50 protein-coding genes, 1 tRNA gene and 1 pseudogene (2 of these 52 only partly in view) are annotated in these 56,636 nt (G+C 64.0%); 29 read left to right on the forward strand and 23 right to left on the reverse strand.

What is annotated here, in order from left to right; all coding sequences use genetic code 11:
- The 9 genes and pseudogenes from RX329_RS05000 to RX329_RS05040 all read left to right on the forward strand — a co-directional run.
- A protein-coding gene (locus RX329_RS05000) for a permease (protein ID WP_085350707.1) crosses the window boundary here: on the forward strand, nt 1-132 show its end. 480 nt of this gene lie to the left of the window's left edge; 132 of the gene's 612 nt are visible here — the last part of the coding sequence; the start codon falls outside the window, past its left edge; the stop codon is at nt 130-132.
- Nucleotides 129-628: pseudogene (locus RX329_RS05005) on the forward strand (hypothetical protein). Before RX329_RS05000 ends, RX329_RS05005 begins: the two are co-directional and overlap by 4 nt.
- A gap of 43 nt (nt 629-671) precedes the next feature.
- Nucleotides 672-908, forward strand: a complete 237-nt coding sequence (locus tag RX329_RS05010) for a hypothetical protein (protein WP_039798633.1) — start codon at nt 672-674, stop codon at nt 906-908.
- A gap of 2 nt (nt 909-910) precedes the next feature.
- Nucleotides 911-1,666 (forward strand): metal ABC transporter ATP-binding protein, encoded by a 756-nt coding sequence (locus RX329_RS05015; RefSeq protein ID WP_007597191.1) that lies wholly within the window; start codon nt 911-913, stop codon nt 1,664-1,666.
- 6 nt (nt 1,667-1,672) lie between these two features.
- Nucleotides 1,673-2,542: a metal ABC transporter permease gene (locus RX329_RS05020; protein WP_007597190.1), complete on the forward strand. Its 870-nt coding sequence runs from the start codon at nt 1,673-1,675 to the stop codon at nt 2,540-2,542.
- 5 nt (nt 2,543-2,547) lie between these two features.
- Nucleotides 2,548-3,411 carry a metal ABC transporter substrate-binding protein gene (locus RX329_RS05025; RefSeq protein ID WP_085385465.1) on the forward strand — a complete coding sequence of 288 codons (864 nt, stop codon included), beginning with the start codon at nt 2,548-2,550 and terminating at the stop codon, nt 3,409-3,411.
- Between the two features lie 54 nt (nt 3,412-3,465).
- Entirely contained in the window at nt 3,466-4,506 is a 1,041-nt protein-coding gene (locus RX329_RS05030) for a CobW family GTP-binding protein (RefSeq protein ID WP_085350704.1), read from the forward strand.
- Nucleotides 4,506-5,525 carry a WD40 repeat domain-containing protein gene (locus RX329_RS05035; RefSeq protein ID WP_085385463.1) on the forward strand — a complete coding sequence of 340 codons (1,020 nt, stop codon included), beginning with the start codon at nt 4,506-4,508 and terminating at the stop codon, nt 5,523-5,525. The genes RX329_RS05030 and RX329_RS05035 overlap by 1 nt, the downstream gene beginning before the upstream one ends.
- A gap of 122 nt (nt 5,526-5,647) precedes the next feature.
- A complete protein-coding gene (locus RX329_RS05040) occupies nt 5,648-5,983 on the forward strand; it encodes a hypothetical protein (protein WP_026232509.1) in 336 nt (111 codons plus the stop codon).
- A gap of 212 nt (nt 5,984-6,195) precedes the next feature.
- Here RX329_RS05040 and RX329_RS05045 read toward each other — a convergent pair whose 3' ends face one another.
- The 5 genes from RX329_RS05045 to RX329_RS05065 all read right to left on the reverse strand — a co-directional run bounded on the left by RX329_RS05045 (nt 6,196) and on the right by RX329_RS05065 (nt 11,009).
- Nucleotides 6,196-7,638, reverse strand: a complete 1,443-nt coding sequence (locus RX329_RS05045) for a homospermidine synthase (protein ID WP_007615186.1) — start codon at nt 7,636-7,638, stop codon at nt 6,196-6,198.
- A gap of 48 nt (nt 7,639-7,686) precedes the next feature.
- Nucleotides 7,687-8,076 carry a RidA family protein gene (locus RX329_RS05050; protein WP_085350702.1) on the reverse strand — a complete coding sequence of 130 codons (390 nt, stop codon included), beginning with the start codon at nt 8,074-8,076 and terminating at the stop codon, nt 7,687-7,689.
- A gap of 143 nt (nt 8,077-8,219) precedes the next feature.
- Nucleotides 8,220-8,807 carry a GNAT family N-acetyltransferase gene (locus tag RX329_RS05055; protein ID WP_026232510.1) on the reverse strand — a complete coding sequence of 196 codons (588 nt, stop codon included), beginning with the start codon at nt 8,805-8,807 and terminating at the stop codon, nt 8,220-8,222.
- Between the two features lie 132 nt (nt 8,808-8,939).
- Nucleotides 8,940-10,082 carry a type III PLP-dependent enzyme gene (locus RX329_RS05060; RefSeq protein ID WP_018453321.1) on the reverse strand — a complete coding sequence of 381 codons (1,143 nt, stop codon included), beginning with the start codon at nt 10,080-10,082 and terminating at the stop codon, nt 8,940-8,942.
- A gap of 672 nt (nt 10,083-10,754) precedes the next feature.
- Complete coding sequence (locus tag RX329_RS05065) at nt 10,755-11,009, reverse strand: hypothetical protein (protein ID WP_018453322.1); 255 nt, start codon at nt 11,007-11,009, stop codon at nt 10,755-10,757.
- Nucleotides 11,010-11,144: 135 nt separating this feature from the next.
- Between RX329_RS05065 and RX329_RS05070 the strand changes: the two genes are divergently transcribed.
- Genes RX329_RS05070 through RX329_RS05080 form a run of 3 tightly spaced genes read left to right on the forward strand, consistent with a single transcriptional unit; the run spans nt 11,145 to nt 14,964 of the window.
- Nucleotides 11,145-13,226 carry a M3 family metallopeptidase gene (locus tag RX329_RS05070; protein WP_085361218.1) on the forward strand — a complete coding sequence of 694 codons (2,082 nt, stop codon included), beginning with the start codon at nt 11,145-11,147 and terminating at the stop codon, nt 13,224-13,226.
- The gene (locus tag RX329_RS05075; RefSeq protein WP_085350701.1) at nt 13,226-13,864 is read left to right on the forward strand and encodes a DUF1007 family protein; all 639 of its coding nucleotides are present in this window, start codon (nt 13,226-13,228) and stop codon (nt 13,862-13,864) included. The genes RX329_RS05070 and RX329_RS05075 overlap by 1 nt, the downstream gene beginning before the upstream one ends.
- Complete coding sequence (locus RX329_RS05080) at nt 13,855-14,964, forward strand: nickel/cobalt transporter (RefSeq protein ID WP_085361219.1); 1,110 nt, start codon at nt 13,855-13,857, stop codon at nt 14,962-14,964. Before RX329_RS05075 ends, RX329_RS05080 begins: the two co-directional genes overlap by 10 nt.
- 153 nt (nt 14,965-15,117) lie before the next feature.
- Here the strand turns inward: RX329_RS05080 and RX329_RS05085 are convergent, their stop codons facing one another.
- Complete coding sequence (locus RX329_RS05085; protein WP_085361220.1) at nt 15,118-15,516, reverse strand: MAPEG family protein; 399 nt, start codon at nt 15,514-15,516, stop codon at nt 15,118-15,120.
- Between the two features lie 81 nt (nt 15,517-15,597).
- On the opposite strand from RX329_RS05085, the gene hemH reads away from it, so the two are divergent.
- The 4 genes from hemH to RX329_RS05105 all read left to right on the forward strand — a co-directional run bounded on the left by hemH (nt 15,598) and on the right by RX329_RS05105 (nt 19,428).
- Nucleotides 15,598-16,635, forward strand: a complete 1,038-nt coding sequence (hemH, locus tag RX329_RS05090) for a ferrochelatase (protein WP_085361221.1) — start codon at nt 15,598-15,600, stop codon at nt 16,633-16,635.
- 25 nt (nt 16,636-16,660) lie between these two features.
- Complete coding sequence (locus RX329_RS05095) at nt 16,661-17,635, forward strand: ABC transporter substrate-binding protein (protein ID WP_018453328.1); 975 nt, start codon at nt 16,661-16,663, stop codon at nt 17,633-17,635.
- Nucleotides 17,636-17,909: 274 nt separating this feature from the next.
- A complete protein-coding gene (locus tag RX329_RS05100; RefSeq protein ID WP_085350696.1) occupies nt 17,910-18,911 on the forward strand; it encodes an SPFH domain-containing protein in 1,002 nt (333 codons plus the stop codon).
- A gap of 70 nt (nt 18,912-18,981) precedes the next feature.
- Nucleotides 18,982-19,428 (forward strand): NfeD family protein, encoded by a 447-nt coding sequence (locus RX329_RS05105; protein WP_007597152.1) that lies wholly within the window; start codon nt 18,982-18,984, stop codon nt 19,426-19,428.
- Nucleotides 19,429-19,545: 117 nt separating this feature from the next.
- Here RX329_RS05105 and RX329_RS05110 read toward each other — a convergent pair whose 3' ends face one another.
- On the reverse strand, nt 19,546-19,884 hold the full coding sequence (locus RX329_RS05110) for a winged helix-turn-helix transcriptional regulator (protein WP_085350695.1): 339 nt from the start codon (nt 19,882-19,884) through the stop codon (nt 19,546-19,548).
- A 72-nt stretch (nt 19,885-19,956) separates the two neighbouring features.
- Here RX329_RS05110 and RX329_RS05115 point away from each other — a divergent pair, with 72 nt between their 5' ends.
- The gene (locus RX329_RS05115; RefSeq protein WP_018453330.1) at nt 19,957-20,514 is read left to right on the forward strand and encodes a carboxymuconolactone decarboxylase family protein; all 558 of its coding nucleotides are present in this window, start codon (nt 19,957-19,959) and stop codon (nt 20,512-20,514) included.
- A gap of 95 nt (nt 20,515-20,609) precedes the next feature.
- Here the strand turns inward: RX329_RS05115 and RX329_RS05120 are convergent, their stop codons facing one another.
- Nucleotides 20,610-21,617, reverse strand: a complete 1,008-nt coding sequence (locus tag RX329_RS05120; RefSeq protein WP_085385456.1) for an SIS domain-containing protein — start codon at nt 21,615-21,617, stop codon at nt 20,610-20,612.
- 190 nt (nt 21,618-21,807) lie between these two features.
- On the opposite strand from RX329_RS05120, the gene RX329_RS05125 reads away from it, so the two are divergent.
- Nucleotides 21,808-23,577: an outer membrane beta-barrel protein gene (locus tag RX329_RS05125; RefSeq protein ID WP_085361222.1), complete on the forward strand. Its 1,770-nt coding sequence runs from the start codon at nt 21,808-21,810 to the stop codon at nt 23,575-23,577.
- A gap of 159 nt (nt 23,578-23,736) precedes the next feature.
- On the opposite strand, the gene RX329_RS05130 is transcribed toward RX329_RS05125, so the two are convergent.
- The 3 genes from RX329_RS05130 to gltB all read right to left on the reverse strand — a co-directional run bounded on the left by RX329_RS05130 (nt 23,737) and on the right by gltB (nt 31,391).
- Nucleotides 23,737-24,915, reverse strand: a complete 1,179-nt coding sequence (locus RX329_RS05130) for an IS481 family transposase (protein WP_317244478.1) — start codon at nt 24,913-24,915, stop codon at nt 23,737-23,739.
- Nucleotides 24,916-25,060: 145 nt separating this feature from the next.
- Nucleotides 25,061-26,512 carry a glutamate synthase subunit beta gene (locus tag RX329_RS05135; RefSeq protein WP_085350692.1) on the reverse strand — a complete coding sequence of 484 codons (1,452 nt, stop codon included), beginning with the start codon at nt 26,510-26,512 and terminating at the stop codon, nt 25,061-25,063.
- Between the two features lie 145 nt (nt 26,513-26,657).
- Nucleotides 26,658-31,391 (reverse strand): glutamate synthase large subunit, encoded by a 4,734-nt coding sequence (gltB, locus tag RX329_RS05140; protein WP_026232514.1) that lies wholly within the window; start codon nt 31,389-31,391, stop codon nt 26,658-26,660.
- A 492-nt stretch (nt 31,392-31,883) separates the two neighbouring features.
- Between gltB and RX329_RS05145 the strand changes: the two genes are divergently transcribed.
- A complete protein-coding gene (locus RX329_RS05145; RefSeq protein WP_018453336.1) occupies nt 31,884-32,633 on the forward strand; it encodes a hypothetical protein in 750 nt (249 codons plus the stop codon).
- Between the two features lie 241 nt (nt 32,634-32,874).
- Here the strand turns inward: RX329_RS05145 and RX329_RS05150 are convergent, their stop codons facing one another.
- Complete coding sequence (locus RX329_RS05150) at nt 32,875-33,645, reverse strand: alpha/beta fold hydrolase (protein WP_085350691.1); 771 nt, start codon at nt 33,643-33,645, stop codon at nt 32,875-32,877.
- A gap of 316 nt (nt 33,646-33,961) precedes the next feature.
- Nucleotides 33,962-34,423 (reverse strand): Hsp20 family protein, encoded by a 462-nt coding sequence (locus RX329_RS05155; RefSeq protein ID WP_007597127.1) that lies wholly within the window; start codon nt 34,421-34,423, stop codon nt 33,962-33,964.
- Nucleotides 34,424-34,642: 219 nt separating this feature from the next.
- On the opposite strand from RX329_RS05155, the gene RX329_RS05160 reads away from it, so the two are divergent.
- Nucleotides 34,643-35,590, forward strand: coding sequence for an alpha/beta fold hydrolase (locus tag RX329_RS05160; protein ID WP_018453339.1), 948 nt, complete (start codon nt 34,643-34,645; stop codon nt 35,588-35,590).
- Between the two features lie 79 nt (nt 35,591-35,669).
- Here RX329_RS05160 and RX329_RS05165 read toward each other — a convergent pair whose 3' ends face one another.
- Nucleotides 35,670-38,435, reverse strand: coding sequence for a di-heme-cytochrome C peroxidase (locus RX329_RS05165; RefSeq protein ID WP_317245532.1), 2,766 nt, complete (start codon nt 38,433-38,435; stop codon nt 35,670-35,672).
- Nucleotides 38,436-38,609: 174 nt separating this feature from the next.
- A complete protein-coding gene (locus RX329_RS05170; RefSeq protein WP_162496403.1) occupies nt 38,610-40,406 on the reverse strand; it encodes an adenylate/guanylate cyclase domain-containing protein in 1,797 nt (598 codons plus the stop codon).
- A 245-nt stretch (nt 40,407-40,651) separates the two neighbouring features.
- Here RX329_RS05170 and RX329_RS05175 point away from each other — a divergent pair, with 245 nt between their 5' ends.
- The gene (locus RX329_RS05175; RefSeq protein WP_085361290.1) at nt 40,652-41,284 is read left to right on the forward strand and encodes a LysE family translocator; all 633 of its coding nucleotides are present in this window, start codon (nt 40,652-40,654) and stop codon (nt 41,282-41,284) included.
- 6 nt (nt 41,285-41,290) lie between these two features.
- On the opposite strand, the gene RX329_RS05180 is transcribed toward RX329_RS05175, so the two are convergent.
- Nucleotides 41,291-42,043 (reverse strand): sulfite exporter TauE/SafE family protein, encoded by a 753-nt coding sequence (locus RX329_RS05180; protein ID WP_018453343.1) that lies wholly within the window; start codon nt 42,041-42,043, stop codon nt 41,291-41,293.
- A gap of 89 nt (nt 42,044-42,132) precedes the next feature.
- Between RX329_RS05180 and RX329_RS05185 the strand changes: the two genes are divergently transcribed.
- Nucleotides 42,133-43,023, forward strand: coding sequence for a LysR substrate-binding domain-containing protein (locus tag RX329_RS05185; protein ID WP_317245533.1), 891 nt, complete (start codon nt 42,133-42,135; stop codon nt 43,021-43,023).
- A 42-nt stretch (nt 43,024-43,065) separates the two neighbouring features.
- On the opposite strand, the gene RX329_RS05190 is transcribed toward RX329_RS05185, so the two are convergent.
- From RX329_RS05190 to RX329_RS05200, 3 genes are all read right to left on the reverse strand, one after another.
- Entirely contained in the window at nt 43,066-44,031 is a 966-nt protein-coding gene (locus tag RX329_RS05190) for a Bug family tripartite tricarboxylate transporter substrate binding protein (protein ID WP_085361223.1), read from the reverse strand.
- A gap of 17 nt (nt 44,032-44,048) precedes the next feature.
- Nucleotides 44,049-44,831: a histidinol-phosphatase gene (gene hisN / locus RX329_RS05195; RefSeq protein ID WP_018453346.1), complete on the reverse strand. Its 783-nt coding sequence runs from the start codon at nt 44,829-44,831 to the stop codon at nt 44,049-44,051.
- Between the two features lie 536 nt (nt 44,832-45,367).
- The gene (locus RX329_RS05200; RefSeq protein ID WP_018453348.1) at nt 45,368-46,258 is read right to left on the reverse strand and encodes an N-formylglutamate amidohydrolase; all 891 of its coding nucleotides are present in this window, start codon (nt 46,256-46,258) and stop codon (nt 45,368-45,370) included.
- Nucleotides 46,259-46,621: 363 nt separating this feature from the next.
- On the opposite strand from RX329_RS05200, the gene cpdR reads away from it, so the two are divergent.
- Nucleotides 46,622-46,981 (forward strand): cell cycle two-component system response regulator CpdR, encoded by a 360-nt coding sequence (cpdR, locus tag RX329_RS05205; RefSeq protein ID WP_007597092.1) that lies wholly within the window; start codon nt 46,622-46,624, stop codon nt 46,979-46,981.
- A gap of 73 nt (nt 46,982-47,054) precedes the next feature.
- Nucleotides 47,055-47,129 (forward strand) — tRNA-Val (locus RX329_RS05210).
- A gap of 188 nt (nt 47,130-47,317) precedes the next feature.
- On the opposite strand, the gene RX329_RS05215 is transcribed toward RX329_RS05210, so the two are convergent.
- Nucleotides 47,318-47,842, reverse strand: a complete 525-nt coding sequence (locus RX329_RS05215) for a nuclear transport factor 2 family protein (protein ID WP_085361224.1) — start codon at nt 47,840-47,842, stop codon at nt 47,318-47,320.
- Nucleotides 47,843-48,058: 216 nt separating this feature from the next.
- On the opposite strand from RX329_RS05215, the gene RX329_RS05220 reads away from it, so the two are divergent.
- From RX329_RS05220 to RX329_RS05235, 4 genes are all read left to right on the forward strand, one after another.
- Nucleotides 48,059-48,544 (forward strand): L-2-amino-thiazoline-4-carboxylic acid hydrolase, encoded by a 486-nt coding sequence (locus tag RX329_RS05220; protein WP_018453351.1) that lies wholly within the window; start codon nt 48,059-48,061, stop codon nt 48,542-48,544.
- Nucleotides 48,541-48,801 carry a hypothetical protein gene (locus RX329_RS05225; protein WP_018453352.1) on the forward strand — a complete coding sequence of 87 codons (261 nt, stop codon included), beginning with the start codon at nt 48,541-48,543 and terminating at the stop codon, nt 48,799-48,801. The genes RX329_RS05220 and RX329_RS05225 overlap by 4 nt, the downstream gene beginning before the upstream one ends.
- A 94-nt stretch (nt 48,802-48,895) precedes the next feature.
- Nucleotides 48,896-49,129 carry a hypothetical protein gene (locus RX329_RS05230; RefSeq protein WP_162496402.1) on the forward strand — a complete coding sequence of 78 codons (234 nt, stop codon included), beginning with the start codon at nt 48,896-48,898 and terminating at the stop codon, nt 49,127-49,129.
- Between the two features lie 67 nt (nt 49,130-49,196).
- Nucleotides 49,197-49,619, forward strand: a complete 423-nt coding sequence (locus tag RX329_RS05235) for a RidA family protein (RefSeq protein ID WP_085361225.1) — start codon at nt 49,197-49,199, stop codon at nt 49,617-49,619.
- A 68-nt stretch (nt 49,620-49,687) separates the two neighbouring features.
- On the opposite strand, the gene RX329_RS05240 is transcribed toward RX329_RS05235, so the two are convergent.
- A complete protein-coding gene (locus tag RX329_RS05240; protein ID WP_085350815.1) occupies nt 49,688-50,779 on the reverse strand; it encodes an enolase C-terminal domain-like protein in 1,092 nt (363 codons plus the stop codon).
- A gap of 178 nt (nt 50,780-50,957) precedes the next feature.
- Between RX329_RS05240 and RX329_RS05245 the strand changes: the two genes are divergently transcribed.
- Nucleotides 50,958-52,520: an adenylate/guanylate cyclase domain-containing protein gene (locus RX329_RS05245; protein ID WP_085350683.1), complete on the forward strand. Its 1,563-nt coding sequence runs from the start codon at nt 50,958-50,960 to the stop codon at nt 52,518-52,520.
- Nucleotides 52,521-52,751: 231 nt separating this feature from the next.
- Here RX329_RS05245 and RX329_RS05250 read toward each other — a convergent pair whose 3' ends face one another.
- On the reverse strand, nt 52,752-53,975 hold the full coding sequence (locus RX329_RS05250; RefSeq protein ID WP_317245534.1) for an ABC transporter substrate-binding protein: 1,224 nt from the start codon (nt 53,973-53,975) through the stop codon (nt 52,752-52,754).
- Between the two features lie 777 nt (nt 53,976-54,752).
- A protein-coding gene (locus RX329_RS05255) for a glycosyltransferase (RefSeq protein WP_085361226.1) crosses the window boundary here: on the reverse strand, nt 54,753-56,636 show its 3' portion. It continues 60 nt past the right edge of the window; the window shows 1,884 of its 1,944 coding nt (coding positions 61-1,944); its start codon lies beyond the right edge, outside the window — the gene reads right to left on this strand; it ends in the stop codon at nt 54,753-54,755.

A 56,636-nucleotide genomic window follows, 5' to 3' on the forward strand; every position in this document is an offset into this window, starting at 1 on the left:
ATTATGGGCACCGACTTCACGCTGTGGCGCATCCTCATCTCGCTGCCGTTGCCGGTGCTCGCAGGCGCGCTCGGCCGCTTCGTCTATGTCCGGCTTTGTCCGAAGCCGGCCATGAAGGACGACGAGACATGAGCGCCGCGCTCCTGATCGACATCCTGTTGTGGGTTCGGTGTTCGGCGTTGGCCTGATCGCCTTTCGCCGTGGCCCACCGGTGTTCAAGGCCTCGCTGCGCGAAGGCTCGATGGACTTCATCAACATCGTGCCGCGGATCGCGCTGGGGGTGATCGGCTCCGGCTACATCGCCGCTATCATCCCACAGGAGGTGATCAGCGGCTGGCTCGGCCCGGACAGCGGCTGGCTGGGGGTCGCGACTGCCGTGGTCGCCGGGGCCGCGACGCCCGGTGGCCCGGTAATCGGGTTCTCGATCGGGACGGTGGCCCTGAAATCGGGTGGTGGGGTGCCGCAGGTGGTCGCCTATGTCGTCGCTTGGGCGCTATTTGCCTTCCAACGGGTGATTTTGTGGGAAGTTCCGTTCATGCCGGCCCGTTTCGTCTGGTTCCGCTGCGCGGTTTCGGTGCCGTTCCCGTTCGTCGCCGCCGCCATCGCCATGCTGATCGGCAAACCCTGAGCCCGGCATGGACAGCTGTAATGTTATAATATAACATCCAGGAATGGTTCCCGCCGCGTCCCAAGCCCATCATAGCGATCATGCTCATAGCCATTCCCATGACGACGGGCATTCGCATGGACACGATCACACCCACGCACATGTCCACGGTGCGGCCTCTCCGCATCCGGCTCAGGCGGCGCACTGGTCGATCCTGCGCATGACGATGGCCGCCCGTCTCGCGGCCGCGCTCGCGGTCTGCGCCGTGCTTTGGGGCGTGGTCTTCCTGGCGATGAGGTGACCATGGCGGCGCTGCATTTCCACAACGTTACGCTCGGCTATGACCGCCATCCGGCCGTGCACCACCTCAATGGGGAGGTCGCGCCGGGCGCGCTGCTGGCCGTGATCGGCCCGAACGGCGCCGGCAAGTCGACGCTGCTGCGCGGCATCGTCGGCATCCTCAGGCCGCTCGACGGCAGCATCCATCTCGGCGGGCTCGACAGCCGCGATATCGCCTATCTGCCGCAGAGTGCGGAGATCGACCGCAGCTTCCCGATCTCGGTGCTGGATTTCGTCGCCACCGGGCTGTGGCGTGGGACCGGCCTGTTCGGCGGCATCGGCAAGGCGGCGCGCGAAAAGATCCTCCGCGCGATCGCTTCCGTTGGCCTCAACGGTTTCGAAAACCGCCCGATCGGAACGCTCTCGGGCGGCCAGATGCAGCGCGTGCTGTTCGCGCGCGTGCTGCTCCAGGACGCCCGGCTGATCGTGCTGGACGAGCCTTTCAACGCCATCGACAGCAAAACCACGGCCGATCTGCTGGCGCTGGTGAAGCACTGGCATGGCGAGGGCCGCACAGTGCTCGCCGCACTGCACGACATGGAGATGGTGCGCACCCATTTCAGCGAGACGCTGGTGCTGGCGCGCGGCCCCGTGGCGTGGGGCCCGACGGCGGAGGTGCTGACGCCGGAAAACCTGATGGTGGCGATGCGGATGTGCGAAGCCTTCGACGACAGCGCCGCCGCCTGCTCGGCCGATGATGCCCGCTCACGGGCGGCTTGATATCCGATGCTCTATGACGCGTTGATCGGCCCGTTCACCGAATTCGAGTTCATGCGACGTGCGCTCGCGGCCGTTATCGCGCTGTCGCTCGCGGGTGCGCCGATCGGCGTGTTCCTGATGTTGCGGCGGATGAGCCTGGTCGGCGACGCCATGGCACATGCAATCCTACCCGGCGCCGCTGTCGGTTTCCTGCTCTCCGGTCTCAATCTGTTCGCGATGACGGCCGGAGGCCTGATCGCAGGTTTTGCCGTCGCAATCCTCGCAGGCCTCGTCGCGCGCTCGACCGGGTTGAAGGAGGATGCCTCGCTCGCGACCTTCTATCTGGCCTCGCTGGCGCTCGGCGTCACCATCGTCTCGATCAAGGGCACCAATATCGACCTGCTGCACGTGCTGTTCGGCAATATTCTCGCGATGGACGACCAGACGCTGCTGGTCGTCGCATTCAACGCCACGGTCACGCTGCTGGTGCTCGCCGTGATCTACCGTCCGCTGGTGATCGAAAGCGTCGATCCGCTGTTTTTGCGCACCGTCAGCCGGGCCGGCGGGCCTGCGCATCTCGCTTTCCTCGCGCTGGTCGTGATCAACCTCGTCAACGGCTTTCAGGCGCTCGGCACGCTGCTCGCGGTCGGCCTGATGATCCTGCCGGCCGGCATCGCGCGGTTCTGGTCGCGCGATCTCACCGTCATGATCTGCATCGCGGTCGTCGCTGCCGCCGTGTCCGGCTATGCAGGTCTCGTGCTGTCGTTCCAGACCCGTGTGCCGTCGGGTCCTGCGATCATTCTGGTGGCAAGCGCGCTCTACACCGTCTCCGTCCTGTTCGGCCGGGTCGGCGGCGTCGTTAGGCAGCTGTTTCCCGGCCGGCATTTGGAAGCGTGATAGCGATGCGGCGCATCCTGCTTTGTGTGCTTATGCTGATCGCCTCGCCGCTGCACGCCGCTGAGCAACTGAAAGTCGTCGCGAGCTTCTCGATCCTGGCCGACTTCGTCCGTAATGTCGGCGGCGACCGGATCAATCTGACGACGTTGGTCGGGGCCGACAGCGACGTCCATGTCTACGCGCCCGCGCCAAGCGATGCGAAGCGGATCGCGGACGCAAAGCTGGTCATCGTCAACGGGCTTGGTCTCGAGGGCTGGCTGCCACGGCTCGTGCAGTCCTCGGGCAGCAAGGCGCAGGTGGTTATCGTGAGCGCCGGCATCGCGCCGCTCAAGCTCGGCTCGGCCGCAGATCCGCATGGCTGGCAGTCGGTCCCCAACGCCAAAATCTACGTCACCGACATCGCCAATGCGCTGGCCGCGGTCGACCCGGACGATGCGGAGTTCTTCCGCGCCCAGGCCAAGGCCTATTTGGAAAAGCTCGAAACGCTCGACCGCGAGGTCCGCGAAGCCGTGGCCAAGATCCCGCAGGAGCGTCGCAAGGTGATTTCGACCCATGACGCTTTCGGCTATTTCGCCGCCGAATACGGCGTCCAGTTCATCGCGCCCTTGGGCGTCTCCACGGAAACCGAGCCCAGCGCGCGGGACATCGCCACCATCATCGGCCAGATCAAGGCCCAAAAAATCCCCGCCGTGTTCCTGGAAAATATCAGCGACGACCGGCTGATCCGGCGGATCGCGGCGGAGACCGGCTCAAAAGTCGGTGGGACCCTGATTTCGGACGGTTTGACCGGCGAAAAGGGGCCTGCACCCACTTACATTGATATGGTCAGGCACAATATAAAGGCCCTGACCAGTGCGCTTGACCACTAGGGCAGGGGCCACCCCGCCTCGCGTCGCGCGAAAAGCCCGAAGTCCGGAGTTGTTATGTCTGAAGCGACCGCCCCAAAAATTCCCGTGACCGTCCTGACCGGCTATCTCGGTGCGGGCAAGACCACGCTGTTGAACCGCATCCTGTCGGAAAACCACGGCAAGAAATACGCCGTCATCGTCAACGAATTCGGCGAGATCGGCATCGACAACGACCTCATCATCGGTGCCGATGAGGAAGTGTTCGAAATGAACAACGGCTGCATCTGCTGCACCGTGCGCGGCGATCTCGTGCGCATCATGGAAGGCCTGATGAAGCGCAAGGGCAAGTTCGACGCCATCATCGTCGAGACCACCGGTCTTGCCGATCCGGCCCCCGTCGCCCAGACCTTCTTCGTCGACGAGGACGTGCAGAAGAACGCGCGCCTCGATGCGGTGGTCACGGTTGCGGACGCCAAATGGCTATCCGACCGCCTCAAGGATGCACCTGAGGCCAAGAACCAGATCGCCTTTGCCGACGTCATCGTGCTGAACAAGATCGATCTCGTTTCCAAGGGAGAACTTGCCGAGGTCGAGGCCCGCATCCGCGCCATCAATCCCTATGCGAAACTGCATCGCACCGAGCGCTGCTCGGTGGCTTTGGCCGACGTGCTCGATCGCGGCGCCTTCGATCTCGACCGCATCCTCGACATCGAGCCGGACTTCCTGAATGCCGAGGATCATGACCATGATCATCACCATCACGGTCACGACCATCACGATCATGATCACGGCCACGGCCTGAAGCACTATCACGACGAGGACATGCAGTCGCTGTCACTCAAGACCGACAAGCCGCTCGATCCGAACGTGTTCATGCCCTGGCTTCAGAACCTGGTGCAGGTGGAGGGCGGCAAGATCCTGCGCTCCAAGGGCATCCTTGCTTTCCACGACGATGATGACCGCTACGTCTTTCAGGGTGTCCACATGATGCTGGAGGGCAACCACCAGCGCAAATGGAAGGACGGCGAGCCGCGCGAGAGCCGCCTCGTCTTCATCGGTCGCGAATTGCCGCAAGACCTCATTCGCCAGGGTTTTGAGAGCTGCATCGTCTCGTGATGAAAGAGTTTACGCCACCCGCCGATTCCGCCTCGATCGTCTCCGTCACCGAGCGCGTCAAATCGCTCGCGCTCGGCATGGTCGTGACCTCCGTGCATTTCCTTGGCAACCGCGCCGCCTTCGTCGGCGGCGAGGAGAATGTCGCGCTCGTGGATAGCCAGGGTGAGATCAGCAAGATCGCCGTGCACAGCGGCGGCATTCTCTCGGCCGCCTCCGACGGCAAGCGCCTCGTGATGGGCGGCGACGATGGAAAAGTCGTGTCGCTCGAGGCCAAAGGCGAAGTGACGCTGCTTGCGACCGACCCGAAACGGCGCTGGATCGATGCGGTGGCGCTGCATCCGGACGGTGCCTACGCCTGGTCGGCTGGCAAGACTGCTTTCTTCAAGAGCGGCAAGAGCGAGGAGAAGTCGCTCGAGGTGCCCTCGACCGTCGGCGGCCTCGCGTTTGCGCCGAAGGGCCAGCGTCTCGCGATCGCCCATTACAACGGCGCGACGCTGTGGTTTCCCAACATGGCGGGGTCGGCCGAATTCCTGCCTTGGGCCGGCTCGCATCTCGGCGTCACCTTCAGCCCGGACAACAAATTCCTGGTCACCACGATGCACGAATCGGCGCTGCACGGCTGGCGGCTTGCCGACAACAGGCACATGCGCATGACCGGCTATCCCAGCCGCGTCCGCTCGATGTCGTGGAGCGCGGGCGGCAAGGCGCTGGCGACCTCGGGCGCCGACACGGTGATCCTGTGGCCGTTCGCTAGCAAGGATGGCCCGATGGGCAAGGAGCCAGCGATGCTCGCGCCGCTGCAGGCGCGCGTGTCGGTCGTCGCCTGCCACCCCAGGAACGACATCTTCGCCGCCGGCTACAGCGACGGCACCGTGCTGATGGTCCGTCTGGAGGACGGCGCCGAGATCCTCGTCCGCCGCAACGCCACGCCCGCAGTCGCCGCGCTCGCCTGGAACGCGAAGGGGACGCTGTTGGCGTTCGCCGACGAAAATGGTGATGGCGGCCTGCTCGAGCTTTAATCTGTCATCGTTCCGACCGTGGATGGGGCCATGTGGCGCGCAGCCGTCGAGTTCCGGCCGCCACGGGCGGGAACCGCAGAGCGGCAATTTCGTTGATCCCGCAGACAAAGGCGGTGATCGACATGCCCGGCCAATATGACAAGCGCAGACTGAAGCTCGACTTGATGGTCGCCTGCTCGCTGTTCGCGGCAGGCGTCGTGGTGTCAGGCATGTCGCTGGCGCAAATCCGCGCCGAGACCCGGATGCAGACAGCCCAAGCGACGCAACCCCTTCAGGGCACGCCGTCCGACGATCAGAATAAGCCCGCGGAAGCCAAGCCCGGCGGCGACCGGCCGACCACGCCCGCCCCAGAGCCCGCGCGGCCCGAACCGCAGACGCAGGGCGCTGCCGGCGCGGCGAAACCAGCATTGCCGCCAGCCCCAGCCGAGAAGATCGCGCCGCCGATCGAGAGGAAGTAGGTTCTGCATCTACGCGGGTGCTGTCATCGTCCGCGAAGGCGGCCGATCCAGTATTCCAGAGGCTGTGCGTGGATACGGAGATGCTGCGGCGTACTGGATGCCCCGCCTGCCGCTTACGCTAAAGTTCGGCGCGCCTGGACCTCAACCTCGGCTAAGCCTTGGCGTAGCCGGGTCGCGGGGCATGACAGCAGTGGCCGTGGCGCGACGCCGCCTCACCGCACCAGAACATTCCGGAACTGCCAGGGATCGCTAGTGTCGATGTCCTCCGGGAACAGTCCCGGACGGTCCGTCAGCGGCGTCCAGTCGGTATAAAAACCCTTCACCGGGCCGAGATACGGCAGCTGAATTTCCAGCAGACGATCGAAATCCATCTCGTCGGCTTCGACGATGCCCTCGTTCGGGTTTTCCAGCGCCCACACCATGCCGCCGAGCACGGCGGAGGTCACTTGCAGGCCGGTGGCGTTCTGATAGGGCGCGAGCTTGCGGGTCTCTTCGATGGAGAGCTGCGAGCCGTACCAGTAGGCATTGTTGTCATGGCCGAACAGCAGCACGCCGAGTTCGTCGATGCCGTCGACGATTTCGTTCTCGTCGAGGATGTGGTGCTTTTCCTGCATCTTCGCGGCGCGGCCGAACATTTCATGCAGCGACAGCACGGCATCGTCAGCCGGATGATAGGCATAGTGGCAGGTCGGCCGATAGACCGCCGTGCCCGATGCGTCGCGCACGGTGAAATAGTCAGCGATCGAGATCGACTCGTTGTGGGTGACAAGGAAGCCATACTGCGCGCCGCGGGTCGGGCACCAGGTGCGCACGCGCGTGTTGGCGCCGGGCTGCATCAGATAGATGGCAGCGCCGCAGCCGGCTTCGTGAGTCCGCGCATTCTCGGGCATCCATTTTTCGTGGGTGCCCCAGCCGAGCTCGGAGGGCTGCACGCCTTCCGACAGGAAACCTTCCACCGACCAGGTGTTGACGAAGACATCGGGCTCTTTCGGCTTCTTGGAGCGCTGGGTGTCGCGTTCGGCGATATGGATGCCCTTGATGCCGGCTTGTCGCATCAAGTCCGCCCATTCGGCTTTTGTCTTCGGCTTGGGGGCATTGAGCTTCAGATCGGCGGCGACGTTGAGCAGCGCCTGCTTGACGAAAAACGAGACCATGCCGGGATTGGCACCACAGCAGGAGACGGCCGTCGTCGACCCCGCAGGGCGCGCCTTCTTGGCGGCCAGCGTCGCTTCGCGAAGGGCGTAGTTGGAGCGCGCTTCCGGGCCTTTCGAGGAGTCGAAATAGAAGCCGAGCCAGGGCTCGTTGACGGTGTCGATATAGAGAGCGCCGAGCTCGTTGCAGAGCTCCATGATGTCGGTGGAGCCGGTGTCGACCGAGAGATTGACGCAAAAGCCCTGGCCGCCGCCCTCAGTGAGCAGCGGGGTCAGCAACTCCCGATAATTGTCCTTGGTCACGCCCTTCTGGATGAAGCGCACATTGTGCTTCTCGCAATGAGCCTTGCGACCCTCGTCCTTTGGGTCGATCACGGTAACGCGCGACTTGTCGTAATCGAGATGCCGCTCGATCAGCGGCAACGTGCCTTTGCCGATGGAGCCGAAGCCGACCATGACGATGGGACCAGTGATCTTCGCGTAGATCTGCGAGGCGGGGCTCATGGGATGGTTTCTCCGGAACGTGCTGGCGAACAAATGGTGAGGGATGGCTCAGGCGCTGCGGCGCTTGGCGGTGGCTTCGATTTCGACCTTCATCTCGGGCTTGTAGAGCGCCGAGACGACGAGAAGCGTGGCGGCCGGGCGGATCTCGCCGAGGACTTCGCCGCAGACCGCGAAATGCGCGTCCGCATCCTTGATGTTGGTGAGGTAGTAGGTCACGCGGACGATGTCGGCCATCTCGAAGCCACCCTCCTTCAGGGCAGCTTCGATGGTCTTGAAGCAGTTGCGTGACTGGCTCGTGACATCGGCCGGCATCGTCATGGTGGTGTAGTCGTAACCGGTGGTTCCCGCGACGAAGGCGAACTCGCCGTCGATCACGGCGCGGCTGTAGCCGGCGGTCTTCTCGAACGGGGAGCCGGTGGAAATCAGGCGGCGGGACATGGTCGTAGGCCTCGACTGAAGAGGAATTTCGTGGGGTTTACGCAATTTGCCGGCCTGCGCAACCCCAAAGGAATGGAGCTTAACGCAGGCACAGCCGGGCGTTGCCGCTTAACGCGGCTAGGTCGTCGCCATCATGGCGATCCTTAAGCCGCGCGCGCCTGGAGGGCGCGAACTACCCTTCGTTTGGGCAGGGCCGCACCAGTCGGGACGATCATCCCGGCGGCGCCGTCCAGCGCGCCTGTTGTGAATTCGATCGCCAGCAGGCGGTCGCGCTCGAACGGACCGGGCAGCGACAGCTCGCCGGTGTTGGCGGCCGAGAAGCCGAAGCGGGCGTAATAGGGGGCATCGCCGAGCAGGATCACGGCGGCATGCCCGCGCGCCCGGGCGGCAGCCAGCGCTTGTTGCATCAGCGCGGCGCCGATCCCGAGCTCGCGGCAGGCAGGGTCCACTGCCAGCGGTCCGAGGACCAGAGCGGGCCTGCCTCCGGCGCTGACGTGCCACAGCCGCACGGTTCCCACGAGCTTCCCCTCGCGCATCGCGGCCAGCGCAAGGCCGGCAGCGGGTGCGCGTCCGTCACGCAGGCGCTGACAGGTACGGCCATGGCGGTTCTCGCCAAAGGACGCATCGAGCAGCGCTTCACGCATCGCAACGTCGACAGCACGCTCCGCACGGATCGCGAACGGAGCGGCTTTCGAAGTGGGGTCAATTTGTGTCTTCCGAAGAGCAGTCATGGCGCGTCAGTCCCCGCTTGAAACTGACGTGCGCAAAGCACGCCAGTTCAAGGCGTCGTCAGAGATCGAAATGTCAGGGAGGGAGCCGGCAAGCCGGCTCCCGGGTTCGTCAGGCCTCAGACGCGAGGCGGATCAGATGTGGTAGGTTTTCAGCGGCGGGATGCCGTTGAAAGCCACCGCCGAGTAGGTCGACGTATAGGCCCCGGTGCCTTCGATCAGCAGCTTGTCGCCGATCTCGAGCGTCACCGGAAGCGGATACGGGTTCTTCTCGTACAGCACGTCGGCGCTGTCACAGGTCGGGCCCGCGAGCACGCACGGCGTCATGTCCGCGCCGTCATGCGGGGTGCGGATGGCGTAACGGATCGACTCGTCCATGGTCTCGGCGAGACCGCCGAACTTGCCGATGTCCAGATAAACCCAGCGCACCTCGTCCTCGTCGCTCTTCTTCGAGATGAGCACGACTTCGGACTCGATGATGCCGGCGTTGCCCACCATGCCGCGGCCCGGCTCGATGATGGTCTCCGGAATCTGGTTGCCGAAGTGCTTGCGCAGCGCGCGGAAGATCGAGCGCCCGTAGGTCACCACCGGCGGTACGTCCTTCAGGTACTTGGTCGGGAAACCGCCGCCCATGTTGACCATGGTCAGGTTGATGCCGCGCTCGGCGCAGTCGCGGAACACCTGCGAGGCCATTGCCAGCGCACGGTCCCACGCCTTCACCTTGCGCTGCTGCGAGCCGACATGGAAGGAGATGCCGCACGGCTCCAGGCCCAGACGCTTGGCAACGTCGAGCACGTCGACGGCCATCTCCGGGTCGCAGCCGAACTTGCGCGACAGCGGCCATTCGGCGCCGGCGCAGTCATAGAGGATGCGGCAGAACACCTTTGCGCCGGGCGCGGCACGGGCGACCTTCTCGACTTCGGCGGCGCAATCGACCGCGAACAGCCGAATGCCGAGCGCGAAGGCGCGCGCGATGTCGCGCTCCTTCTTGATCGTGTTGCCGAAGGAGATGCGGTCGGGCGTCGCACCGGCGGCCAGCGCCATCTCGATCTCGGCGACCGTCGCGGTGTCGAAGCAGGAGCCCATGGAGGCGAGCAAAGCCAGCACTTCCGGCGCCGGGTTCGCCTTGACGGCATAGAACACGCGGCTGTCGGGCAGCGCCTTGGCAAAGGTCTGGTAATTGTCGCGCACGACTTCGAGGTCGACGACGAGGCACGGCTCGGTGTCGAGGCCCTCGCTGCGGCGGTTGCGCAGGAATTCCTGGATACGGTCGGTCATAGCACTCTCCCAAACGGCCCAGCGACGGGGATCCGTTCAAAAAATGACGTCGGATAAGAGCGCTCCGGCCAGATCGCGCGATGGAGGCGCGACGAGCCAAAGACTCACATCAGACTGTGCTGCCGTGGATTGGTTGGGAATGTTCCCGCCCGCACACCTGGCAATGAAGGACAAGCCTTTTCAGTAGCCCGCGCCGGCGTTGGACTGCCGGTAGAGACCAAAAAAGCCCGATCCGTCGTTGCTTTAAGTCGCGTCCCCCGTTGAGAGCGGGGTGCGCCGGTTCGCCTCCGGCTGCCAGTCACGGTTGCAAAGAGCAAAGTCACCTTCGACAAGGCATCTCTTTGAGAGAGATGCTGGACGCTCCGGGTTTGCTTTCGTCTTCCGGCGATGAGCCTTCCGACTTCCACACTTCCGAAGAGCCCCTCGGCTTCTTCACCCCTTGGCGGCTGTCCGGCCTCTTGTCCGGATACCTACCGACTGACACACGACCACAGGCACGTGCGAAATTGGGCAATCCGCACATAAGTGTTTTGACTCTGCTTCGCAAGAGATTTTTTAGGCTGCGAACAGAATTGCCTAACATCTGCTTGCGCAGTGTTGCGCGCGCGACGCGAAAGATGAACGCGCGTTAAGTTTTCTGCGCGGCGCGCGTCACTCGCGAGCGTCCGCGCTTCAGCCGCGCTTCGTGAACGGCTCGACGCGTTGAGCGGCGCGGATGAAGGCCGTCATCACGAGCACGCCGAGCGCAAACAGCGTGGCCTGAAGGATGTGCGTGCCTTGCTCGCCCAGCCCGAACAGGATCGCGAGCGCCCAGCCGCCGGCAAACGCCGCGCCGAACACCTCGGCGCCGATCAGGATGGCGGCGCTGACGACGGTGATGACGCTCGGCCAGACGATCCGACGGGAAGACGAGGAGGTCGCGTTCATGAGCTCAGGGGTCCTAGGCTTGGAGGGCCGCAATCTCACCGAAAAGGCAGCCGGGAGCAAGGGCAAACGGCCCAAAAAAGCCCTATCGCGTGCTATAGCTGGCCGCAACAATCGAGCCACAAATCGGGACTTGTAATGTCAGAACCCCGCCAAACTACGGACTCCGAGACCAACCCGCTGCTGAAGGCGTGGGTGACGCCGTTTGCGACCCCGCCCTTCGACGAAATCAAGCCGGAGCACTTCCTCCCGGCCTTCGAGCAGGCCTTCGCCGACCACTCCGCCGAGATCGCAGCGATCACCAACGACCCGACCGCGCCCGACTTCGCCAACACCATCACGGCGCTGGAGCGCTCGGGCAAGCTGCTCAGCAAGGTCGCGTCGGTCTTCTACGACCTCGTCTCGGCGCATTCCAACCCGGCCATTCTGGAGATCGACAAGGAGGTTTCCTTGCGGATGGCGCGGCACTGGAATCCGATCATGATGAACGCCGTGCTGTTTGGCCGCATTGCCCAGCTACACGAGAACCGCGCCAATCTCGGTCTGACACCGGAACAGCTCCGCCTGCTCGAGCGCACCTACACCCGCTTCCACCGCTCCGGCGCCGGCCTCTCCGAAGAGGCCAAGACGCGGATGGCGGAGATCAACGAGAGACTCGCCCAGCTCGGCACCAGCTTCAGTCATCATCTGCTCGGCGACGAGCAGGAATGGTTCATGGAGCTCGGCGAAGCCGACCGCCAGGGCCTGCCGGAGAGTTTTGTCGCCAGCGCCAAGGCTGCGGCGGAAGAACGCGGCATGGCCGGCAAGGCCATCGTCACCCTGTCGCGCTCCTCGGTCGAACAGTTCCTGAAGAGCTCGGCCCGGCGTGACCTGCGCGAGAAGGTCTACAAGGCCTTCACCGCGCGGGGCGACAACGGCAATGCCAACGACAACAACGCGACCATCGTCGAGGTCCTGAAGCTGCGCGAGGAGAGCGCCAATCTCCTGGGTTATCCGACCTTCGCGGCCTACCGGCTCGAGGATTCCATGGCCAAGACGCCGGAAGCGGTGCGCGGCCTTCTGGAGCGGGTCTGGAAGCCGGCCCGGGCGCGGGCGCTCGCCGACCGCGACGACATGCAGGCGCTGATCACGGAGGAGGGCGGCAATTTCAAGCTCGCCCCCTGGGACTGGCGCTTCTATGCCGAAAAGCTGCGCCTTCAGCGCGCCAATTTCGACGACGCCGCGATCAAGCCGTATCTCGCGCTCGATCACATGATCGCCGCCGCCTTCGACTGTGCCACGCGCCTGTTCGGCGTCACTTTCGAGGAGCGCAAGAACGTGCCGGTCTGGCATCCGGACGTCCGGGTCTGGGAGATGAAGGGGCGGGACGGCAAGCACAAGGCGCTGTTCTATGGCGACTACTTCGCCCGGCCGTCGAAGCGCTCCGGCGCCTGGATGACCTCGCTGCGCGACCAGCAGAAGCTCGACGGCGAGGTCGCGCCGCTGATCCTCAACATCTGCAACTTCTCCAAGGGCGCGGACGGGGAACCCTCGCTGCTGTCGCCCGACGATGCCCGCACCCTGTTCCACGAGTTCGGCCATGGCCTGCACGGCATGCTCTCCAACGTGACCTATCCGTCGCTGTCGGGCACCTCCGTGTTCACCGACTTCGTCGAATTGCCCTCCCAGCTGTACGAGCATTGGCAGGAGCGGCCCGAGGTGCTGCAAAAGTTTGCCCGCCACTACCAGACCGGCGAGCCGCTGCCGGACGATCTGCTGCAACGGTTCCTGGCCGCGCGAAAATTCAACCAGGGTTTCGCCACGGTCGAGTTCGTCTCCTCGGCGCTGATCGATCTCGAATTCCACACCCAGCCGGCCTCCGCCGCGCAGGACGTCCGCGCCTTCGAGAGACGCGAGCTGGAGAAGATCGGCATGCCCGAGGAGATCTCGCTGCGTCACCGTCCGACGCAATTCGGTCACATCTTCACCGGCGATCATTATGCCGCCGGCTATTACAGCTACATGTGGTCGGAGGTGATGGACGCCGACGCCTTCGGCGCATTCGAGGAAGCCGGCGACATCTTCGATCCCGCCGTCGCAAAACGCCTGCACGACGACATCTACTCGAGCGGCGGATCGGTCGATCCGGAAGCCGCCTATGAGGCCTTCCGCGGCCGCCCGCCGGAGCCCGATGCGCTGCTGCGTCGCCGAGGTCTGCTTGACGCCCCGAAGGCGGGCTGATGGGCGTGCGCGCCCTGCTCGGGCTGCTGCTCGCCGCTGGCCTCACCTTTGTGGCCGGGGCGGCGCAGGCGCACCCGCATGTCTGGATCACCGCGACCAGCGAGTTGCTCTATGCCGCGGACGGCACCATCACCGGCGTGCGCCACGCCTGGACGTTTGACGACATGTTCTCGGCCTATGCCGTGCAGGGGCTCGAGAGCAAGACCAAGGGCGTCTATACCCGCGAGGAGCTCGGACCGCTGGCGCAGACCAATGTCGAGTCGCTGAAGGAATATGCCTACTTCACCTTCGCGCGAGCCGACGGCAAGAAGGAGCGATTCCAGGAGCCGGTCGACTACTTCCTCGACTACAAGGATACGGTCCTGACCCTGCACTTCACGCTGCCGCTGAAGAATCCGGTCAAGCCCAAGCAATTGATGCTCGAAGTGTTCGACCGCTCATTCTTCATCGACTTCCAGATGGCCAAGGACAACCCGATCAAGCTGGTCGGCGCGCCCGCCGGCTGCCAGATGAAACTTGAGCGGCCGAGCGACGGCACCGCGAGTGCGCAGAAGCTCAACGAGCAGACCTTCATGAACGGCGAGAACTCCAATTTCGGCATGATGTTCGCCAACAAGATCACGGTGGATTGCCCTTGATCGGTCGTCTTCGTTCGCCGCTTGCCCGCGGGCTTCTCGCCTGCGCCGCCGTTATTGTCGTGCTGGGCGTGGCCGATGCCGCGCTGCATGATCTCCTTGCCCAGAACCCGTTCGGCGCGCCGCGGCCAGCCCCGGCGGCCGAGCCTGAGGCCAGTGGCCTCATCGGCTGGCTCTTGGCAAAACAATCGGAATTTTATCGCCAGATGTCGGCGACCATTCGCGCCGCCAAGTCCGACGGCTCGGCGGTGTGGACGCTGCTCTTCATCTCCTTTGCCTACGGCATCTTCCACGCCGCTGGGCCCGGCCACGGCAAGGCGGTGATCGCCTCCTATCTCGTCGCCAATCGCGAGACTGCCCGGCGCGGCATCGTGCTGTCGTTTGCATCGGCGTTGATGCAGTCGCTGGTGGCGATCCTGATTGTCGGCATCTCGGCCTGGGTGCTGAATGCGACCGCCAGGACCATGTGCAAGGCGGAAGGCGCGATCGAGATCGCAAGCTACGCCCTGATCGCGCTTTTCGGCCTGCGCCTGGTCTGGGTCAAGGGCCGCACCTTCATCCGTGCGCTGCAGGCGGTTCAGCCGGTGCCGGCGATCGCGGGCGTGCCGCATGACCATCATGATCACGGTCACCACCATCATGATGCGCATGATCATCATCGTCACGATCATGCGCACGCCCATCATCACCACGCGCATCACCACGTTCATGACGAGCATTGCGGCCATTCCCACGGCGCCATGCCGAGCGAGCTCGCCGGCCCCGGAGGCTGGGGACGCGGCTTTACCGCGATCCTGACCGTCGGCATCCGTCCCTGTTCGGGCGCGATCCTGGTGCTGGTGTTCGCGTTGGCCCAAGGCCTGTTCTGGGCCGGCATCGCCGCAACTCTGCTGATGGGGCTCGGCACCGCGATCACCGTCGCGGTCATTGCCGTGGTCGCCGTCTCCGCCCAGGACATCGCCGCCCGCCTGAGCGCCGGACGCGACGGCAACGGCGCGCTGTTCATGCGCGGCATCGAAATCGCCGCCGCCGGCCTCGTGCTGCTGTTCGGTGCAGGCCTGTTGTTGGGTTACATCGCGGCCGAACGGACGACGTGTTTCTGAGTTTTTCCCTCTCCCCTTGTGGGCGAGGGTGGCTCGCCGCGTAGCGGCGAGACGGGTGAGGGGTTGTCTCCGCGAGCGATCCTCTTGCAGCTGCGTTCGCCGATAGAACTCCTCATCCGGCGCTTCGCGCCACCTTCTCCCACAAAGGGAGAGTCACACCGGCAAGAACTGCTTCAACGCCGGCATGAAGAAGATCCCGAGATTGATCGCAAAGCCGATGCTCCAGAGGATGGAGCGCAGCGTCGGGCGGTTCCCGAGATAGGTCAGCACATAGGCGATCCGTACGATCAGGAACAGCACCGCGAGCTCGTCGATCATCCGCTGCGGCGAGTCCCGGAATTCGGCCAGCAGCACCGCGAAGGCGAAGAACGGAAAGGTCTCGATACCATTCTGGTGGGCGCCGAGCGCGCGCTGCGCGATGGCCTCTTCGTAGAAGGCGGGATCGCGCGGGCGTGAATTGTCGAACCCGCGAAACCTGATCCATTTGACCGAGACGATCGTCACCAAATAGAGCAGCAACGCTCCGAAGACGCACCATTCCGCGAGTGTCATCTTTCCTCCCCCGCCTCGGTGCGACCCTAGCGAAACCGGCCTGATCTTGACAAGCTCGGGGCAACGCGCGACCCAACGAGCATGACAACCCTAGCCCCTCTCAAGACCACGAAGCCGCTGCCTCAGTCCGGCCAGCCGCGCGTCGGCGTACTCCTGGTCAATCTCGGCACGCCCGATACCGCCGACACGCGCGGCGTGCGGGTCTATCTGAAGGAGTTCCTCTCGGACGCCCGCGTCATCGAGGATCAGGGCTTGATCTGGAAGCTGGTGCTGAACGGCATCATCCTGCGCACCCGCCCCCGCGCCAAGGCGCGCGATTATCTCAAGATCTGGAACACCGAGAAGAACGAGTCGCCGCTCAAGACCATCACGCGCTCGCAGAGCGACAAGCTCGGAGCCATGCTGTCGGACCGCGACCAGGTCACGGTGGAATGGGCTATGCGCTACGGCAATCCCTCGATCAAGTCGGGCGTCGATGCGCTGATTGCGAAGGGCTGCGATCGCATTCTTGCCGTCCCCCTCTATCCGCAATATTCCGCCGCGACGTCGGCCACCGTCTGCGATGAGGTGTTTCGCGTGCTTGCGCGGCTGCGCGCGCAGCCGACGCTGCGGGTGACGCCGTCTTACTACGAGGACGAAGCCTATATCGAGGCGCTCGCCACCTCGATCGAGACGCATCTGGCGAGCCTGTCGTTCAAGCCAGAGCTGATCGTCGCCTCCTTCCACGGCATGCCGAAGGCCTATGTCGACAAGGGCGACCCCTATCAGGACCAATGCGTGGCGACCACCGAGGCGCTGCGGCGCCGGCTCGGCATGGACGAGACAAAGCTGCTGCTGACCTTCCAGTCGCGCTTCGGATTCGACGAGTGGCTGCAGCCCTACACTGACAAGACCATGGAGCGTCTGGCGAAAGAGGGCGTGCGCCGTATCGCGGTGATCACGCCGGGTTTTTCCGCCGACTGCCTGGAGACGCTGGAGGAGATCGCGCAGGAGAATGCCGAGATCTTCAAGCACAATGGCGGGGAGCAGTTTTCCGCGATCCCCTGCCTCAACGACAGCGACCCCGGCATGGATGTGATCCGAACGCTGGTGCTGCGCGAGCTCCAGGGCTGGATATAGTGAGCCTGGATCCGAGGAGCGCCCCATGAACCGCCGCGAGGTTCTGGCGCTTCTTGGGGTGACCACGATGCTGCCGGCCTCGGTGCTGGCGCAAGCGAATGCGACGCGCCGGCTCGGCGTGCTCTCGGTCACTGCGGCGGACGATGCGATCGGGCAGACGCGTAGCGCGGTCCTGGTCGAGGCGCTTGCCGGCCATGGCTGGAAGGAGGACGGCAGCCTTGAGATCGATTGGCGCAACGGCGGCGGCGACCGCGCGCGGATCGCGCAACTCGCCGACGAACTCGTGGCGCTCAAGCCCGACATCCTGCTTGCGGTCGGCACGCCCTCAGTGGAGGAGCTGCGCCAGCGCACGACGACGATCCCGATCGTTTTCGCCGTCGTCACCGATCCTGTCAGCCAGGGCTTTGTCCAGAATCTCGCCCATCCCGGCGGCAATATCACCGGCTTCACCGATTACGACGGCCCGCTGGCCGGCAAATGGCTGGAGATGCTTACGCAGGTCGTGCCAAAGCCGTCACGCGTTTCCGTCGTCTACAATCCCGCCACCGCGCCGTTCGCGCCGCTGATGCTGCGGACGATCGAAGACGCCGGCCGCGCGCTCGATGTGACGGTGGTGCCCGCGCCGGTCCATGACACGGCCTCGATCGCCGCCCTGGCCTTGCGGAAAGACGGCGGCCTGCTGGTGCTGCCGGATTTCTTCACCATGTCCAACCGTGCGCTTCTCCTGGCAGCCATCAATGAAGCGCGCGTGCCGGCGGTGTTCTGGAGCCGGACCTTCGTCGACGAGGGTGGCTTGATGTCCTACAGCACCGACAGCGCCGAGCAGCTCCGCCGCGCCGCCACCTATATCGATCGCATCCTGAAGGGTGCGCGAGCGGCCGACTTGCCGGTCCAGAATCCGACCACGTTCGAGCTGGCGATCAACTTGAAGACGGCCAAGGCGATCGGCGTCACGCTTCCGCCAAGCCTGCTCGCAACCGCGAACGAGGTCATCGAGTAGGATTTGGCTGCGACCGCCGGATTCGTTAACGTCGTCGCTAGGTGTGCGCCAGCACGCTTTCAAGAGCGCCTCGCAAATACATAATCGCGACCATTCCCTCTCCCGGTGTCTTGTGTAGAATCCTACCGATGCCGAAATCAGGCACGACCGCTGAGCCTTGAATCCTTCTGAACTCTTTACTGAACGCTTTACTGAACCCTTGGGGTCGTGATCCCGACCAATGACAGCGCGGAAAAGGCCTTTTCCCGCCAATCTTTTCCGCCTTGGAGGAAATATGAGCGGTTTCGACATTTTCGCGATTGTTCTGGTCTTGCTCGTCATCGTCACGCTGGTGGCCGGCGTGAAGACGGTGCCGCAGGGCTATGACTGGACCATCGAGCGGTTCGGCAAATACACCCAGACGCTGAGCCCCGGGCTCAATCTGATCGTGCCCTATTTCGATCGCGTCGGACGCAAGATCAACATGATGGAGCAGGTGATCGACATTCCCGAGCAGGAGGTGATCACCAAGGACAACGCCACCGTGACGGTCGACGGCGTCGCCTTCTTTCAGGTGTTCGATGCCGCCAAGGCGAGCTACGAGGTCTCTAACCTGACCCAAGCCGTCACCGTGCTGACCATGACCAACATCCGTTCGGTGATGGGTTCGATGGATCTCGACCAGGTGTTGTCGCACCGCGACGAAATCAACGAGCGCCTGCTGCGTGTAGTCGATGCCGCCGTCTCGCCCTGGGGCCTCAAGGTCAATCGTATCGAGATCAAGGACATTGTGCCGCCGGCGGACCTCGTCGAAGCCATGGGCCGACAGATGAAGGCCGAGCGCGTCAAACGCGCCGACATCCTTCAGGCCGAAGGTGCACGCCAGTCCGAGATCCTGCGCGCAGAGGGTGCCAAGCAGGGCCAGATCCTCCAGGCGGAAGGTCGCCGCGAGGCCGCCTTCCGCGACGCCGAAGCACGCGAGCGGTCGGCGGAAGCTGAGGCCAAGGCGACGCAGATGGTCAGTGAAGCCATTGCCAAGGGCGACGTCGCGGCGCTGAACTACTTTATCGCCGACAAATATATCAAGGCGTTCGGGCAGTTTTCGGACTCGCCGAACCAGAAGATCATCATGCTGCCGATCGAGGCCACCAGCATGCTCGGCTCGCTCGCCGGCATCGGCGAGATCGCCAAGGCAACGTTCGGCGAGAGTGCGGCATCCGCCGCTGCCGCCGCTCGTCGCGGTTCGGTGCCGACGACTGGGAGCACGCCCCCGGCGGTGCCGCCGCGGCAGGGGTAAAGCGCATGCCCCGGAAAAGTGGACACCGGTTTTCCGACAAGGGCATGCGCCATTTCAAAGAGGTCGTGTCATGACCGACATGTTCGTATCGCTCGGCACCTGGAACTGGCTGATCTTCGGCTTCATCCTGATGGCGCTGGAGGTGCTGGCGCCGGGAGTCTTCCTGTTCTGGCTCGGGCTCGCCGCGCTGCTGGTCGGGCTGATCTCGTTCGGAGTGGCGATATCCTGGCAGATCCAGCTCGTGATGTTCGCGATCTTCGCCGCCGCCGCGGTGCCGGTTTGGCGTCGGCTCGCCCGGCCGAAGCCGGATGCAATTGCCGCCAGCCCCTTCCTCAACAAGCGCGCGGATGCGCTGCTCGGCCGCGAGTTCACGCTGGAGAAGCCGATCGTCGACGGCAACGGCACCATGCGCATCGGCGACACCGTCTGGCGCGTCGCAGGTCCCGATACGCCGGCGGGCACGCGTGTGAAGGTGGTGCAAGTGGACGGTGCGAATCTGACGGTGGCGGCGGCTTAGTCCACCGTCATTGCGAGCGCAGCGAAGCGAAGCAATCCAGACTGCTGCCGGTGGAAAGATTCTGGATTGCTTCGCTTCGCTCGCAATGACGAGCTAGTCGGGACGGCATCGCCAGACTTACGCGCCGCTCTTGCTGCGCCACCGCTCCGCAAACCTATGCAGCGGCATGAACGTCTCGCACAAGTCCCGCCCGAGCGCCGTCAGCCCGTAACCGCCGGCTTCGCCGAGCTCCACGAACCCGGCCTCGCGCAAATCGTCCAGCCGCGCCTGCAGCACCGTCGGCGAGGCCTCGTCGCAGGCCGTTCGCAATGCGCGCGAGGTGAGGGGGGCGTCGCGTAGCTCCCACAAGATTCGCAGGCTCCAGCGTCGTCCGAGGAGGTCGAGCAGCACCATGATCGGCCGCCCGCTGCGCGAGCCACGGACGCCGCGCGATCTCGAAGTGGTCTGTTTCGCCATCGTCGCCCTCTTGCGTGGTGCTACAAATAGTGTAGCTTTATGCTACGTTAAATGTAGCAAGAGAGGCGGCCAATGTCCCCGGTCACAGCGCGCATTGCCCCGCTCACCCCGCCTTATCCCCCGGAGATCCAGGCCCAGTTCGACCGCATCATGCGCGGCGCGCCGCCACTGCTGCTGTTCCGGGTCATGGCGGGCCACACCCGCGCCTGGGACAAGTTTCGCGCCGGCGGCTTGCTCGATCCCGGACCGCTGTCGCTGCGCCAGCGCGAGATCGTGATCGACCGCACCTGCGCGCTGAACAAATGCGAATATGAATGGGGCGTGCATGTCGCGGTCTTTGCCGGGCCGGCGAAACTCACCGAGGAGGAAGTGCGCGCCACCGTGCAGGGTGATGCGGCGTCGTCGTGCTGGTCCCCGGCCGAGCAGACGCTGATCGCCGCCGTCGACGCGCTGCATCACAGCGCGACGTTTGACGACGCTGAGTTCGCTGCGCTGTCGGCGCATTACGACGAGGCGCAGATCCTGGAGATCATGCTGCTGTGCGGCTTCTACCGCACGGTCTCGTATCTGGCGAACGGACTGCGGTTGCCGCTGGAGGAGACGGCGGCAAGATTTCCTGCGCCGCTCTAGCCGCCGTCGTTGCGAGCGTAGCGAAGCAATCCAGAGTCTTTCCGCGCTGGCACTCTGGATGTTTCGCTGCGCTCGCAATGACGGTGAGTGGCTCCCTACGCCACGCCTGCCCGCAGCAGATCGTGCAGGTGCACGATGCCCACCACCTTGTCCGCCTCGGTCACGACCAGCGTCGTGATCTTGCGGGTGTTGAGCACCTCGATCATCTCCGTGGCCAGCATCGAGGGCGGTACGGTTTTCGGCTGCCTGGTCATGATGTCGTCGACCGACGCCGTCAGCAGGTCGGGCCGCATGTGGCGGCGCAGATCGCCGTCGGTGATGATGCCGAGAGCCTCGTTCGCCTCGTTGACGATGCAGACGCACCCCAAACCCTTGGCGGACATCTCCATCACCGCGTCCGACATCTTGGTGCCGAGCGGCTTGACCGGGATTTCCGCACCGGTGCGCATGTAGTCGCGGACGAATTTCAGCATCGCCCCTAACTTGCCGCCGGGGTGGAAATGCGCGAACTCCAGCGCGGTGAAGCCGCGGCCTTCGAGCAGCGCGATCGCAAGCGCATCGCCTATCGCGGCCTGCATCAGGGTCGAGGTGGTCGGCGCCAGATTGTGCGGGCAGGCCTCGCGCGCCTTCGGCAGCTCGATCACGACGTCGGCCGCTTGTCCCAGCGAGGATGCCGCGTTCGACGTCACCGCGATCATCGGGATTGCGAACCTTGCGGAATAGTTCACGAGAGTCTTCATCTCCGGCTGCTCGCCGGACCAGGACAGCGCCATGATGACGTCGTCGGTGGTAATCATGCCGAGGTCGCCATGGGCGGCTTCGGCGGTGTGCACGAAGAAGGCGGGCGTGCCGGTCGAGGCCAACGTTGCCGCGATCTTGCGGCCCATATGGCCCGACTTGCCGAGCCCGGTGACGATGACGCGGCCCTTCGCGTTGCGGATCAGATCGACCGCCTGGGCGAAGCTCGCGCCAAGCGGGCCGCGCAGGGCGGCGGCGAGCGCGTTGATACCGCCGCTCTCCGTTTCCAGCGTGCGGAGTGCGGATTCGACGCTGTCGGGAATGGGGCCGGATGATTGGGTCATCAGCGGTTTCGAACTCGGCATGTTCTGGTCCAGGAGGAGGGGCCTTCGCCCGTTGGCGCCTGCTTAACACGCCGCGGCCTTCGAGGCGACGAGCCCGACCCGACCCTCAACCGGTCGTTAACCATAATTGTTTTAACTCCATTAACGATAGTTCCCGCCGATCGGTGGGGACAATCGCGAAAGTGTTTGATTTCGTTGGAGTTCTTCCATCGTGGGGTCGTCTCCAGGCACGAGCCGGAGCAAACGCGCGCATTTCCTGCGCGCGGCTTTGCCGTGCTTTGCGCTGACGGTCCTCGGAAGCGCCCCCGTGGCCGCCCAGAGCCTCACCCCCGACCTGTTCAGTCCCAACCGCGGTGGCTTCGCCTCGCCCGACACGCTGCCGACGCGCCGCACCGCGGGCGTTCCGCAGGCACCGTCGGATGCGCTGCCGGCGCTGCCCGATCCCAACTCCGACTTTCGCAAGCGCCAGCAGGCGCCGGCGCGCCCATGGCAGAACCCGACGAACCAAAACGCGACCAGCCAGGTCCCGACCTATGGCCTGCCTGCCGCCAACGGTGCGAGCAGCTCCGGCTACGACTCGCTGAACCGCAAGCGGCAGCAGCCGAAGTTCTATCCGGGTCAGCCCAAGCCGAAGCGCCCTGCTGGTCCCGGCTCGCGGGCGCCGACCACTACGCCGCCGCCATCCACGCTCGGTTCGCCGAAGATCGCGCCGCCCCCGTCCGCCTCCGCCAACAAGGCGCCCGTGCCGGCGGCGATGGCGGGCACCGTGCCCGGCCAGCCGCTGCGCCGCCGCCTCAAGGCCGATGACGATGCGTTCGGCGCGGTCGGCGACTATGCCGGCAGTTTCCTGATCAAGGGCGGGCTCGAGCTCTCCACCGGTTACGACACCAATCCGGCGCGTCTGAACAAGCCGGTTGGCTCGCCGGCCTATGTGGTTGCACCCGATCTCCTCGTGGCGTCCGATTGGGAGCGCCACGCGCTGGTCGCGGATCTGCGCGGCTCGTTCTCGGGCTACACCAACAACATGCCGGCGACGATCGACGGCTTTGCCTCGCCTTCGCCGGTCGAGGTCGACCGCCCCGACTTCAACGGCCATGTCGACGGCCGCCTCGACGTCAATCGCGATCTCAAGCTGACCACGCAGCTGCGCCTGCGGCTCGCCACCGACAATCCCGGCAGCCCGAACGTGCAGGCCGGCCTGCAAAAATATCCTGTTTATGCCGCCTATGGCACGACCGTCGGCTTCGACCAGAGCTTCAACCGCTTCCAGGTCGCGGCCGGCGCCACTGTCGATCGCACCGCCTACACCAACTCCAAGCTCACCGACGGCGCCACCTTCAGCAACGACGATCGCGACTTCAACCAGTATGGCGGCGTCGGACGCTTCTCCTACGATCTCAAGCCGGGTCTGAAGCCGTTCGTCGAGATCCAGGGCGACACCCGCGTGCACGACCGGGCCGCCGACCGCAACGGCTACTTCCGCGATTCGGACGGCGGCTACGCCAAGGTCGGCACGTCCTTCGAGTTCTCGCGTATCCTCACCGGCGAGGTCTCGGTCGGCTATTCCGCGCGCAATTACGTCGATCCGCGCCTCAGCCAGCTCGCGGGCTTCCTCACCTCGGGCTCGCTGATCTGGAACGCAAGCGGCCTCACCACCGTGAAATTCGCCACCGACACGCAGATCGCCGAGACCACCGTCCCCGGCTCCTCCGGCGTGCTGGTGCACACCTACGCCGCCGAAGTCGATCACGATTTCCGCCGCTGGCTTACGGCAGTGGGCAAATTCACCTACGGCACCTACGACTACCAGGGCCAGAATCGCAACGACAAGACCTACTCGTTCGAAAGCAATCTGATCTACAAGCTCAACCGCAACATCTGGATCAAGGGCACGCTCCGACACGACATCCTGGATTCGAACCAGCCGGGGTCAAGCTCGCAGGCGACGGTCGTGATGGTCGGGGTGAGGTTGCAGAATTAGAGGGGGCGACGGCCGCCTTTTGAGCGTACGTGGCTTAGTTGACTCCGCTCGGACCACTCACTCAGCTGTCTTCCCCGGCTTGACCGGGGCATCCAGTACGCCGCGGCGTTTCGGCCCAATCACTGCGGTCTCTGGAATACTGGATCGCCCGCTTTCTGTTTAGACCGGAGACATAGCTGACGCCTGTTCGGACACATCACTGACAGTTTGGCTGCGCGTCAAGTCGATTGATCCGACCTGCCAACTGGCAAAGAAGATTCCGTAGCGGCCGTCGCGGTCGAGCGGCCTCACGGCCAGCTGCTCGCCGCAGAAGGCTTGAGGGACTTTCCACATTTGCCCTTTGAAGGCGATGTAGCTCCGCGTCGAGGAGACGGTGCGAACGATCTCCCCGGCGTCGTATTGGATCTTCGGCACACGATCCGGCATGGCGCGTAAACTGGGCCGGTAGCGATCGGCGGGAATGCCCATGCCCAAGCTCTCGTGGGGCCGCTCCAGATTGTAGACCGTTCGCCAGCTATCGAGGGCACGCTGGACTTCCGCCAAAGTGCGGAACGTGCGCAGAGCGAACACTTCTGCTTTCAAGCTGCGATGGAAGCGTTCGTTCTTGCCTCGGCCCTGAGGATGACGTGGCCTGGCATGGACCACCCTGACGCCGAGCTTGAGCAGCCATACCTTCAGCGCAGTCCAGCGAACGCCCGAGGTGTCGCCCCAGGGAGAACCGTTGTCGAGGTAGAAGGCCTCCGGCAGCCCATAGCGTCGGAAGGTGTCGGTCAGATGCCTCTGCACATCAGGTCGCTGCTCGTTGGCGCACGCCTTCAAACACAGCGCATAGCGGGAGTGGTCATCGACCATGGTTAGCGGATGGCAACGCCTTCCGTCGGCAAGCGGCATGTGGCCCTTGAAGTCCATCTGCCAGAGTTGATTGGGCGCGTCCCTCTCGAACCGGTGGCCTGAAGGGCTCGGCGCGGCTTTCTCGCTCGGCTTGATCCGTTCGTTCCGGCACAGGATCCGATGCACTGTGGAGGGCACCGGTACGGTCTGGCCGCCGCGCTTCAGGCAATGGGCAATCTTGCGCGCTCCCCAAGCCGGATGCTTGTCACGCACAGCCAGAACCCGCGCCTCGACCTCAGGCACGCTCCGCTTGGGCATGCTCTTGGGCCGGCGCAACTGATCCGCCAGTTCATGATCTCCAGCCTGCCAACGCCGCAGCCATTTGTAGCCCACATCAGGACTGATCCCGAACCGCCGGCACAACTCCCGCCGGTTCGCCCCTTCCTGCAACGCAAGCCGCACAAACTCCCGTCGCTGATCCATCACCGACACCTCGTTCCAGGGCATGGAAGGCCTCCCGAATCGACCATTCCAGCCCAGTTTGAAGTGTCAGCTATGTCTCCGAACACCTGTCAGTGATCTGTCCGGTCTAAACATTTCGCGGGCGATGACACTGTGTGAAAATTAGGCGGCAAAGCTTGTCCAGTCGAGCCTACCGCGGCAGATCCGTCTTCCCCATCAGGAACGTATCGATCGACCTGGCGCACAGCCGGCCCTCGCGGATGGCCCAGACCACCAGCGATTGGCCGCGGCGCATGTCGCCGGCGGTGAACACGTTCGGGCGCGAGGTCTGGTAGTCGAGCGTGTTGGCCTTGACGTTGCCGCGAGGGTCAAGCTCGACCGAGAGCATCTTGAGCAGGCCCTCGTGCACGGGATGGACGAAGCCCATCGCGAGCAGGACGAGGTCGGCGTCGAGTTCGAACTCGGTGCCGGCGATCGGCTTGAACTTGTCGTCGACGCGCACGCAGTGCAGCTTCTTGACCTTGCCGTTCTCGCCCGAAAACTTCTGCGTCAGCACCGCGAATTCGCGGATCGCGCCTTCGGCCTGGCTCGAGGACGTTCGCATCTTCAGCGGCCAGTTCGGCCAGGTCAGGCCCTTGTTCTCGTGCTCTGGCGGTGCGGGCATGATCTCGAGCTGGGTCACGGAGAGCGCGCCCTGGCGCAGCGAAGTGCCGATGCAGTCGGATCCGGTGTCGCCGCCGCCGATGACGACGACATGCTTGCCGCCGGCCAAGATCTCCTGGACGCCGCCCAGCGGTTCCTCGGAGACGCGGCGGTTCTGCTGCGGCAGGAAGTCCATGGCGTAGTGGATGCCGGCGAGGTCGCGGCCGGGGATTGGCAGGTCGCGCGGGGCTTCGGCGCCGCCGGTCAGCGCCACGGCATCGTACTCGTTGAGCATCTCGCGCGGGTCGACATTGCCGTCGGCGCCGACATGGCTGTTGTAGTGGAAGGTGACGCCTTCGCCTTCCATCTGCGCGACGCGGCGGTCGATGATGCCCTTCTCCATCTTGAAGTCGGGGATGCCGTAGCGCAGCAGGCCGCCGGCCTTGGCGAACTTCTCGAACAGATGCACGTCGTGACCGGCGCGCGCGAGCTGCTGCGCGCAGGCCATGCCGGCCGGACCCGAGCCGATCACCGCGACCTTCTTGCCGGTCTTGTGGGCGGCGATTTCGGGCTTCAGCCAGCCATTGTCCCAGGCGCGATCGACGATCGCGCATTCGATGGTTTTGATGGTGACGGGGTTGTCGTCGATGTTGAGCGTGCAGGAGGCTTCACACGGCGCCGGGCAGATGCGCCCCGTGAACTCCGGGAAATTGTTGGTCGAGTGCAGATTGCGCGAGGCTTCTTCCCAGTTGCCCTGATAGACGAGGTCGTTCCAGTCCGGGATCTGGTTGTTGACCGGGCAGCCCGGCGTGCCGGGCGAGACCGAGCCGGTGCCGTGGCAATAGGGAATGCCGCAATTCATGCAGCGCGCGGCCTGGTCGCGCGTTTCCTTCTCGGAGAGGGGAACGACGAACTCGTGGAAATGCTTCACGCGCTCGGCGACCGGGGTGTACTTGCGGTCATGCCGTTCGATTTCGAGAAAACCCGTGATCTTGCCCATTAAACCCGAAGTCCCTGCCGCTTAAATTCGTTGTGTTTCTCTCTCGTCGTCATTGCGAGGAGCGTGAGCTTCGAAGCAATCCAGTCCGCATCGGAGGAGAAAGTCTGGATTGCTTCGCTACGCTCGCAATGACGGGGTGTGATGCTCAGGCCCCGATCGCGATTTTCGGCTCGGCGTCCGCGTTGGCAGCCATTTCGCGCAGAGCGCGCCGGTATTCGACCGGCATCACCTTGCGGAATTTGGGCAGCCAGTCCTTCCAGTTCGCCAGGATGTCGGCGGCACGCCTGGAGCCGGTCGCCTTCGCATGGCGCGTGATCAGGACGTGCAGCCGCTCGACGTCGGAGGCGAGCAGGTCCTTGAACACGTCGACCCGGCCGTGCGCTTCGAGGTCACCGGAGTGGTGATAGGTGCCGGCGTTGATCAGCTCTTCCGACAGCACCGGCTCGAGCTCGACCATCGCCATGTTGCACAGCCTGTCGAAGTCGCCGGTCTCGTCAAGCACATAGGCGATGCCGCCGGACATGCCGGCCGCGAAGTTGCGTCCGGTCTTGCCGAGCACGACCACGATGCCGCCGGTCATGTATTCGCAGCAATGGTCGCCGGCGCCCTCGACCACCGCCACGGCGCCGGAATTGCGCACGGCAAAACGCTCGCCGGCGATGCCTCGGAAGTAGCACTCGCCTTGAATGGCGCCGTACATCACGGTGTTGCCGACGATGATGCTCTCTTCCGGCACGATGCCGCTGTTGGCCGGCGGCTTGACGATGATCTTGCCGCCCGAGAGGCCCTTGCCGACATAGTCGTTGGCTTCGCCTTCGAGCTCGAAGGTGACGCCTTGCGCCAGCCAGGCGCCGAAGGCCTGGCCGGCGGTGCCCTTGAGGCTGACATGGATGGTCTCATGCGGCAGGCCGGCATGGCCGTAGATCTTGGCGACCGCACCCGACAGCATCGCGCCCGCGGAGCGGTTGGTGCTGTTGATCTTGGCCTCGATCTTCACCGGCGCACCGCGGTCGAGCGCAGGCGTCGCCTGCTCGATCAGCGTGCGGTCGAGCACCGCTTCCAGATGATGGTTCTGGCGCTCTGAGTGATAGATCTTCTGGCCCTTCTCTTCCTTCTGCTTGACGAAGAGCTTGGAGAAATCGAGCCCCTTAGCCTTCCAGTGCGCGACCAGCTTGGTCTGGTCGAGCAGCTGCACCTGGCCGATCATCTCGTTGAAGCTGCGGAAGCCGAGCGAGGCCATGATCTCGCGGACCTCCTCGGCGACGAAGAAGAAGTAGTTGATCACATGCTCGGGCTGGCCGGTGAAGCGCTTGCGCAGGACGGGGTCCTGGGTCGCGACGCCGACCGGGCAGGTGTTGAGATGGCACTTGCGCATCATGATGCAGCCGGCCGCGATCAGGGGCGCGGTGGCGAAGCCGAACTCGTCGGCGCCGAGCAGCGCGCCGATCACGACGTCGCGGCCGGTGCGGAAACCGCCGTCGACCTGGACCACGATGCGGCTGCGCAGCCGCTCGCGCACCAGCGTCTGGTGGGTTTCGGCGAGGCCGATCTCCCACGGCGAGCCGGCGTGCTTGATCGAGGTCAGCGGCGAAGCGCCGGTGCCGCCCTCGAAGCCCGCGATGGTGACATGGTCGGCGCGCGCCTTGGCGACGCCCGCGGCCACCGTGCCGACGCCGATCTCCGAGACGAGCTTGACCGAGACCGCGCCGTCCGGGTTGACGTTCTTGAGGTCGTAGATGAGCTGCGCCAGATCCTCGATCGAGTAGATGTCGTGGTGCGGTGGCGGCGAGATCAGGCCGACGCCCGGCGTCGAATGCCGGACCTTTGCGATGGTGGCATCGACCTTGTGGCCGGGCAACTGGCCGCCTTCGCCGGGTTTTGCACCCTGCGCCATCTTGATCTGCATCATGTCGGAGTTGACGAGATACTCCGTGGTGACGCCGAAGCGGCCCGAGGCGACCTGCTTGATTGCCGAGCGCATGCTGTCACCGTTCGGCATCGGCTTGAAGCGGTCGGCTTCCTCGCCGCCTTCGCCGGTGTTCGACTTGCCGCCGATCCGGTTCATGGCGATCGCGAGCGTGGTGTGCGCCTCGCGCGAGATCGAGCCGAAGCTCATCGCGCCGGTGGCGAAACGCTTGACGATGTCCTTGGCCGGCTCGACCTGGTCGAGCGGTACCGGCTTGCGCTTCTCTTCGTCCGCATTCTTGATCCGGAACAGGCCGCGCAGCGTCAGGAGACGCTCCGACTGCTCGTTGAGGATCTTCGCGAAGGCGCGGTAGCGTTCCAGCGAATTGCCGCGCGCGGCGTGCTGGAGCAGCCCCACCGACTCGGCGGTCCATGCATGGTCCTCGCCGCGGCTGCGATAGGCATATTCGCCGCCGACATCGAGCGAGGTCTTGTACACGAGCGCGTCGCCGAACGCGTCGGCATGACGGCGCACCGCCTCTTCGGCGATCTCGCCAAGACCGACGCCCTCGACGCGGGTGTGCGTGCCGGCGAAGAATTTTCCGACGAATTCCGCCTTCAGGCCAATGGCGTCAAAGATCTGCGCGCCGCAATAGGACTGGTAGGTCGAGATGCCCATCTTGGACATCACCTTGAGCAGGCCCTTGCCGATCGACTTGATGTAGCGCTTGACGATCTCGTAGTCGTCGAGCGAGCCGGGCAGGCGGTCCTTCATCGCGATGATGGTCTCGAACGCCAGATACGGATTGATCGCTTCCGCGCCGTAGCCGGCGAGACAGGCGAAGTGATGCACTTCGCGCGGCTCGCCGGATTCGACGACGAGGCCGACCGAAGTGCGCAATCCGGTGCGGATCAGATGATGATGCACGGCGGCGCAGGCCAGCAGCGACGGGATCGGAACCCGGTCGGTGCCGACCATGCGGTCGGACAGGATGATGATGTTGACGCCCTCGCGCACCGCGCTCTCGGCGCGCGCGCAGAGCTCGTCCAGCACCTGGTCCATGCCGGCCGCCCCGAGGCCGGCGTGGAAGGTGGTGTCCAGCGTGCGCGACTTGAAGTGCGACTCGGCGACCTCGGAGATTGAGCGGATCTTTTCGAGGTCCGCGTCGGTCAGGATCGGCTGGCGCGCTTCGAGGCGCTTGGTAGTGGCTAGGCCTTGCAGGTCGAACAGGTTCGGCCGCGGTCCGATGATGGAGACGAGGCTCATCACCAGCTCCTCGCGGATCGGATCGATCGGCGGATTGGTGACCTGCGCAAAGTTCTGCTTGAAGTAGGTGAACAGCGGCTTGGCCTTGGCCGACAGCGCCGAGATCGGCGTGTCGTTGCCCATCGAGCCTGCGGCTTCCTCGCCGGTGGAGGCCATCGGCGTCATCAGGATGGTGATGTCTTCCTGGCTGTAGCCGAACGCCTGCTGGCGATCGAGCAGCGACAGGTTGGAGCGCACGCCGGTGGTCGGCACCTTCGGCAGCTCTTCCAGCACGATCTGGGTCCGCTCCAGCCACTCCGTGTAAGGATGGCTCCTTGCGAGCTCGGCCTTGATCTCGTCGTCGGGGATGAGGCGGCCCTGCTCGAGGTCGACCAGCAGCATCTTGCCGGGCTGCAAGCGCCACTTGGTGATGATCTGGTCCTCGGGAATCGTCAGCACGCCCATCTCGGACGCCATCACGATGCGGTCGTCCTTGGTGACGAGATAGCGCGCCGGCCGAAGGCCGTTGCGGTCCAGCGTGGCACCGATCTGGCGGCCGTCGGTGAAGGCGATCGCGGCGGGGCCGTCCCACGGCTCCATCAGGGCTGCATGATATTCGTAGAAGGCGCGGCGCTTCTCATCCATCAAGGGATTGCCGGCCCACGCCTCCGGAATCATCATCATGACGGCGTGCGGCAGCGAGTAGCCGCCCTGCACCAGGAATTCGAGCGCGTTGTCGAAGCAGGCGGTGTCCGACTGGCCTTCGTAGGAGATCGGCCAGAGCCGGTTGATGTCCTTGCCGTACAGCTCGGAGCTCACCGAGGCCTGGCGCGCCGCCATCCAGTTGACGTTGCCGCGCAGCGTGTTGATCTCGCCATTATGCGCGATCATGCGGTAGGGATGCGCCAGCGACCACGCCGGGAAGGTGTTGGTCGAGAAACGCTGGTGCACGAGCGCCAGCGCGCTCTCGAAATCCTTCTCGTGCAAATCGGGATAGTACTTGCCGAGCTGGTCGGCGAGGAACATGCCCTTGTAGATCACGGTGCGGCAGGACATCGAGCACGGATAGTAGCCGGCGAGGCCGCGGTCGCGGCGCTGATAGATCGCTTGCGAGATCGACTTGCGCAGGATGTAAAGCCGGCGCTCGAAATCGTCCTCGGTCTTGGCGGTGCCGTTGCGGCCAATGAACACCTGCATGCAGGCGGGCTCGGTCGGCTTTACGGTGACGCCGAGCGAGGAATTGTCGGTTGGCACGTCGCGCCAGCCGAGCAGCGTCAGGCCCTCTTCCTTGATCTGGTCGGCGATGATGCTCTTGATGACGTTGCGCCAGGCAGTGTCGCGCGGCATGAACAACGCGCCGATGGCGTATTCGCCCGGATTGGGCAGCACGAAGCCGAGCTCCTTCGCCTTGCGGCTGAAGAAAGCATGCGGGATCTGCACCAGAATGCCGGCGCCGTCACCGGCGCGCGGGTCGGCGCCGACGGCGCCGCGGTGCTCGAGGTTACAGAGGATGCTGAGCGCGTCCGCGACGATCTCGTGCGACTTCTGGCCCTTGATGTTGGCGATGAAGCCGACGCCGCAGGAATCTTTTTCCAGGCTCGGATCGTACAGGCCTACGGCCGGCGGCCGTGAATTGTGTTCCTGAATCGGATCGGTCGTTTTCGAGGCGACCGTCGCCGACAGTTGTTCTGCCACGATGTTTCCGCGCTCGACTTGCGACCCGTTCATGTTCTCGTCCTCTTCATGCGGCAAGCTGCCTCACCGCCATCTTCGGCGCACCTTGGGCGTCCCGCGGCACCCGCTTCTGGGTCACCGCTCGTCCGCTCGCGAGCCGCATTTTCTTAAATTCAGGCCAAGGCGTTCTTCGTCCCCGAGAACGGCTTTGCCTGTTGCCTTCTTGGCGCTCGAAAGCACCGACTTTCGTTGCAATCCCTATGCCGGAACCGCAAGCAAAATTGAGACAGTCTTCCTGTCCTAACCATCACCTTGCCAAATTTTTGTCTATCACACAAGCGCGCGCAAGTCCCGATTCCCCATATGTCAATCAATCGCTTTCCAAAAGTTGCGCGGCCCCGGTTTTGAAGCAAACGCGCCCTGATCCGGCCCTGCCGACGCCGGAATCCCCAATGAAGCTTCGGATCAACCCTTTGGAAGACCCGCCACGCCGCAAGAAGCGAAAGAGCGCGATCCATCCGGGGGCCTGACAGGAGCGTCTCGACCATGAAGTTTTTCACAGGATGTGTGGCCGCCGCCACGCTGGCGCTGGCCGCGACCGCGGCTCAAGCGCAGGTTCCAGCGCGAGGGGCGATGATCGCGGTCTCGGATTTCGACGCCCCCTATGCGCCGTCGGAGGCCGCGCCGCCGCCGCGCTACGGCTATGGCTACGAAGAACGCGGGCCGGCCCCGGTGCTGCTGCCATCGACCGAGGTCTACGCGGTGCTGCGCGAGAACGGCTTCTCTCCACTGGGCATCCCGCGCCTGCGCGGCGGCGTCTACACCATCGCGGTGATTGACCGCCGGGGGGAGGACGGCCGGCTCGTGATCGATGCCCGCGACGGAAGGATTTTGCGCTTCATGCCGGCTGCCGACGCCTACGGCATGGCACCCGGCTACGAGCAGCCTGCGGTTGCACCTTACCGCCCGCAAAGCGCGCTGCCGCCGCCGACCATGGTCCGCAGTGGTCCGCCCCGCCCTCCGGCCCCGATCCCGCATGTCGCCAGCCGCTCCGTGCCGCTGCCCAAGGCGGCTCCGCCGCGCGAGGCCCCGGGCGTCCCCGCCAAGCCGGCCGAGCCTGCGACGCCGCAGGCCCAGGTGCCGCAGGCACAACCTGTGACGCAGACCGCGGCCGCCGTGCCGTCCAAGCCCGCTGAGGTCGCACCGCAAGCCGCCGCGCCAACCGTAGGTCAGGTCAAGCCTGCCGCGACTATCCTGCCTACGCAGGAGATGCCGGCGGCACAGGGGCTGGACTAAGCGCGGGCGTTTGAGGCGATGGCCCGCATCACCCCAACGGTGTCGTCCTGGCGAAGGCCAGGACCCATACCGCGAGGTGCATCATATGAGTGACGCGGGAGTACCGAACTCCGAATATTCGCCAAACTCCTCCCTGTGGTGATGGGTCCTGGCCTTCGCCAGGATGACGTTGGGGAGAGAGTTAGCGCAAACAGAAGGCGTCTCAGCACTCAGGCGCCTTCTGAACCATGACAAGCGCGGCTCAGCTCCGGCCATATCCCGCCGCTTCCAGGATCAAATTCGCCACCTCCTTCGGATGCGACACCAGCGAGAGATGGCCGGCGTCGAGCTCGATCGTGGTTGCGTTCATGCGCTTGGCGAGGAAGCGTTCGAGATCGGGATTGATGGTGTAGTCGTCCTTCGACACCGCGTACCAGCTCGGCTTGGAATGCCATGCCGCCTCCGTGGTGCGACCGGCGAAGATCGAGGCGGCCGTCGGCCATTGCACGGCGTAGAGCTCCTTGGCCTGCTCCGGCTTAACGCCATTGGCGAAGTACTTCAGGAAGGCGTCTTCTGACAGCTTGGTGTAGCCGTCGCGCTCGACGACGCCGGCGCGTGCCGGTCCCGCCGGAAACTGCTTCGACAGCGCGACAAAATCCTCGTTGGCATCGGGCGCACGGGCGGCGACATAGACGAGGCCGGTGACCTTCGGGTCGGTGCCGACCTGGCTGATCACGGTGCCGCCCCAGGAATGCGCGACCAGCACGGTCGGACCATCCTGTTCGGCCAGCACGCGCTTGGTCGCCTCGACGGAATCCGCAAGCGACGACAGCGGATTTTGCACGGCAGTTACGTTGAGCCCTGCGGCCTGGAGGATCGGGATCACTTCCGACCAGCTCGAGCCGTCGGCCCAGGCGCCGTGCACCAGCACGACGTTCTTGGCCTTTACGGTCTGCGGCGTCTGCGCGTGAGCGAGGCTGAGAGGGGCCGCCAGCAGGCTCGCGGCGACGAAAAGGCTGCGCCAGAAAGTCATGATTGTTCTCCGTCTTGTTTTTGGGTTCGATATCCAAAAGACGATGCGCGGGGCGGCGGTGTTACGCCATTTCACCGCTCTGTGATGCGGCGCAACAGTCCAGCACGGCCGTTCAGCAATCGGTGACGTCCCGGCGACGACCGAGACCATCCTCTCTGGTAAGGTATGGCAGATCCGTCGTTCGGTATTTCTTCCGTGCACGATTGATCGATCTCGCGGCAGGATTCCCCGGCTCTCGCCGGGACGAGGAGAGCCCAACAAAAAAACGCCCCGGGGCACCGGGGCGTTTTCGCAACCTGGAAGCGGCCGACGTGATTTACGCGGCTACCGAGTTCTCGATCACCTGTGCGCCTTGCGCACCGGTGTTGATCGCGATCTGGCGGGGCTTCTTCGCTTCGGGAATCTCACGGACGAGGTCGACGTGAAGCAGCCCGTTCTCGAGCGAGGCGTTCTTCACCTGCACGAAGTCGGCAAGCTGGAAGGCGCGCTCGAAGGCACGCGCGGCGATGCCACGGTACAGCACTTCGGCCTTCGAGTTCTCGTTGGCGACTTTCTCGCCCTTAATCGTCAACGTGTTTTCCTTCGCGACGATGGAGAGCTCATCCTTGGCAAAGCCCGAAACCGCAACGGTGATGCGGTAATCGTTCTCACCGGTACGCTCGATATTGTAGGGGGGATAACCGGGGCTGCCGTCCGAACCGGCCTGGTCGAGCAGGTTGAAGAGACGGTCGAAGCCGACGGTGGAACGGTAGAAGGGGGTCAGGTCGTAGGTACGCATGGTCAAGTCCTCCATTGAGCGACTGTTGAGTAACCCGCCCGCCAATCGGGCCGGGCTTTCGTCTGTGTGCAGCCTGATGTTCCGGTTCCGAAACACTGGTAGCGGCCTGCACCAAGGTGATATGGGTTCAGGGGAACGGCGTTCAAGAGGGCGGATACTCAGCCTTTTCGGCGCTCCCGCCCCTGATTTGCAGCTCTTCGTGCCCAAGCCCTCCCCATCATGACGCTGGTCTCGATACCGTCCAATCCCGTTCCCGAAGACGTCGTCAGCGGCACCATCAAGACCCCTGATGGCGTCGAGCTGCGCTTTGCGCGCTGGGCACCGCCGGCGAACCGCAAGGGCACGGTCTGCGTCTTCACCGGACGCAGCGAGCAGATCGAGAAGTATTTCGAGACCGTGCGCGACCTGCGCGACCGCGGTTTTGCGGTGGCGATGATCGACTGGCGCGGGCAGGGCCACTCCTCGCGCCGCCTGCGCGATCCGCGCAAGGGCTATGTCCGCGACTTCGCTGATTTCGAGATCGACGTCGAGACCTTCGTGCAGCAGGTGGTGCTGCCGGATTGCCCGCCGCCCTTCTTCGCGCTCGCCCACTCCATGGGCGGCACCGTGATGCTGCGGGTGGCGCATGCGGGCAAGCGCTGGTTCGACCGCATGGTGCTGTCTGCGCCGATGATCGACCTCCCCGGCCGCGCCACCTCGTTTCCGGCGCGGGCTCTGCTGAAGACGATGCGCGTGCTGGGGATGGGCGGCCGTTATGTCCCCGGCGGCAGCGACCAGATCACCGGGCTCAATCCCTTCATCAACAATCCGCTGACCAGCGACCCCGTGCGCTATGCGCGCAATGCCGCAATCCTGGAGGAGGATCCGACCCTCGGGCTCGCGTCACCAACGGTCGCCTGGGCCGATACCGCCTTCCGCGCGATGAACACCTTCAAGGGCAAAAACTACCCGTCCGAGATCCGTCAGCCGATCCTGATGCTGGCGGCCTCCAGCGACACCGTGGTCTCGATCGCGGCGATCGAGGAGTTCGCCTATCATTTGCGCGCAGGCTCCCATCTCGTGATCGCCGGTGCCAAGCACGAGATTCTCCAGGAGCAGGACCGCTACCGTTCCCAATTCTGGGCAGCCTTCGACGCCTTCGTGCCAGGCACGCCGCTGTTCAAGTGAGGGGAGGCGATGCTGCCCTGCGACCACACGCCGGCATGCCGGGACAAGCCCGGCCATGACGAGGAAGTAGCATCACCCACTACAGCGTCTTCAGATACTCGATCAGATCGTAGCGCTCGTTGTCGTCCTTGAACACGCGGCCGATGACACCGGGACGTTTTTCCTCGCCCGGCTTGCGCTCGAAGGAATGGCCGAGCACGCTGTTGCCCTGGATCGGATCCTTGTCCGACCCGGCCGAGAACTCGGTTTCACCCGTCTTGCACTTCTCGTTGGCGGTGACCGCAAAGCCGACGGTCACGGGATCATAGTCGCGGCGGCCCATGCAGAATTTTTGCGGGCGCTCGCTTGCAGGCTTCAGCAACCAGTAGAGAGAGGGCACCGAACCGTTGTGCAGATAGGGTGCCGTGGCCCAGACGCCGTTCAGCGGCCGTGCCCGATAGCGTGCTCCCCCCACCGGATTGAGGCAGTTCTTGCGCGCGAGATTCCACAATTTCGACCGCTCGGCGTCCGGAGTCTTCTCGTCGTCCATCCATTTGCGGGCGACGAGATCCACCACCGTCATCAACCCGAGCGCATAAACCATCTCGGTCGGCGAGCTTGCGGTCGAGACGTCGCATTGCCACCATTTCTGGAGGTCGGCCGTATTCACCTTCAGGAAGCCGGGCAGATCGACGATCCTGTTGCTGAGCACGAGCGACTGTTCGGGATCCGTCTTGATCTCGTCGAGGGGGATCGTCACCGCGTTCAGCACCTTGCTGTCGCCGCTCGGCTCCCAATGTCCCGACGACCAGAAAGCCGGGGTGTCGATCGCCGGCAGATGGCATCCGGAGCACATCTCGGCGTAGATCTTGCGGCCATTGTCGACCTTCTTTTGATCGAGCCTCCAATTGTCGCCAAGGATCTGCGAGGGCCATTTCGGCGCCAGCAGGCCGCCGAACTTCGGGCCGGTGGAGGGATCTGCCGTCTTGAACGGGTCTGGCCCCCTGAGCATGTCCTCGATCCAGCCGAGCGTGTTGATATGAACCGAGGAGCGCCACAGCCTGTCCTCCGGGTAGGCGTCGGACAGGTTGAGCAGCGCCGTCACGCCGAGGGCTTCGCCGGCGTTGCGGATCAGCGGCTGCTCGATCGAGGCGTCGTACTGGGCGAACTTGAACCAGGGCACGGTCCAGATCGGGGGATAGCTGACCGGCGCGTCCTGGGCGTGCAGGTTCTTCTCGAATCCCTTGATCCCGCTCAGCGCGAGATCCTGCGAAAAAACTTGATTGCCGATGCGATTGAGAGCGTCGAGGCGACCGAACCCTTCCTCGGTGTCCTGCTGCTGCCTGCCGTTCCAGGTCTTCTTGCCTTCAATCGTCTTTTGCTGGGTTTGCGCCCAGTCGATCAGGAAGTTGCCGATCGCGCTGAGCTTCTGCTTGAGCGCGGCGCGGTCAGCCTTGCTGGCATCGGGGCCGAGCACGCGATCGGCGAAGCGCTGGAAGCGGAACGGCACGTAAATCGTGTAGGCGATCGACAGGCCGGTGGAGACCTCGAGCTTCTTCAGGTCGGTCATGGCCGGGCCGCCGTCGAAACGCACGTCCACGCCCTGGTAGTGGATCTGGCCGGTATGGCAGGCCGCGCAGGTCAGCCCGATCTTGTCCTCTTCGCGACGGCCGGTCGCGGGATCGACGACACCGGTCATCCGTGCGAAGCCGACCGGCAGGCCGTCGACGTTCTCCGCCGGCGTCCACCTGGTCGACCAGTCCGGCACCTGTGTCGTCTCGTAGACATTGGCATAGCCGAAGCGGCGCAGTGACGTCGCGTCAGTCTGGATCGACTGCGGGCTCGGGATGAACCCGAAGCGCTCGAGATAGGTGCCGTCCGTCATCATGCCCGGCGCCGAGAACAGATGCAGGCGCGGCTGCTCCAGGGCCATGAACCATTCATAGGGCACCGGGAAGGTCGCTGTGCCCTGGCTGGCATGGTGAAACCAGTGCCTGTCCTTCAGCGACCAATTCTGTTCGAGCCAAAAGGCCGCCTTCGTCTCCGGGACCGTGGGCAAGGGTGGCGGCAGGAGATTCACGAGAATTCCCTTTTGCGGCAGCATGGCGCGCACCTGGTCGGGAAATTCGGCGACCGCAACGAGCAAGGCGAGACCGAGGGCGAGCAGCAGGGCCGCAACCTTGAGGGCGCCCCGCACCACACGCTGGCAGGTGGACAGCACCGGCTGCGATACCAGCCGCTGGTTGATGCGAGCAGGGAATTGCCGCTCGTTGAACAGAGTGCGCACGTCGGCCACGCTGAGATAGCGGTCCTCACCCGCGCCCTTGCCCATGATCTTCAGGAGGATCGGCCACTCGAACTTCATCAGCAGGGGGTAGTACCAGCGCGCGGCGCTGCCGGCGCGCTTGAGGTTGTCGCGCATGAAGACGCCGATTTCGGAGGCGTTGAGACCGGGCTCAGAGCCGCCGCCGTTCGGATCCCGGTAGTCCCGGCCGAAGCTCGCAAACCGCGCAAGCTCGTCCTCATCGACCTTGCCGTCGACGCCGAGGACGCGCGAGCCGGCACCGCGCTTGTCGAGAGGGCCGCCACGCAACGCGTCGAGCTGTGCGCCCGAAAATATGCTCTTCAGGATGTGACCGAGCCCGTTGGCGATAAGCGCAACGCCGCGGACCTGGATGCGGGCCGAGACCTTCTTCAGCCCGGTCTCGCCGCTCGCATTCGCGATCGTTTGCGACAGCGTGCCGAGCGGAACGGTTCTGCCGTCAACAAACCCCTCGCCGACGAGGCCGCGGAGGAATGGACAGGGATTGTTCGGGGAGACCTGGATCGAAGGGTCTAAGGAGGGCTTCGGAGCGGAGTCATGCATGGCCCAAATCCTGAAAACGGCGAATCGTGAAATACAGACGCGGCGATAGAGCGCGGAAAGTCCTGACAAACCGACAACACGTTATACTACTTCAGCGTGTAGCCGAGTGTGGCTGAATTCACTGTCGTGTCAATAAAGGCGGAGGGGACATTGCCGCGTGGCCGCGGCTGGCTCTCAGGATTCGGCGACGCGTTTGACGTCGCTCGAAACCAGGGTCAGTTTGCCGAGCGGCACGCCCGCATTCAAGAGTCCGGCGCGGTAATGGGCGAGGTCCTCGGGCCGCTTCCAGTGGAAATTGCGCAAATGGCGGTCGACATTGAGAGTCGGGTAGTTAGCCATGAGCACGCGGGTCGCCTCGACCGCCTCGTCGCCGCGTCCCAATTGCGCCAGCGCCGCGGCGCGGATTGCCAGCGCCTGCAAATGGTTCGGGTTGATGTAGAGCTGTTCTCGAGCCCATGACAGAGTCGCGTCATATTGGCCCAGCAGATAATGGCTGAAGGCGTTCAGTGCGGCCCATTGGTAGCGCGGATCGCTGTTGTCGCGCTGTGCGGCCATCGAGAACAGCTCGATCGCCTCGCGGTGCTCGCCGATGACGAAATGGCAGATGCCGAGCACGCCGCGCGCGCCGTTGTCGTAGGGGTTGAGCGCGACGGCGCGCTTGGCGGCGTCCATCGCGGCCTCGTAATGCCCCTCCAGCGCGTGGGTCCAGGACAGGATCGAGAACGCAAATGACGAGCGCGGATCGAGCCGAACGCTGGTTTCGGCAAGCTTCATCGCCTCGGCCCACATCTCGCGCGTGCCCTTGACCCAGCCGAACTGGATGCTCTGGATCTGGATCGTGGCGAGATAGGCGTGCGCAATCGACAGCTTGGGCTCGAGCCTGATGGCCTCCCGGAACAGGTCGACGGCGATGGCCAGGTCTTCCTTGGTTTGCCGATAATAGTGCGACAGTCCTTTGAGGAAGCGGTCCCAGGCGGTGACGTCGGTCGAGAGCCGCGCCGGCGCCGAGGCTTCGGCCCGGACGATCTCGGTGGCGATGGCGGCGGACAGGTTGGTGGTGATCTCGTCCTGCATCGCGAAGAGATCGCCGATGTCGCGGTCGTAGCGGCCAGTCCAGAGCTGCTCGCCGGTCTCCGGCGCGATCAGCTCTGCGGTCACGCGGATCTTGGCTCCGGCACGCCGCACCGAACCCTGGATCAGATAGGTGGCGTCGATCTCCCGCGCGATCAGGCGGGTGCTGGCGTTGTTGCCCTTGAACACGAACGTCGAGTTGCGGCTCAGCACGCGATAGAAGGATTGCAGCGACAGCGCGTGGATCAGATCCTCGGTCAGGCCGTCGGAGAAATACTCGTCCTGTGCGTCGCTGAGATTGGCGAAAGGGAGCACGCCGACGATCGCGGTGCGATACTGCTGCGAGAGGGCGGATGCCTCCCTCAGCGCGGGCGCAAGCGCCGGTGCACCTTCAGGCGTCCAGGTCCAGACCCCGATCGGATCCTTGATGTTCTTGAAGCGGTGGTTGCCGGCATCGACCAGCGGCACGGTGAGATGCTTGCTGGCCTCCTTGTAGGCCTTGGCCGAGATGGCGAAGCCGCCGGGGCTCGCCACGGCTTCGAGGCGGACGGCAATGTTGACATCGTCACCGAAGACCTCGTCCTCGTCGGCGATGACGTCACCCATATGGATCCCGAGGCGGAACTGCATGGCGCGATCGGCGGGCAGATGGTGATTGCGCTCCGCCATCAGGGTCTGCATCGCGATCGCGGCCTCGGTGGCGCCGACGATCGAGGGGAATTCCAGCAGGAAGCCGTCGCCGGTGTTTTTGACGACGCGGCCGCCGTGATTGAGGATGATGGGATGGATCGCGCTGCGATGGGCCTTGAAGGCGGCATGGGTGCCGGCCTCATCGGTGCCCATCATGCGCGAATAGCCGGCGACATCGGCGCAGACAATGGCGGCCAGACGTCTTTCCATATTCCGGAGCTCCAAGAGACTTGCAAGAGACTTGGAAGAGATCGAGGACCGGCCACGGCGTGGCAGTCGCCTCGAATCCCGCATTCAAAGAACCCGTTCCTTATAGAGCAGATGAGGCCGAGCGAAAGTATGATCCGCATTGCAAATTCGAGGTAAATCCTCGGCAATCCGGCAGTGGACGGGGACGAGCGAACGCACTAAGCCGACCTCTTGGGCTACGGTTGGGCGGCGGAGGCACGTCACACATGCTGGGCATTCACGAAATCTGGCTCTTCGTCCTGTCGGGCGTGCTGCTCAACATCACGCCGGGGCCTGATACGGTCTATGTGATCGGCCGCAGCATGCAGCTGGGCTGGCGAGGTGGCGCCGCGGCCGCGCTGGGCATCAGTTGCGGCTGCTTTTTCCATGTCGCGGGCGCGGCAATCGGCCTTTCGGCCCTGCTGATGGCCTCATCGACCGCGTTCTCGATCCTGAAGCTGGTCGGAGCGGCCTATCTCGTCGTGACCGGGCTTCAGATGCTGTGGTCGCGCCCGGTACTGGCCTCGGCCATCGACGCGCCTGTGCAAAGCTCGTTGCGGCGGGTCTTCCTCCAGGGCGTCTTCACGAACGCGCTCAATCCCAAGGTCGCGCTGTTCTTCCTGGCCTTCCTGCCGCAATTCGTCGCAGCCGACTCGGCGCACAAGCCGCTCGCCTTCCTGACGCTTGGCCTGATCTTCATCTGCACGGGAACGCTGTGGTGCCTGGTGCTGGCGGCGTTCGCGGCAAGGGCCGCCCACCGCTTGCGGAGCTCCGAAGGCGCGGTCGCCTGGGTCAACCGTGCCCTCGGCGGCCTCTTCATCTATCTCGGCATCCGCGTCGCCATGCTGGAGACGCGGTAACGTCCTTTACGCGAATTCCTTCAGCAGCGCGCTGCCGGCGAGATAGAGGCCGAGCAGGATCATCGCGATCAGGAACCAGCGGCGAAAAGCTTCCGCCGGCATCCGCGCCCGCACCGTTTGGCCGATATACATGCCGGCAAACGCGCATGCCATGCCCACGGCGCCCGGCACCGCGTTGGCCGGCGTCAGCAATCCGCCCGCGGTGAGATTGAAGGCGAGCGCCAGTGTCGCTGTCGTGAAAAACACGCCGAGCGCCTGCACCAGCTCGTCCTTCTCCATGCCGATCGCCTGCATGAACGGCATCGAGGGGATCACCTGCACGCCGGTCGAGGCCGAGATCACGCCGGTGACCACGCCGACCACGCCGCCGACCCATTTCTCGTTCTTTGGCGCAACATGAAACTGGAATTTGTTCAGCCCGATGATCGCGTAGATGACCAGGAGCACGCCGAGCACGATCGTGCCGTAGCGCGCATGCGGGCCGGTGAGCGCGCCGGCATTGAGCCAGCACCCGATCACGGTGCCGATCATCAGCGGCCACAGCCGCCTCAGGATATCGCGCAAATGGGGGCCGACGAAGGTCTGCCAGATGTTGGTGACGATGGCGGGGACGATCACGATGGCGATCGCGCGGCTCGGCGCCATGCTCACCGCGAGCAGGCCCATGGAGACCGTCGGCAGGCCGAGCCCGACCACGCCCTTGACGAATCCGGCGATCAGGAAAACGGCGGCGATGAGAATGAGGAGCGGGTCGATCATATCTGCACATTGACCGATGCAGCGCGCCGGCACAATCTGTAGCTTACGGAGAAAGCCTTCGTTTCGAACGAAGGCTGAAGGGACCCCCGATGCGCTTCGACCTCGTCGACCTCCAGCTGTTCATCGCGGTCGCCGACCAGCGCAGCATCACCCGCGGCGCGGAGCGGTCGCATCTGGCGCTGGCCTCAGCCAGCGCGCGCATCAAGGGGCTGGAGGATGCGCTCGGCGTCGCGCTGCTCAAGCGCGGGCGCCGCGGCGTTGAGTTGACCTCGGCCGGCGAGAGCCTGCTCGATCACGCCCGTCTCGTCATTCACCAGATCGACGACATGCGCGGCGATCTCGCCGGCTTTGCCAGCGGCGTGCGCGCCAGCGTGCACTTCCTCGCCAATACCTCGGGGCTTTCGGAGCATCTGCCGAAGGCGCTCGCCGGCTTCCTGCGCGAGCATCGCGACGTTGCCATCGACATCGAGGAGCGCGAGAGCACCGACATCGCGGCCGCGATCACTGCGGGCGCGGCCGATCTCGGCTTCGCCGCCGAGCACGCGCTGCCCGATCATATCGAGCGATTCGCCTTCAGCGAGGATCGCCTGACGCTGGTGACGTCTAGGCGCGGCCCGTTCGCCGGCCGCCGCGCGATCGATTTCCAGGAGGCGGGCGCTTGCGACTTCGTCGGGCTCACCAGCGCCACCGCGCTTCAGGTGCATATTTCAAAGCACGCCGCCCGGCTCGGCATGCGGCCGCATTACCGCGCACGCTTGCGCGACTTCGATGCGATCTGCCAGATGGTCGCCGCCGATGTCGGCGTCGCGCTGGTGCCCGAAGCCGCGGCCCGCCGCTGCGCAAAACTGATGCCGCTCGCCATGGTCCGCCTGCGCGATAGCTGGGCCAACCGCAAACTCGTGATCTGCGCGCGAAGCTTCAAGACACTACCGCGCCCGGCGAAGATGCTGGTGGAGCATTTGCGGTCTGCGGCGGTGTGAGTTCTGGGATTTCCCCTCCCTTTAGAAGAGGTTAAGACGCAGCTACTTCGCCGTCTCCACGCCAGCGTCCTTGATCACCTTCGCCCATTTCTTCGTCTCGTCCGCGATGAATGTGCGAAAATGCTCCGGCTCATCGCCGACCAGCGTCGCGCCCTGGGCAGCGAGCTTTTCCTTCACCGCCGGATCCGCCATCGCCTTCGTGGCCAGATCATGTAGCGCGGTGACGATCTCCTTCGGCGTGCCCTTCGGCGCGACCATGCCGTACCAGTTCTCGATGCGCAGATCCGCAAAGCCCGCTTCTGTGGTGGTCGGCACGTCAGGCGCCGTCGGCGAACGCTCGGCGGAGCCGACCGCGATCGGTCGCAGGGCGCCCGCCTTGACCTGCGGCAGCAGCACGGGGAGGTCCAGGAACGTCATCTGCACCTGCTGGCCCAGCAGATCGTTCACGGCGGGCGCCGCGCCGCGATAGGGCACGTGCACGATGTCGATCTTGGCCGTCAGCTTGAACAATTCACCGGCGAGATGCGGCAGGCTGCCGGGTCCGGAGGAGGCGAAGTTGAGTTTTCCCGGCTGCGCCTTGGCGAGCGCGATCAATTCCGCGATGTCCTTTGTGGGGACGTTGGTGGCGACCACCAACATTTCCGGCACGGTTGCGACCAACGTCACGGGCGTGAGGTCGTTGAGCGTATCGTAGGCGACCCTTTCCATGCTCGGGCTGATCGCCAGCGCGCCGGCGCTGGAGATCGCGATGGTGTAGCCGTCAGGTGCAGCCTTGGAGACGGCATCGGTGCCGAGCACGCCACCCTGGCCGCCGCGATTGTCGATCAGCACCGGCTGCCCTGACAGTTCCGACATGCGCTGGCCGATCACCCGCGCGATGATATCGTTGGGGCCGCCGGCCGGAAACGGCACGATCAGCTTGATCGGCTTGGCCGGGAAATTCTGGGCGGAGGCGAGCGTCGGAAAAAGAAGCAAGGCCGCGAGAAGGAGCGTACGCCGGTTGGTCATGCAGGCTCCTAGATCGCCTAGCCGTTGAGCAGTTTCAGTGCTTCTTCGTGAACCCTGGCGTCGCCGGCCGCGACGATGCGGCCGCCGCCCTGGGCCGGCTTGCCTTCCCAGGTGGTGACGACGCCGCCGGCACCGGTCACGATCGGGATCAGGGCTGCGATGTCGTAAGGCTTCAGCTCGGTCTCGACCACGAGATCGACGTGACCTGCCGCCAGCATGCAATAGGAGTAGCAGTCGCCGCCATAGCGCGACAGCCGCGCGCCCGTTTCGATGCGGCCGAAGATGGCGCGGTCGCGCTCGCTCATCAGCAGCGGGCTGGTGGTGTAGGTCGTCGCCTCCGACAGCAAGGCGCAGCGCCGGACCTGGAGCCGGCGCTCGCCGGACGGGCCTTTATAATGAGCCGAGCCGCTGTCGCCGGAAAAGCGTTCGCCGATGAAGGGCTGGTGCATCATGCCGTAGACCGGCGTGCCCTTGTGCAGGAGCGCGATCAGCGTGCCCCAGATCGGAAAGCCGCCGATGAAGGATTTGGTGCCGTCGATGGGGTCGAGCACCCAGACATAGTCCGAATCCTCGCGCTCGTTGCCGAATTCCTCGCCGACGATGCCGTGCTGGGGAAAGTTGGCCTTGATCAGACGCCGCATCACCGCCTCCGCGGCGCGATCGGCCTCGGTCACGGGGTCGAAATCCTTGGTCTTGCTCTTGTCCTCGATCGACAGCGAGGTGCGGAAGAACGGTAGGATGGTTTCGCCGGAGGCGGTGGCGAGCCGTCCGATGAAGGCGGAGAAATCGATCACCGTCACGGCGTATCCTCAAAAAGCGAAAGTCGGGTGAAGCTCACTCCTGCCTAGCTCAAATCGGAAGAATCGTGCAGCGCTGTCTTGCTTTTGCACCCTGGTATTTTGGATGCCGGATGCGTCCCCCCTTCAAAGAACTAGGCCGGCCAAAAATCGATCATTGAGTTGAAACCTTAGTTCCGGATCTGCCTCGTTCGTATGCAAATGACTATCAACCCATTGAATTTCCTTATCAAAGGAACTGAATCCGGGTTTCTCTAGAAGCAACCGAGCTATGTCCTCATTGCATGGGAAACCGCTCGAAAGCCCTTGCACTTTGTGCGGCGCGGCCGCATATTGTTGCGGTGCGGTAGCGCTTCTCGCGTTACTGCTGCCCTCCTTGGGCGTTTCCTCCCTAGACTTGGGCCGCTTCTTCATTAGAAGCGGCCCTTTTTTCTTTCAGCCTCTGCTTTCTCTCGGCATCGGCTTTCATTTCGATGCTCGCCGCGAAACGCATTCGCGCTGATCGCACCCAACACAATTGTTCGAAGAAAACGTCGCGCCTATTCAGCCGCGGCCTGGAACGGGCCGAGATCGCCGAACGGGACCGTGGTCGCCAGCACGTCTGCGAGCACGCCGAAGTCCGACGCCACTTGTGCAAAGCGCGGACTGCGCTCGCGCCGCCGCTCGTCCATGTAGATTGCGCGGTTGAGCTCGAGCTGCACGGCATGCAGGCCACTGGCCGGGTTACCGTAATGCTCGGTGATGAAGCCGCCGGCGTAGGGCTTGTTGCGGCCGATCGAATAGCCGAGGCCGGCCATGGTCTCCTCGACCCGGTCGGGCAATAGCGGCGTGCAGCTCGTGCCGTAGCGGTCGCCGATGACGATGTCGGGCCGGCGCGGCTCGTCGCGGGAGACGCCGACCGAGGGCATCGAATGGCAGTCGACCAGCACGACGGTGCCGAACATCTGGTGCACCTTGTTGATCAGCCGGCGCAGCGCGCGATGATAGGGCTTGTACAGCGTCTCGATCCGCCCCAGTGCGTCGTCGACCAGGATGCGCTCGCGATAGATCTCCTGGCCGTCGCCGACCACGCGCGGAATGGTGCCAAGTCCGCCGGCGACCCGCATTGAGCGGGTGTTGGCAAAGCTCGGCAGGCGCCCGGTGAACATCCGGGGATCGAGCTCGTAGGGCTCGCGATTGACGTCGACATAGGAGCGGGGAAAGTTGACCCGCACGGTCGGAAAGCCGCGCTCGCTGAGATGGCCGATCAACTCGTCCATGAAGGAATCTTCGGAACGCCGCAGCGTCGGCAGGTCGATCCTGGAGGCGCTGAGGAATTCGTCCGGATAGGTCGAGCCGGAATGGGGCGAGTTGAAGATAACCGGCGCGCGCCATTGCGCGGGCTCAACGATCTCGAAGGCTGGCGACTTGTCGCCGTCAAACCGGGTCATCTTCTCAGGCTTCGTCCCTTGGTGTCAGGCTTCGCCCCTTGGCAATCAGGCTCCGCCTCTCGGTATCAGGCTTCGCCCTTGGCGCATTGATTCGGCCGATCGGGCGGCCCTTATGTGTCGTCATTGTCCGGAATCGCAACCATCCTGCCAAGCGAAAAGATGCGATCTGCGCTGGAACATGTCTTAACCCTGCGGGCAGCGGGTGGGGACCGGCAGGTACGGCTCGATTGCTTCGTGCCGTATTCCGGTTCACAAGAGTCCGGCAGCGCGAGCTGCGGAGGGTAAAGATTTTCACCCCAAATTTACCCTCCGTCGGGCTTAGTGACCTCCGCTGATATCCTCTGGGGATTCGACATTTCCGCCATGCCAAAGATCCTGCTCGCCGAAGACGACAACGACATGCGCCGTTTCCTGGTCAAGGCGCTGGAAAACGCCGGTTTTCAGGTCTCGTCCCACGATAACGGCATGGCCGCCTATCAGCGGCTGCGGGAAGAGCCGTTCGAGATGCTGCTCACCGACATCGTGATGCCGGAGATGGACGGCATCGAACTCGCCCGCCGGGCCTCGGAACTCGACCCCGACATCAAGATCATGTTCATCACGGGCTTCGCCGCGGTCGCCCTGAACTCCGATTCGGATGCCCCCAAGAACGCCAAGGTGCTGTCCAAGCCCGTGCATTTGCGCGAATTGGTCAGCGAAGTGAACAAGATGCTGGCGGCCTAAATCGGCCCCCTTCCGTCCTTGCACCGGCTCCCGTGAGCCGTTATAGGGACCCGACCCGATCTAGAGACATCTAGGGCGCGTAGCTCAGCGGGAGAGCACTACCTTGACATGGTAGGGGTCACAGGTTCGATCCCTGTCGCGCCCACCATCCTTCGCTCGCGATAGCCGAGTGAAGGATGCCACGCCGAAGCCCAACGGGCGCAGGCGGGCTGCCGCCGCGAGCTTCGGCTCGGAAGCCACCAATCTCATTTTGGCGAAGCGTGTCCGGCGTAGCTCGAAGAGCGGACACGGACTGGAGCGGCAGCCTCCTGCGCCGACACACAGCCACTAAATCCCCTATTTCAGTTCCGTATTCGCGACCGGAAGGATTGAGGCGACGTGCCAGCCGTCCGCATCCTGAACGTAGGTCTGGCTGATCAGAAACGTATTTTGTTGTGGCGGCTTGCCCGGAAGGCCGCGCGTAAAGACGATCGGCACGAGGATCTGCATGATCTCGTTCGAGATCACGGCGACGCGGAATTTCGACATGTCGGGTTCGAGGTGCCAGGTGCCCTCGTAATAGGTCTTGAAGCGTTCGGCGACCTCATCGCGACCGCGCGTCTCGATGTTTCTGGCAAACAACAGCGTTCCGGGTGAATTCAGGAGCATGGCCTTCATGGCGTCCGCATCATGCGCATTCTGCGCCGCGATGAATTTCTCGAAGATGGTTCCTGCTTCGGCATCATTTGCGGCAGCCTGCGCGCCTCCGGCCGGCCAGAACGTTGCGGCGAGAAACAGCGCTGCGGCAAACGCCGCAACTTGAGGGCGCCGTGAAAACACTCGTGGCGTGAAATTGCCTGAAGGCATTTTGGGTCGGATCATGGTCACCTCTGGTCATTTGCCGGCGGAATTTGAATGGTGAGCGTCATACCATTGTGGCCAGGTCGATGTTTTCAGGATTGCACGATCGGCGATGACCCCGACATCACGGAAACGTAGACTTCCGGATGCCACGGGACCAGGCAAGCAAACCCTCGCCGCGAGCAGCGAGTTGAGTTATCGTCTTGTGGTGTGAAGTAACCCGGATGAAGGTTGCCCATGAGCGTGTCCGTCATCGAGCAGGCAAAGATCCAGGCGCAGGTGCTGGTGCCCCTGGTTAAGGCGTTGCAGGCCGAACTCGGCGAGGCGCGCGCCAATGCATTGGTGCGCAAGGCGCTTGGCGACCTCTATCGCGGCTTCGGCGAGGAATTCTGGAAGGCAAAGAACAGCACGAACAACGAAGCCGATCTCGGCAAGGCCGTCGCGTCGGCGTTCAAGACCTATGCCCGAGACGACGCGCTCGCCTATGACATCATCGAGCAGACCCAGGACGCCTTTGCGTTCGACGTGACGCGATGCGCCTATGCCGAGTTCTACAAGGCGCTGGGCGAGCCGGAGCTCGGTTTCCTGCTGGTCTGCACCGCCGACTTCGCGACCGCTGATGGATTTGGCGCCGACGTCAGGCTCACGCGCACGCAAACCATCATGCAAGGCGCGTCCCATTGCGATTTCCGCTACTGGCGCGACGAGCGCGGATCAAAATGAAGGGAATGCGGGTGATGCGGGCGAGCTATGTTGCCCTGATGGTGCTGGCGCTGATGTCGTCGCGCGCCGCTGCTGCGGTCATCGACTGGCAGGCCGAACTGCAGCGCTGCCGCGCATTGCGCGAAAGCGTGGCGCCGCTGCTTCAGGCCGGCGAGGGCATCTCGGCCGTCGGCCGCTCCAACAGATCCATCCGCCGCTGCATCTGGATCCAGCGCATCGCGGTGCGCAGGAAGATTCCCGGCGCGGAGGTTTGGTAGCGTAGCTAGTCATGCAGCGCTGCTGTCTCACACTCCGTCATTGCGAGCGCAACGAAGCAATCCAGACTGTTTCCGCGGAGGGATTCTGGATTGCTTGGCCGCGCTCGCAATGACGATGTGGAAGCAGCAACGTGTTCAGCTCATCGCCTTCACGATGGAGATTCCGATACCGAGCTCCTCGTGGAACTTACGCACCAGCGCGGCCTGCCAGCTCTCGCCGAACTCGATCCTCGCCGCCGATCGCGACGACGCGGATGTGCGAATGAAGGCGCCATGTGGTCATGAGGGATCGTTATCGTGCACCACCTCGGTGCAATGCGCAGCTTGATCCGCGACTCCCCGCCTGCCATTGTCCGCCCACCCACGCCAGCGAGAAATGAAGGCAGGTTATCGAGATGAGCAGCGTGAACAAACCAGGCGGCAACTACTTGCCCGTCATCATCCATAGTGGAATTGCGTATGTCAGTGGTCAGTTGCCGCGTCGCGGCGAAGAGCTGCTGTACTCAGGCAAGGTCGGCGCAGGTGTCGATGTCGCCGCCGCACAGGGGGCGGCAGCCCTCTGCGCAGATCTCTGCATTTCGGCCATCAATCACGCAACAGGTGGAGAGGACAAGATCGTCCACGTCTTGCAGCTCGTTGGATACATCGCCTCGGCCCCTGGATTCACTCAGCAATCGCAAGTCATGAACGGCGCTTCCGACCGGTTGATCGAGCGCCTAGGCGATCGCGGTCGTCACACGCGTACATCTGTCGGCGTCGCCGAGTTGCCGCGGGGTGCACCGGTCGAGCTGAGTATGATTGCCGCTGTTCGGTCGTAGGAAGGCATGCCGTTCGCTGATCGTCAGCTTCGACGTTCGCACTTCGATACGTCGCGACGACACGCGGTCTATTCGACCAGATACTTCTTCACCGCAGCCTCGTCCCACGCGATCCCGTTGCCGGGCTCCTCGTTCGGCAGGGCAAAGCCGTCCTTGATGATCAGCCGCGTTGAAAGCACTGCGTCGGCCCAGTCGACATATTCGAGCCAATGCGCGGTCGGCGTCACGCACAAAAGATGCGCGCTGACTTCCGAGAACAGATGCGTCGACATCTCGATCCCGGCGGCATGCGCCAGCGCGGCGGCGCGCAGCCAGCCGGTGACGCCGCCGATGCGCTGCACGTCGGGCATCACGTAGTCGCAGGCTTCCGCTGAGAGCGCGGTCTGCATCGCGAAGGCGCTGTCGAAATTCTCGCCGATCTGGACCGGCGTGCGCAGCGCATCCGCGATGCGGGCGTTACCCTCATAATCGTCGTGACGGATCGGCTCCTCGATCCAGGTCAGGCCCTCATCGTCGAGCATCTCGCCACGGCGGATCGCCTCGGTGGCCGTCAGCGCCTGGTTATAGTCGCACATCAAGGTCACGTCGTCGCCGACGGCCTTGCGCACCGCGCGCACCACCTTCAGGTCTTCCCGTGCATCGGGACGGCCGACGCGGATCTTTGCGGCCTGAAAGCCCTCGGCCAGCAGCTTGTGGGCTTCCTCCACCGCGGCACCCGCCGGCATGATGCCGAGCCCCTTCGAATTGTAGGCCCTGACCGGTCTCGGCGCGCCGCCGAGCAGCCGCGCTAGCGGCAGGCCGCGTGCGCGCGCCAGTGCGTCCCATGCCGCCATGTCGATGCCGGATTGTGCCAGCCGCTGCAGGCCGGCGAGCCCCAGCAGGGTGAAGCGCTGGGTCAGCTTGCGCTCGATCTCGAACGGTAGCAGCTCGTCGCCCGCAAGCAGCTCCGACATTTCCGCGACCATCGCCGTCAACGGCTTCAAGGCCGATGGCGTGATCGAGAACAGATAGGCGTGCCCCTGGACGCCCTGGTCGGTCTCGCAGTCGATCAGCACCAGCGGTGCCTTTGCGACAGCCCCGGTCGAGGTCTGGAGCGGGAGGTTCATCGGCACGATGACGGAGCGCGCATTGAAGCGCTTGATGCAGATGGTCTCGGTCATTTGGTGGATCTCCTGGCGGAGTGAATGCAGATTAATGCCGATCTTAAACATTCGCCATGAAACGAAAAGCCGCTTGGCGCGACCACCATAAAATGGGGTTGCGCGGGAGCGCGTTTATTGGCTCTGTTCCGCAAATCCCCCGAGTTCGAGACAAGAACGCTCATCACGGAGCCAAAGAGTGAAGCAAGAGATCTCCGAAGAACAGCGCAAGAGCGGCATCCTGACCGGTGCCGCGATCGCCTTCCTGCTGCTCGCCCTGCCGCTCGCGGTGTGGCTGGACCTGACCGAACTCAGCAAGACCGCGCTGCGCCGGCAGGCGATCGACCTGAATTCGGTGATCACGAGCGTGCGCAGCTACTACGCGACCAACGTGGTCGGGCGCATCATCGCCAATCCGAACGGTACGACCAGGGTGATTCACAACTACGAATCCATCCCCGGCGCGATCCCGATCCCGGCGACATTGTCGCTGGAGCTAGGGCGGGTGATCGGGGCGCAGCAGGAAAACATCACCTACCGTTTCGTCTCGGACTTCCCGTTCCAGAACCGCGCCCCGCACCAGCTCGACAAGTTCGAGAAGGCCGCGCTCGAATCGCTTCGCAACGATCCCGAGCAGAAGATCGTCGAGACCGAGACCTCGCTGTTCAACGACAAGGTCCGGCTGATCGCTCCGGTGACGATGGGCCCGGCCTGCGTCAGCTGCCACAACAGTCACCCCGAGAGCCCGAAGAAGGACTGGAAGGTCGGTGACGTCAGAGGCATCCAGGAGGTGATCATCGCCCAGCCGATCGCCGCCAACATCTTCTCGTTCAAGTTCCTGTTGGCCTATTTCCTGATCGCCGCCGGCAGCGGCCTGTCGTTCCTCTCGCTGCAGCGCCGCCAGGCGAGCCGCATCAAGGGCATGAACAAGGAGCTCGAATCCACCAACGACTTCCTGGCTTCGCTATCGATGAAAATCTCGCGCTACATCCCGCCGCAGGTCTACAAGAGCATCTTCTCCGGCCAGAAGGACGTTACCATCCACACCGAGCGCAAGAAGCTCACCATCTTCTTCTCCGACATCCAGAATTTCACCGCGACGGCGGAGCGGCTGCAGCCGGAGTTGCTGACCCAGCTCCTCAACGAATATTTCACCGAGATGTCGGCGGTCGCCCACGAATTTGGCGGCACCATCGACAAGTTCATCGGGGATGCCATGCTGATCTTCTTCGGCGACCCCGAGACCAAAGGCGACCGCGCCGACGCGCAGGCCTGTCTCCAGATGGCCTGGCGCATGCAGCACCGGCTCACCGAGCTCAATGCGAAATGGCGCGCCTCCGGCATCGAGCTGCCGTTCAAGGCCCGCATGGGCATCAATTCCGGCTATTGCAATGTCGGCAATTTCGGCAGCAGCGATCGCATGGACTACACCATCATCGGCGCGGAGGCGAACCTCGCCGCGCGCCTGCAATCGATCGCCGAGCCCGGCGGCATCGTGCTGAGCTACGAGACCTTCGCGCTGGTCAGCGACATCGTCCGCGCCCACGCGCTGCCCGCGATCACGATGAAGGGCATCAGCCGCGAAATCATTCCCTATTCGGTCGACGCGCTGAACGACGCGGCCGCCGAAAGGAGCGGGATCATCACCGAGCGAGCGCCGGGGCTGGAGCTGTATCTCGACCCCGCCGTGGTCAAATCCGGCGACGCGGCGCGGGTGCGCTCGCTGCTGGAGAATGCGCTGGCCTCTCTGAACCCGGCGTGAGGAGCACGCGCGTTGCCGTCTCTCATTGAGAGAGTGTGCCGTGTGGCACCCCCTCCCTAGCCCTCCCCCACAAGGAGGGAGGGAAACACATCTTTAACGTGGCGACTTTGTCCAACTTCGCGGAAAGTCGATCATGGTGCGACGCTGCTCCGTTCTCCGCTCGGCTCCCTCCCCCTTGTGGGGGAGGGCGGGGGAGAGGGGTAGCCCAGCAATAGGTGGGCCCGAGTCAACTCACCGCGCCGCGCCTTCCGTGAAGGCGGTTTCGATCACGTCGCCGAAGGGTTGCCAGGAGCGGCCGTCGAACTGGACCAGCCGCATCTGCCGGATCGGCAGGTAGCTGTTCGGCGAGGTGTTCATCCTGATGTTGGGCAGGGCGACCGAAGGCTGATAATTCCTCAGCGAAGCCGCCTGACGCATGATGTTCTCGCGCGAGAGGTCGTCGCCGCATTGCTTCAGCACCTGCGTCAGCGCCTCTGCCGCGGCGTAGCCATAGAGCGCGGCGCTGCTGTTGGTGCTTTCGTCGTGATGGTATTTGTCCATGAAAGTGAACCAGTCCTTCATGGCGGGATCGTCCTTCCATGCGGGATCGCTCGGGTCCTTCAGAAAGGCCGCCGAGATCACGCCGGAGGAATTCTCCAGGCCTGCGGGCGCCATCGCATTGGCGCTCGAGGCGGAGGCGTCGTTGACGATGAAGACCGGGCGCCATTTCATTGCCGCCGCCAGCTTGATCACCTTGGACGCCGTCGACGGTACACCGAGAAAGACGAAGATATCGGCGCCGGCGCGCTTGAGGATCGAGACGTGTCCGTCGAGATGCTCATCGGCAATGTCGAAGGCGATGTCGACGAGGACGAGACGGTTCAGATCGCCAAGACCTTCCTCCATGCCCTTGAGAAGCGCACGCCCGAACTGGTCGTTCTGCCAGAGCACCACGATCTTCTTCCTGGGATAATAGGCCTGGAGATAGTTGGCGTAGATGCGCCCCTCCGACCGGAACGACGGCTGCCAGCCCATGGTCCAGGGAAACGCCTTGGCCTGGCTCAGCTCCTCGTCGCCGGAGGCGACGAACAGTTGTGGGATCTTCTTCGCGTTCAGATACCAGCGCGTGGCGAGATTACCGGGCGTGCCGAACGATCCGAACATCAAATGCACGTCGTCCGTCTCGACCAGATTGCGCGTCAGCTCCAGCGCGGTCGTCGGATCGGAATTGTCATCGCGCGTGATGAAGCGGATCTTGCGGCCGTTGATGCCGCCGCGCGCGTTGACCATGTCGAAATAGGCCGCTTCCGCCTGGCCGATGGCGCCGAATTCGGACAGCGGTCCCGAATACGGCATGACATTGCCGATACGGATTTCGTTGTCGGCGGTGGGTTGAGCGGCGCGCTCCTGCGACATCGCCCCGAGCGATGCCAGGGCAACCATCAACACGAACAGCATCCTGCCGGAGACGCGCATGCCCGATACCTTGACGTTGGCCCCTCATCGAGGTCGGCTCAATCCGCACCAAGGCTGCTTGATCTAGGTCAAGCGTTTGTCAAAGCTGTGGCGCGGTGCGCAGCTGGAGGGCCGGACGAAACGGCAGGCGTGCTGACGCGCCGAGTGTGGCGCGCCGCTAGGGCAGCCCGCGGACATTGGACTCCATCTCGACCCGGCGGTCGTGAAATCGGGCGATATAGCGCGGGTGCGCTCGCTGTTCCGCACTCGTCCGATGAAAAATGAACCGATCTGTGAAAGATCATGTTTGGGATAGCGGGCCGTAATTTGGATGGTGGTCAATATTGACCGGTGGCGGCAGAGCTCTCGGTTCCATGATGGTCCATCACCGCCCGCATCGGCGCCCATCGGTGACTGAGAGTATCGCGCTCCCGCCGGATTCAGGCGAGCCTCATGGCCATTCAGCGACCACCTTGTCCTACATGCCGGATAACAACGACGCTGGCGCGCATCACGCCAAGCTCCGCCGGTTCTGAGATTTGGACCTTCGAATGTCCCGCTTGCGATTTCGTCGACCAGATCGCGGTCGTGCTGGTCGACCCAATGAGATCGTCTGATACCTTGGCTTGGTTTCAGGGCGAATTGCGGGCGCCTACATAGGGCGCGCGCTACCTGGAACGAACGAGCGCCGAAGGCCTGGACGTAGGCATTGGTCGAGAAGAACCGGTTGCAGCGCTCGGCTTGGCAACGACGGTGACGTTCAGCGAGCTTGGTGCTGCGCTTCATCAGCAGAGGTAGTCACCCGAAAATCCGCATCATTAATGCTTTGCCGATCGGGGCGGCGTGGATGCCGGTGAATGCGCTGACGTAGTCACCGGAATAGAAAGCGCGAATGAGAGCGATGCGGGTGTTGAGGGTTTCATCAAACCGGATTGCAAAGCCATTCCCCGTGCGTCGCACGACCAGGGCCGCGACGTTTCTCTCCTGGAGGGTGCAGCGAACCGCGGTCCCGACAGGTGGTGGATTGTCGCTCACGAAGCGAGCGCCCGTGATCGACATGTCTGCCAAACGGTAGATGCACTGCCGGGAACCGATATTGAAAAGGACAGGCTCATCTCGCTCGAACCGCTCGGCCTTCCGTCGCCGCGGCTGCTCGATGGACACCAGGCAGACGATCAACAGAATGATGGCGTTGTACAAACTCCAGGCGAGCGCCAGACCGCCATAGGCGATCATGTCACCTTGCACATGAAGCACGAAGGCATAGACGATACCCGCGAGCGTAATCGCCAATGCGGTGCCGTATACCCTGAGCAGTGGCCATTCGACGAAGCGTTGGTCGCGATCCCCGCCCTTCGCCGTGACCTTGAATGTGTGTCCCTGCGTCTGGAGCAGTCCCGCCGCCACGGCCTTGAGAACCGCCGGCAGTGCAATGTATTGAGCGACATCCGACATCACCGCCATGGAGCGTCCGCGGGAAATCCAGGCCATGGTGAGCGAATACCAGACATAAAACGGCAGGAAATATCCGAGGAGTTCGAAAAGATCGGCCTGGACCGCTTTGATGCCGAAGAGAAGATAAAGGCTTGGAACGACGAGACCGAAGACCTTGACGACATAGGTCGAGGTCCAACTCATGAATGCTTCGATGAGAGAAAGCCTGTCGACAACGTCCAGCTGCGATCTTCGGGAAAAGGGACCACTGCGCCCCCGAAAGATTTGCATGAAGCCAAGACACCATCGGCTGCGCTGAGTGATGTACTCCTTGAGTCCCTCCGGGGCCAGCCCCAAGGTCAGACGCTCGTTCAGGTACACCGTGCGTGATCCAATTTCCGTCAGCCGCAGCGTCAGCAAGTAGTCCTCCGTCACGGAATCGGTCGGAAAGCCGCCGATCTTCACGAGGGACGAGAATCGGATGACCGACGACGTGCCGCAACAAAACGCCACGCCCCAAGCGTCCTTCGATGGCATCAGGATATCGAAGAAAAAGCGCTGCTCGTCCGGCCAGACCTTGGTCGCGGCCAAATTGGTTTGGATCGGATCCGCATTGATGAAATGCTGAGGTGTCTGTACCACGCCTACGCCCTGGTCGCGGAACAGGCACGTCGCGCGGCTGAGAAATTCGGGCATAGGCACGAAATCGGCGTCGAGAATCGAAATGAAATCTGGGGGATCGGCGAGCTCCGCCACATGCCTCAGGGCGTGATTGATGTTGCCGGCCTTGGCGTCCTTGTTGTCCGGGCGCGCCAGATACCGGCAGCTGAGTTGGCCGGCAAGCTTTTCGAGCCAGTCACGCCGTCCGTCGTCCAGAACCCAGACGCGGTAGTTGGGATAGTTCATTCCCGTGGCGCCGATGATTGTGCGCTCCAGAATCGACGTTTCCTCGTTGTAGGTGCAAATGAATACGTCGATCAGCGGAGCTTGCCGTCCGGCAAGCCACCGCCTGTTGACTTCGACTTGCGGCGTTCGATTGGTCGAGCGGCTGAGAAACACCAGTGTCAGTGCACCCGCCGCAAGCGATACAGCCTCGACGAAGAGGAACACGGATCCCACGGCGAAGTCGGCGGTCCAGCCGACGGGCGGCACCGTGGCTGTCATGCGCCATCCAAAATAGCGGATCATGAGCAGCAATGCGATTGAGATCATCAGCGAGCGCGCCGTGGAGTTCTCGTGCCGCAACCA

This window comes from Bradyrhizobium sp. BWC-3-1, from assembly GCF_032917965.1.
Lineage (GTDB): Bacteria > Pseudomonadota > Alphaproteobacteria > Rhizobiales > Xanthobacteraceae > Bradyrhizobium > Bradyrhizobium canariense_D.

Excerpts from the sequence above, each read along its gene's own strand:
- RX329_RS05165 (WP_317245532.1), bottom strand. The coding sequence starts at position 38,435 with ATGCATGACTCCGCTCCGAAGCCCTCCTTAGACCCTTCGATCCAGGTC.
- RX329_RS05175 (WP_085361290.1), top strand. The coding sequence starts at position 40,652 with ATGCTGGGCATTCACGAAATCTGGCTCTTCGTCCTGTCGGGCGTGCTG.
- RX329_RS05025 (WP_085385465.1), top strand. The coding sequence starts at position 2,548 with ATGCGGCGCATCCTGCTTTGTGTGCTTATGCTGATCGCCTCGCCGCTG.
- RX329_RS05185 (WP_317245533.1), top strand. The coding sequence starts at position 42,133 with ATGCGCTTCGACCTCGTCGACCTCCAGCTGTTCATCGCGGTCGCCGAC.
- RX329_RS05190 (WP_085361223.1), bottom strand. The coding sequence starts at position 44,031 with ATGACCAACCGGCGTACGCTCCTTCTCGCGGCCTTGCTTCTTTTTCCG.
- RX329_RS05040 (WP_026232509.1), top strand. The coding sequence starts at position 5,648 with ATGCCCGGCCAATATGACAAGCGCAGACTGAAGCTCGACTTGATGGTC.
- RX329_RS05150 (WP_085350691.1), bottom strand. The coding sequence starts at position 33,645 with ATGACTTTCTGGCGCAGCCTTTTCGTCGCCGCGAGCCTGCTGGCGGCC.
- cpdR (WP_007597092.1), top strand. The coding sequence starts at position 46,622 with ATGCCAAAGATCCTGCTCGCCGAAGACGACAACGACATGCGCCGTTTC.
- RX329_RS05215 (WP_085361224.1), bottom strand. The coding sequence starts at position 47,842 with ATGATCCGACCCAAAATGCCTTCAGGCAATTTCACGCCACGAGTGTTT.
- RX329_RS05105 (WP_007597152.1), top strand. The coding sequence starts at position 18,982 with ATGACCGACATGTTCGTATCGCTCGGCACCTGGAACTGGCTGATCTTC.
- RX329_RS05160 (WP_018453339.1), top strand. The coding sequence starts at position 34,643 with ATGACGCTGGTCTCGATACCGTCCAATCCCGTTCCCGAAGACGTCGTC.
- RX329_RS05220 (WP_018453351.1), top strand. The coding sequence starts at position 48,059 with ATGAGCGTGTCCGTCATCGAGCAGGCAAAGATCCAGGCGCAGGTGCTG.
- RX329_RS05010 (WP_039798633.1), top strand. The coding sequence starts at position 672 with ATGGTTCCCGCCGCGTCCCAAGCCCATCATAGCGATCATGCTCATAGC.
- RX329_RS05060 (WP_018453321.1), bottom strand. The coding sequence starts at position 10,082 with ATGACCGACCGTATCCAGGAATTCCTGCGCAACCGCCGCAGCGAGGGC.
- RX329_RS05115 (WP_018453330.1), top strand. The coding sequence starts at position 19,957 with ATGTCCCCGGTCACAGCGCGCATTGCCCCGCTCACCCCGCCTTATCCC.
- RX329_RS05120 (WP_085385456.1), bottom strand. The coding sequence starts at position 21,617 with ATGCCGAGTTCGAAACCGCTGATGACCCAATCATCCGGCCCCATTCCC.
- RX329_RS05075 (WP_085350701.1), top strand. The coding sequence starts at position 13,226 with ATGGGCGTGCGCGCCCTGCTCGGGCTGCTGCTCGCCGCTGGCCTCACC.
- gltB (WP_026232514.1), bottom strand. The coding sequence starts at position 31,391 with ATGAACGGGTCGCAAGTCGAGCGCGGAAACATCGTGGCAGAACAACTG.
- RX329_RS05225 (WP_018453352.1), top strand. The coding sequence starts at position 48,541 with ATGAAGGGAATGCGGGTGATGCGGGCGAGCTATGTTGCCCTGATGGTG.
- RX329_RS05015 (WP_007597191.1), top strand. The coding sequence starts at position 911 with ATGGCGGCGCTGCATTTCCACAACGTTACGCTCGGCTATGACCGCCAT.
- RX329_RS05095 (WP_018453328.1), top strand. The coding sequence starts at position 16,661 with ATGAACCGCCGCGAGGTTCTGGCGCTTCTTGGGGTGACCACGATGCTG.
- RX329_RS05100 (WP_085350696.1), top strand. The coding sequence starts at position 17,910 with ATGAGCGGTTTCGACATTTTCGCGATTGTTCTGGTCTTGCTCGTCATC.
- RX329_RS05085 (WP_085361220.1), bottom strand. The coding sequence starts at position 15,516 with ATGACACTCGCGGAATGGTGCGTCTTCGGAGCGTTGCTGCTCTATTTG.
- RX329_RS05170 (WP_162496403.1), bottom strand. The coding sequence starts at position 40,406 with ATGGAAAGACGTCTGGCCGCCATTGTCTGCGCCGATGTCGCCGGCTAT.
- RX329_RS05050 (WP_085350702.1), bottom strand. The coding sequence starts at position 8,076 with ATGTCCCGCCGCCTGATTTCCACCGGCTCCCCGTTCGAGAAGACCGCC.
- RX329_RS05030 (WP_085350704.1), top strand. The coding sequence starts at position 3,466 with ATGTCTGAAGCGACCGCCCCAAAAATTCCCGTGACCGTCCTGACCGGC.
- RX329_RS05055 (WP_026232510.1), bottom strand. The coding sequence starts at position 8,807 with ATGACTGCTCTTCGGAAGACACAAATTGACCCCACTTCGAAAGCCGCT.
- RX329_RS05070 (WP_085361218.1), top strand. The coding sequence starts at position 11,145 with ATGTCAGAACCCCGCCAAACTACGGACTCCGAGACCAACCCGCTGCTG.
- RX329_RS05135 (WP_085350692.1), bottom strand. The coding sequence starts at position 26,512 with ATGGGCAAGATCACGGGTTTTCTCGAAATCGAACGGCATGACCGCAAG.
- hemH (WP_085361221.1), top strand. The coding sequence starts at position 15,598 with ATGACAACCCTAGCCCCTCTCAAGACCACGAAGCCGCTGCCTCAGTCC.
- RX329_RS05250 (WP_317245534.1), bottom strand. The coding sequence starts at position 53,975 with ATGCGCGTCTCCGGCAGGATGCTGTTCGTGTTGATGGTTGCCCTGGCA.
- RX329_RS05020 (WP_007597190.1), top strand. The coding sequence starts at position 1,673 with ATGCTCTATGACGCGTTGATCGGCCCGTTCACCGAATTCGAGTTCATG.
- RX329_RS05145 (WP_018453336.1), top strand. The coding sequence starts at position 31,884 with ATGAAGTTTTTCACAGGATGTGTGGCCGCCGCCACGCTGGCGCTGGCC.
- RX329_RS05180 (WP_018453343.1), bottom strand. The coding sequence starts at position 42,043 with ATGATCGACCCGCTCCTCATTCTCATCGCCGCCGTTTTCCTGATCGCC.
- RX329_RS05065 (WP_018453322.1), bottom strand. The coding sequence starts at position 11,009 with ATGAACGCGACCTCCTCGTCTTCCCGTCGGATCGTCTGGCCGAGCGTC.
- RX329_RS05155 (WP_007597127.1), bottom strand. The coding sequence starts at position 34,423 with ATGCGTACCTACGACCTGACCCCCTTCTACCGTTCCACCGTCGGCTTC.
- RX329_RS05200 (WP_018453348.1), bottom strand. The coding sequence starts at position 46,258 with ATGACCCGGTTTGACGGCGACAAGTCGCCAGCCTTCGAGATCGTTGAG.
- RX329_RS05235 (WP_085361225.1), top strand. The coding sequence starts at position 49,197 with ATGAGCAGCGTGAACAAACCAGGCGGCAACTACTTGCCCGTCATCATC.
- RX329_RS05045 (WP_007615186.1), bottom strand. The coding sequence starts at position 7,638 with ATGAGCCCCGCCTCGCAGATCTACGCGAAGATCACTGGTCCCATCGTC.
- RX329_RS05035 (WP_085385463.1), top strand. The coding sequence starts at position 4,506 with ATGAAAGAGTTTACGCCACCCGCCGATTCCGCCTCGATCGTCTCCGTC.
- RX329_RS05240 (WP_085350815.1), bottom strand. The coding sequence starts at position 50,779 with ATGACCGAGACCATCTGCATCAAGCGCTTCAATGCGCGCTCCGTCATC.
- RX329_RS05130 (WP_317244478.1), bottom strand. The coding sequence starts at position 24,915 with ATGCCCTGGAACGAGGTGTCGGTGATGGATCAGCGACGGGAGTTTGTG.
- RX329_RS05110 (WP_085350695.1), bottom strand. The coding sequence starts at position 19,884 with ATGGCGAAACAGACCACTTCGAGATCGCGCGGCGTCCGTGGCTCGCGC.